This is a genomic window from Streptomyces caniscabiei (genome assembly GCF_014930365.1).
In the GTDB taxonomy this organism is placed as follows: domain Bacteria; phylum Actinomycetota; class Actinomycetes; order Streptomycetales; family Streptomycetaceae; genus Streptomyces; species Streptomyces caniscabiei.
The window spans coordinates 173015-214192 of sequence record NZ_JABXWI010000011.1 but is presented as its reverse complement, the minus strand read 5'-3'; the positions used below and the strand labels follow the sequence as shown (position 1 = coordinate 214192).

At 71.5% G+C, this 41178-nt stretch carries 37 protein-coding genes, 6 tRNA genes and 1 pseudogene (1 of these 44 running past the window's edge); 31 read left to right on the top strand and 13 right to left on the bottom strand.

Annotation, left to right across the window (positions count from 1 at the left end; all coding sequences use genetic code 11):
- Window positions 1-212: 212 nt before the first annotated feature.
- Window positions 213-1052 (bottom strand): annotated as a pseudogene (locus HW837_RS29390) (hypothetical protein); the annotation flags it as partial.
- A 203-nt stretch (window positions 1053-1255) separates the two neighbouring features.
- Between HW837_RS29390 and argH the strand changes: the two are divergent.
- The 4 genes from argH to HW837_RS29370 all read left to right on the top strand — a co-directional run bounded on the left by argH (window position 1256) and on the right by HW837_RS29370 (window position 6167).
- Entirely contained in the window at window positions 1256-2686 is a 1431-nt protein-coding gene (gene argH, locus HW837_RS29385) for an argininosuccinate lyase (RefSeq protein WP_045557174.1), read from the top strand.
- Between the two features lie 267 nt (window positions 2687-2953).
- Window positions 2954-3925, top strand: coding sequence for an aldo/keto reductase (locus HW837_RS29380; protein WP_193380463.1), 972 nt, complete (start codon window positions 2954-2956; stop codon window positions 3923-3925).
- Window positions 3926-4008: 83 nt separating this feature from the next.
- A complete protein-coding gene (locus HW837_RS29375; protein ID WP_193380464.1) occupies window positions 4009-4647 on the top strand; it encodes a TetR/AcrR family transcriptional regulator in 639 nt (212 codons plus the stop codon).
- Window positions 4644-6167: an MFS transporter gene (locus HW837_RS29370; RefSeq protein ID WP_193380465.1), complete on the top strand. Its 1524-nt coding sequence runs from the start codon at window positions 4644-4646 to the stop codon at window positions 6165-6167. The genes HW837_RS29375 and HW837_RS29370 overlap by 4 nt, the downstream gene beginning before the upstream one ends.
- A 423-nt stretch (window positions 6168-6590) precedes the next feature.
- On the opposite strand, the gene HW837_RS29365 is transcribed toward HW837_RS29370, so the two are convergent.
- Window positions 6591-7265: a lysophospholipid acyltransferase family protein gene (locus HW837_RS29365; protein ID WP_045557177.1), complete on the bottom strand. Its 675-nt coding sequence runs from the start codon at window positions 7263-7265 to the stop codon at window positions 6591-6593.
- A gap of 331 nt (window positions 7266-7596) precedes the next feature.
- Here HW837_RS29365 and HW837_RS29360 point away from each other — a divergent pair, with 331 nt between their 5' ends.
- From HW837_RS29360 to HW837_RS29350, 3 genes are all read left to right on the top strand, one after another.
- Window positions 7597-8796 (top strand): glycerophosphodiester phosphodiesterase, encoded by a 1200-nt coding sequence (locus HW837_RS29360; protein ID WP_177261792.1) that lies wholly within the window; start codon window positions 7597-7599, stop codon window positions 8794-8796.
- Between the two features lie 108 nt (window positions 8797-8904).
- Window positions 8905-9411 carry a sigma-70 family RNA polymerase sigma factor gene (locus HW837_RS29355; RefSeq protein ID WP_086785362.1) on the top strand — a complete coding sequence of 169 codons (507 nt, stop codon included), beginning with the start codon at window positions 8905-8907 and terminating at the stop codon, window positions 9409-9411.
- A 45-nt stretch (window positions 9412-9456) separates the two neighbouring features.
- Window positions 9457-9954, top strand: coding sequence for a GNAT family N-acetyltransferase (locus HW837_RS29350; protein WP_060885415.1), 498 nt, complete (start codon window positions 9457-9459; stop codon window positions 9952-9954).
- 17 nt (window positions 9955-9971) lie between these two features.
- Here the strand turns inward: HW837_RS29350 and HW837_RS29345 are convergent, their stop codons facing one another.
- The gene (locus HW837_RS29345; protein ID WP_045557181.1) at window positions 9972-10403 is read right to left on the bottom strand and encodes a hypothetical protein; all 432 of its coding nucleotides are present in this window, start codon (window positions 10401-10403) and stop codon (window positions 9972-9974) included.
- Window position 10404: 1 nt separating this feature from the next.
- Window positions 10405-10764 (bottom strand): hypothetical protein, encoded by a 360-nt coding sequence (locus HW837_RS29340; protein WP_045557182.1) that lies wholly within the window; start codon window positions 10762-10764, stop codon window positions 10405-10407.
- Window positions 10765-11215: 451 nt separating this feature from the next.
- Here HW837_RS29340 and HW837_RS29335 point away from each other — a divergent pair, with 451 nt between their 5' ends.
- From HW837_RS29335 to HW837_RS29300, 8 genes are all read left to right on the top strand, one after another.
- The gene (locus HW837_RS29335) at window positions 11216-12295 is read left to right on the top strand and encodes a methionine ABC transporter ATP-binding protein (RefSeq protein WP_045557183.1); all 1080 of its coding nucleotides are present in this window, start codon (window positions 11216-11218) and stop codon (window positions 12293-12295) included.
- On the top strand, window positions 12292-13014 hold the full coding sequence (locus HW837_RS29330; RefSeq protein ID WP_045557184.1) for a methionine ABC transporter permease: 723 nt from the start codon (window positions 12292-12294) through the stop codon (window positions 13012-13014). The genes HW837_RS29335 and HW837_RS29330 overlap by 4 nt, the downstream gene beginning before the upstream one ends.
- A gap of 78 nt (window positions 13015-13092) precedes the next feature.
- Complete coding sequence (locus HW837_RS29325; RefSeq protein ID WP_193380466.1) at window positions 13093-13926, top strand: MetQ/NlpA family ABC transporter substrate-binding protein; 834 nt, start codon at window positions 13093-13095, stop codon at window positions 13924-13926.
- A gap of 192 nt (window positions 13927-14118) precedes the next feature.
- Complete coding sequence (locus tag HW837_RS29320) at window positions 14119-14757, top strand: GNAT family N-acetyltransferase (protein WP_060885420.1); 639 nt, start codon at window positions 14119-14121, stop codon at window positions 14755-14757.
- A gap of 125 nt (window positions 14758-14882) precedes the next feature.
- Window positions 14883-16094 carry a precorrin-6y C5,15-methyltransferase (decarboxylating) subunit CbiE gene (gene cbiE / locus HW837_RS29315; RefSeq protein ID WP_045557187.1) on the top strand — a complete coding sequence of 404 codons (1212 nt, stop codon included), beginning with the start codon at window positions 14883-14885 and terminating at the stop codon, window positions 16092-16094.
- Between the two features lie 350 nt (window positions 16095-16444).
- Complete coding sequence (gene cobT, locus HW837_RS29310; RefSeq protein ID WP_193380467.1) at window positions 16445-21070, top strand: nicotinate-nucleotide--dimethylbenzimidazole phosphoribosyltransferase; 4626 nt, start codon at window positions 16445-16447, stop codon at window positions 21068-21070.
- A gap of 195 nt (window positions 21071-21265) precedes the next feature.
- On the top strand, window positions 21266-22498 hold the full coding sequence (gene cobA / locus HW837_RS29305; protein ID WP_045557189.1) for a uroporphyrinogen-III C-methyltransferase: 1233 nt from the start codon (window positions 21266-21268) through the stop codon (window positions 22496-22498).
- Between the two features lie 105 nt (window positions 22499-22603).
- Window positions 22604-23422, top strand: a complete 819-nt coding sequence (locus HW837_RS29300) for a TrmH family RNA methyltransferase (RefSeq protein ID WP_045557190.1) — start codon at window positions 22604-22606, stop codon at window positions 23420-23422.
- Between the two features lie 122 nt (window positions 23423-23544).
- On the opposite strand, the gene HW837_RS29295 is transcribed toward HW837_RS29300, so the two are convergent.
- Window positions 23545-24864 carry a serine/threonine-protein kinase gene (locus HW837_RS29295; protein WP_045557191.1) on the bottom strand — a complete coding sequence of 440 codons (1320 nt, stop codon included), beginning with the start codon at window positions 24862-24864 and terminating at the stop codon, window positions 23545-23547.
- Between the two features lie 196 nt (window positions 24865-25060).
- On the opposite strand from HW837_RS29295, the gene HW837_RS29290 reads away from it, so the two are divergent.
- From HW837_RS29290 to HW837_RS29275, 4 genes are all read left to right on the top strand, one after another.
- The gene (locus HW837_RS29290; RefSeq protein WP_045557192.1) at window positions 25061-25300 is read left to right on the top strand and encodes a hypothetical protein; all 240 of its coding nucleotides are present in this window, start codon (window positions 25061-25063) and stop codon (window positions 25298-25300) included.
- A 256-nt stretch (window positions 25301-25556) separates the two neighbouring features.
- Window positions 25557-25757 (top strand): hypothetical protein, encoded by a 201-nt coding sequence (locus tag HW837_RS29285; protein ID WP_045557193.1) that lies wholly within the window; start codon window positions 25557-25559, stop codon window positions 25755-25757.
- A gap of 315 nt (window positions 25758-26072) precedes the next feature.
- The gene (locus HW837_RS29280; RefSeq protein WP_045557194.1) at window positions 26073-27023 is read left to right on the top strand and encodes a phosphotransferase family protein; all 951 of its coding nucleotides are present in this window, start codon (window positions 26073-26075) and stop codon (window positions 27021-27023) included.
- 87 nt (window positions 27024-27110) lie between these two features.
- On the top strand, window positions 27111-27422 hold the full coding sequence (locus HW837_RS29275) for a TFIIB-type zinc ribbon-containing protein (RefSeq protein WP_045557364.1): 312 nt from the start codon (window positions 27111-27113) through the stop codon (window positions 27420-27422).
- A gap of 80 nt (window positions 27423-27502) precedes the next feature.
- On the opposite strand, the gene HW837_RS29270 is transcribed toward HW837_RS29275, so the two are convergent.
- The 5 genes from HW837_RS29270 to HW837_RS29250 all read right to left on the bottom strand — a co-directional run bounded on the left by HW837_RS29270 (window position 27503) and on the right by HW837_RS29250 (window position 27980).
- Window positions 27503-27574: transfer RNA gene (locus HW837_RS29270), tRNA-Val, on the bottom strand.
- A 34-nt stretch (window positions 27575-27608) separates the two neighbouring features.
- A tRNA-Val gene (locus HW837_RS29265) sits at window positions 27609-27680 on the bottom strand.
- Between the two features lie 40 nt (window positions 27681-27720).
- Window positions 27721-27792, bottom strand: a tRNA-Val gene (locus HW837_RS29260).
- 1 nt (window position 27793) lies between these two features.
- Window positions 27794-27867 (bottom strand) — tRNA-Cys (locus HW837_RS29255).
- Window positions 27868-27907: 40 nt separating this feature from the next.
- Window positions 27908-27980: transfer RNA gene (locus HW837_RS29250), tRNA-Gly, on the bottom strand.
- Between the two features lie 157 nt (window positions 27981-28137).
- On the opposite strand from HW837_RS29250, the gene HW837_RS29245 reads away from it, so the two are divergent.
- The 3 genes from HW837_RS29245 (at window position 28138) to HW837_RS29235 (ending at window position 30955) form a co-directional block, all read left to right on the top strand.
- Window positions 28138-29181, top strand: a complete 1044-nt coding sequence (locus HW837_RS29245; protein ID WP_193380468.1) for a chorismate-binding protein — start codon at window positions 28138-28140, stop codon at window positions 29179-29181.
- Window positions 29178-29999: an aminotransferase class IV gene (locus HW837_RS29240; RefSeq protein ID WP_193380469.1), complete on the top strand. Its 822-nt coding sequence runs from the start codon at window positions 29178-29180 to the stop codon at window positions 29997-29999. Before HW837_RS29245 ends, HW837_RS29240 begins: the two co-directional genes overlap by 4 nt.
- Before the next feature lie 131 nt (window positions 30000-30130).
- Complete coding sequence (locus tag HW837_RS29235) at window positions 30131-30955, top strand: GNAT family N-acetyltransferase (protein WP_193380470.1); 825 nt, start codon at window positions 30131-30133, stop codon at window positions 30953-30955.
- Window positions 30956-31300: 345 nt separating this feature from the next.
- Here HW837_RS29235 and HW837_RS29230 read toward each other — a convergent pair whose 3' ends face one another.
- On the bottom strand, window positions 31301-31819 hold the full coding sequence (locus tag HW837_RS29230) for a DsbA family protein (protein ID WP_193380471.1): 519 nt from the start codon (window positions 31817-31819) through the stop codon (window positions 31301-31303).
- Between the two features lie 158 nt (window positions 31820-31977).
- Here HW837_RS29230 and HW837_RS29225 point away from each other — a divergent pair, with 158 nt between their 5' ends.
- Both HW837_RS29225 and HW837_RS29220 read left to right on the top strand, forming a co-directional pair.
- Window positions 31978-32433: a hypothetical protein gene (locus HW837_RS29225; protein ID WP_193380472.1), complete on the top strand. Its 456-nt coding sequence runs from the start codon at window positions 31978-31980 to the stop codon at window positions 32431-32433.
- A 235-nt stretch (window positions 32434-32668) separates the two neighbouring features.
- Window positions 32669-32821, top strand: a complete 153-nt coding sequence (locus tag HW837_RS29220; RefSeq protein WP_013004980.1) for a hypothetical protein — start codon at window positions 32669-32671, stop codon at window positions 32819-32821.
- Window positions 32822-32924: 103 nt separating this feature from the next.
- Here the strand turns inward: HW837_RS29220 and HW837_RS29215 are convergent, their stop codons facing one another.
- Both HW837_RS29215 and HW837_RS29210 read right to left on the bottom strand, forming a co-directional pair.
- Window positions 32925-33485 carry a CGNR zinc finger domain-containing protein gene (locus HW837_RS29215; protein WP_060885429.1) on the bottom strand — a complete coding sequence of 187 codons (561 nt, stop codon included), beginning with the start codon at window positions 33483-33485 and terminating at the stop codon, window positions 32925-32927.
- Window positions 33486-33782: 297 nt separating this feature from the next.
- Window positions 33783-34196, bottom strand: a complete 414-nt coding sequence (locus HW837_RS29210; protein WP_004002642.1) for an SsgA family sporulation/cell division regulator — start codon at window positions 34194-34196, stop codon at window positions 33783-33785.
- Between the two features lie 191 nt (window positions 34197-34387).
- Between HW837_RS29210 and HW837_RS29205 the strand changes: the two genes are divergently transcribed.
- The 7 genes from HW837_RS29205 to HW837_RS29175 all read left to right on the top strand — a co-directional run.
- The gene (locus HW837_RS29205; RefSeq protein WP_193380473.1) at window positions 34388-34867 is read left to right on the top strand and encodes a TIGR02611 family protein; all 480 of its coding nucleotides are present in this window, start codon (window positions 34388-34390) and stop codon (window positions 34865-34867) included.
- A 78-nt stretch (window positions 34868-34945) separates the two neighbouring features.
- Window positions 34946-35017: transfer RNA gene (locus HW837_RS29200), tRNA-Val, on the top strand.
- A 561-nt stretch (window positions 35018-35578) separates the two neighbouring features.
- Window positions 35579-36871 carry an ABC transporter substrate-binding protein gene (locus tag HW837_RS29195; protein WP_093789366.1) on the top strand — a complete coding sequence of 431 codons (1293 nt, stop codon included), beginning with the start codon at window positions 35579-35581 and terminating at the stop codon, window positions 36869-36871.
- Window positions 36871-37875 carry a carbohydrate ABC transporter permease gene (locus HW837_RS29190; RefSeq protein ID WP_045557202.1) on the top strand — a complete coding sequence of 335 codons (1005 nt, stop codon included), beginning with the start codon at window positions 36871-36873 and terminating at the stop codon, window positions 37873-37875. The genes HW837_RS29195 and HW837_RS29190 overlap by 1 nt, the downstream gene beginning before the upstream one ends.
- Window positions 37875-38774: a carbohydrate ABC transporter permease gene (locus tag HW837_RS29185; RefSeq protein ID WP_045557203.1), complete on the top strand. Its 900-nt coding sequence runs from the start codon at window positions 37875-37877 to the stop codon at window positions 38772-38774. The genes HW837_RS29190 and HW837_RS29185 overlap by 1 nt, the downstream gene beginning before the upstream one ends.
- Before the next feature lie 10 nt (window positions 38775-38784).
- On the top strand, window positions 38785-39411 hold the full coding sequence (locus tag HW837_RS29180; protein ID WP_093789364.1) for a hypothetical protein: 627 nt from the start codon (window positions 38785-38787) through the stop codon (window positions 39409-39411).
- A 110-nt stretch (window positions 39412-39521) separates the two neighbouring features.
- Window positions 39522-41178, top strand: the 5' portion of a protein-coding gene (locus HW837_RS29175; protein ID WP_193380474.1) for an exo-rhamnogalacturonan lyase family protein. The gene runs 1091 nt beyond the window's last position; the window shows 1657 of its 2748 coding nt (coding positions 1-1657); its start codon is at window positions 39522-39524; the stop codon falls past the right edge of the window.

Below are 41178 nucleotides of genomic sequence, written 5' to 3'. Positions count from 1 at the left end.
TCCTGGATCTGGGTGTCGAGGAGTGCGAGGTTGCGGTCGACCTCGGCCTTCGCGGAGGCCGGGATGGCGGGGAGTTCGCCCTCGACCTCGGGGCAGGTGATGGTCCCGGCGGCGCCGGCGTTGCCCGCGTCCGCGGCACCCTCGCCCGCACCGGCCTCGGCTCCGGCCTCCTCGCCGGCGCCCGCCTGCTCACCGGCGCCCGCGGCGCCGCCCTGGTTGAGCTGGCAGGGGGCGAGGGCTTCGAGGCCCTCGGGCTTGGCGGCGGCGCGGCCGATGGCGGTCTCGATGCGGTTGAGCGTGGCGACGCGCTTGTCCTCCAGCGGGCCGAGGATGGCGTTGTTGACGAAGTTGGCGCCGCCCTGGCCGACGGTGTCGATCAGGCGCTGGTTGGCTTCCTGGATCTGGGTGTCGAGGAGTGCGAGGTTGCGGTCGACCTCGGCCTTCGCGGAGGCCGGGATGGCGGGGAGTTCGCCCTCGACCTCGGGGCAGGTGATCGTTCCGGCGGCGCCGGCGTTGCCCGCGTCCGCGGCACCCTCGCCCGCACCGGCCTCCGCCCCGGCGCCGGCACCGGCGCCCGCACCTGCCTGCGCCTCACCGCCGGCGGCCGCGCCACCCTGGTTCAGCTGGCAGGGGGCGAGCGCCTCCAGGCCCTCGGGCTTGGCCGCGGCGCGGCCGATGGCGGTCTCGATGCGGTTGAGCGCGGCGACGCGCTTGTCCTCCAGCGGGCCGAGGATGGCGTTGTTGACGAAGTTCGGACCGCCCTGGCCGACGGTGTCGATCAGGCGCTGGTTGGCTTCCTGGATCTGGGTCTGCAGCTGGGCGAGGTTGCTGTCGACCTCGGCCTTCGCGGAGGCCGGGATCGCCGGGAGGCTGCCTTCGACGGCCGGGCAGGTGATGGTGCCGGGGGAGGCGTTCCCCGCGGCGTCCTCGTTGTTGGCACCCTCACCGGCGAGGGCGGAACCCGCGATGACCGCTCCGGAGAGCACGACCGCGGCGGCGCCGCCGATGATCCCTACGCGACGCTTGTTGTACTTCGGAAGAGCCCTGGACATGCGGATGCCTCACTCGGGTCGGGTGTGGTCGGTGGTGATGGACGCGGCGCCTGCGTTCGGTGTGAGTTACGGGAAAGCGGTTTCGTTTGTTCAAACGTTTTTCGGCGTCTCTCAAACTTCTCTCAGATTGACGATTCATGCAGAGTTCTGCATACTCATGCATGGCAGTGAACGCAGTAAGCGGAGATCTAGGAGCAACGCGAGTGAGCAGCAACAGCGGTGACGTACGGCTCTGGGGCGCCCGTTTCGCCGACGGTCCCGCCGAGGCCCTGGCGAAGCTGTCCGCGTCCGTCCATTTCGACTGGCGGCTGGCCCCGTACGACATCGCGGGCTCCCGCGCCCACGCGCGCGTGCTGCACAAGGCGGGCCTGCTCACCGAGGACGAGCTGTCCCGGATGATCGCCGGCCTGGACCAGCTCGAGGCGGACGTGGCGTCGGGGGCGTTCGTCGGCACCGTCGCCGACGAGGACGTGCACACCGCCCTGGAGCGCGGTCTCCTGGAGCGCCTCGGCCCGGACCTGGGCGGCAAGCTGCGTGCCGGCCGGTCCCGGAACGACCAGGTCGCGACCCTCTTCCGGATGTACCTGCGGGACCACGCCCGCACGATCGGCGGTCTGATCGCGGACCTCCAGGACGCGCTGATCGGTCTGGCGGAGGCCCACCCGGACGTGGCGATGCCCGGCCGCACCCACCTCCAGCACGCCCAGCCGGTCCTCTTCGCCCACCACGTCCTCGCCCACGTCCAGTCCCTCTCCCGGGACGCCGAGCGGCTGCGCCAGTGGGACGAGCGCACCGCCGTCTCCCCGTACGGCTCCGGCGCCCTCGCGGGCAGCAGCCTCGGCCTGGACCCGGAGGCGGTGGCCGCGGACCTGGGCTTCGAGCACGGCAGCTCCGCGAACTCCATCGACGGCACCGCGTCCCGCGACTTCGTCGCCGAGTTCGCCTTCGTGACCGCGATGATCGGTGTGAACCTCTCCCGGATCGCCGAGGAGATCATCATCTGGAACACGAAGGAGTTCTCCTTCGTGACTTTGCACGACGCGTTCTCGACGGGCTCGTCGATCATGCCGCAGAAGAAGAACCCGGACATCGCGGAGCTGGCCCGCGGCAAGAGCGGCCGTCTGATCGGCAACCTCACGGGCCTGATGGCGACCCTGAAGGCGCTCCCCCTCGCCTACAACCGCGACCTCCAGGAGGACAAGGAGCCGGTCTTCGACTCCATCGACCAGCTGGAGGTCCTCCTCCCCGCGTTCACCGGCATGATGGCCACGCTCACCGTCCACCGCGAGCGCATGGAGGAGCTGGCCCCGGCCGGCTTCTCCCTGGCCACGGACATCGCCGAGTGGCTGGTCAAGCAGGGCGTCCCCTTCCGGGTGGCCCACGAGGTCGCCGGTGAGTGCGTGAAGGCCGCCGAGGCCGAGAACAAGGAACTGAACGACCTGACGGACGACCAGTTCGCCAAGATCTCGTCCCACCTCACCCCCGAGGTCCGCACGGTCCTGAACGTCCCGGGCGCCCTCGCCTCCCGCAACGGCCGCGGCGGCACGGCCCCGAGCGCGGTGGCGATCCAACTGGCGGACATCAAGAAGGACGTGACGGCCCAGCACACGTGGGCAACGGCGAAGAAGGCCTGACCGCCTGCCCCTGAATGGGCCGCAGGCCCTTCAAGGGGCGCGGGGAACTGCGCGAGAAGTCCCACCGGACGGACGCCTGGGGGTCGAAGGGGCGCAGCCCCTTGGTGGGGGCACCTCCCGCTCGAGCGAAGCCGAGAGTGGGGGAGGGACGGGTAGGGGCGGTGGGGGCGACGAACTCCCCGCCCCACCGCCCCTACCCGTCCCACGAAGGTCATCGAGGGTTACGTTGGTCGGAAGCCCCAAGGATCCGACCGAACGGAGCCCGCGATGCCCTTCGCCCGACTGGCCGCAGCGACCACCCCCACCTGCCACCTCGGCTTCGGTCTGGCCGCAGTCGCCCGCCCCGGCTACATCACCCTCGGCCGCGACGCCGACCTCGGAGAGACCCGCACCGTCGAAGCCCTCCGCACCCGCACCCACGAACTCCTCGACGCCGCCTACGCCCAGGGCGTCCGCTACTTCGACGCGGCCCGTTCCTACGGCCGCTCCGAGGAGTTCCTCGCCGACTGGCTCCGCGCCCGCCCCGGCCTCGACGACGTGGTCATCGGCAGCAAGTGGGGCTACACCTACACCGCCGACTGGACCACCGACGCCGAGAAGCACGAGGTCAAGGACCACAGCCTCCCGACGTACGAGCACCAGCGCGCCGAGACCGCCGAACTGCTCGGCGACCGGCTCGACCTCTATCAGATCCACTCGGTGACCCCGGACAGCCCGGCCCTCACCGACAAGGAACTCCACGCGAGGCTCGCGGAGGCGGCCGCCCAGGGCGTCACCGTCGGCTTCTCCACCAGCGGTCCGGCCCAGGCGGACGCCATCCGCACCGCCCTCGCCGTGACCGTCGACGGCGAACCCCTCTTCCGAACCGTCCAGTCGACGTACAACGCGCTGGAGACCTCCGCCGCCCCCGCCCTCGCCGAGGCGCACGACGCCGGTCTGACCGTGATCGTGAAGGAGGGTATGGCCAACGGCCGGCTGGCCGGTCCGCACGCCCCGGCCGCGCTCAGGGCCGTCGCCGAGGCGACGGGCCTCGGCTGCGACGCGGTCGCCCTGGCGGTGGTCCTGCGGCAGCCGTGGGCGGGAGTCGTCCTCTCCGGCGCCGCCACCACCAACCAGCTCGCCTCCAACCTGCACGCGGCGGTCGTCGACCTCGACGACGACCAGGTGGCCCGCCTCGCGGACCTCGCCGAGGACCCGCGCACGTACTGGGACACGCGCGGCAGCCTGCCCTGGCACTGAGCACTACGCCTCTTCCCCGAGACGCGTGAGACAACCATAGCCCACATGAGACAAGGATGTCTCATGTGGGCTATGGTTGTCTCATGGCCGTCGATCGTGAACACGTGCTGCGCAGCGCAGCCGCCCTGCTGACCCGCAAGTCCACCGCGACCATGGACGAGGTCGCCAAGGCCGCCGGGATCAGCCGGGCCACGCTGCACCGCCACTTCGCCGGACGCGACGCGCTCGTACGCGCGCTGGAGGCACTCGGCATCGCGGAGTGCGAGGCCGCGCTGGACGCGGCGCGCCCGGACGAGGGCCCGGCGCGCGACGCCGTCCGCCGGCTGGTGCGCGAGATCGAACCCGCCGCGGGCCTGCTCGCCTTCCTCTACACCGAGAACCAGCTGTTCGAGGGGGAGGGGCAGCACGAGGGCTGGGCCCGGATCGACGCCGCTATCGCGACCCTGTTCAAACGCGGCCAGGCGGCGGGCGAGTTCCGTATCGACCTCACCCCGGCCTGGCTCACCGAAGCGCTCTACGGCCTGCTGGCCTCCGGCGCCTGGGCGGTCTCGGAAGGCCGCGTGGCTCCCAACGACTTCACCTTCATGATCACCGAGCTACTGCTGGGCGGCGCACTGCGCCACCCCGAACACCCACGGGACCCCGAACACCCACGTAGCCCCGAACACCCACGTAGCCCCGAACACCCGCGTCATCCCGAACAACCGAGAGAGGAATCATGACCAGCACCCTGCGGCCGGCCCGCACCGTCGAGGTGGAGAAGAGGCCGGGCCGCTGGCTCGCGCTCGCCGTCCTGGTGCTCGCCGTGCTGCTGGTGGCCGTCGACGCGACCGTCCTCGGTCTCGCGACCCCCTACATCAGTGAGGACCTGAAGCCCTCCGGCACCCAGCTCCTGTGGATCGGCGACATCTACTCGTTCGTCATCGCGGGCCTGCTCGTCTCGGCTGGCAGCCTCGGCGACCGCATCGGCCGCAAGAAGCTGCTGCTGATCGGCGCAACCGCGTTCGGCGCGATATCCGTCCTCAACGCCTACGCGACGACACCCGAGATGCTGATCGTCGCGCGAGCCCTGCTCGGTGTCGCCGGCGCGACCCTGATGCCCGCCACCCTCGCCCTGATCCGCAACCTCTTCCACGACCCGCGCGAGCGCAGCCTCGCCATCGGCGTCTGGGGCGCCACGGCCTCCGCCGGTACGGCAGTCGGCCCGGTCGTCGGCGGCTTCCTGCTCGAACACTTCTGGTGGGGCTCGGTCTTCCTCATCAACCTGCCCGTGATGGCCGTCCTGGTCCTCGTCGGCGTCAAGCTGCTCCCCGAGTCCCGCCACCCGAGCCCGGGCCCGTGGGACATACCCAGCGTCGGCCTGTCTCTGGTCGGCATGATCGGTGTCGTGTACGCGGTGAAGGAGACCGCCGCCCACGGTGTCGACGGCAACGCGCTCGCCGCCGGTCTCCTCGGCGTCGCCGGGCTGTTCTTCTTCGTACGCCGTCAGCTCACCCTGCCGCACCCGCTGCTGGACATGCGGCTGTTCCGCCACCGGGGCTTCTCCGGCGCCGTCCTCGCCGACCTGCTGACCATTCTCGGCCTGTCCGGTCTGGTCTTCTTCCTCTCCCAGTTCCTGCAACTGGTCCAGGACCGGCGCCCGTTGGAGGCGGGACTCGCCGAGCTTCCGGCGGCGATCGGAGCGGTGGCCGCCGGACTGGTCGCCGGAGCGGCGGCCCGCCGCTTCTCCGTCCGTTCGGTGGTGGCGGGCGGCCTCGCGGCCATCGGCCTGGCCCTCGCCCTGCTCACCCTGGTCGACCGTTCCACCGGCTACCCGCTGATCGGCGTCGCCCTGCTGGTCGTCGGCGTCGGCGCCGGCTTCTCCTTCACCGTCACCGCCGACGTCATCCTCTCCAGCGTCCCGAAGGAACAGGCGGGCTCGGCCTCGGCGGTCTCCGAGACGGCGTACGAGCTGGGCGCGGCCCTCGGCATCGCGGTCCTGGGCTCGATCGTGACAGGCGTCTACCGCGACTTCGCGGCCCCCGCGGGCACCCCGGAAGGGGCGCACGAGTCATTGGGCGGCGCGGTCGAGGCGGCGGCCGGAATGCCGCCGACCACGGCCGAGGCCCTGCTGTCCTCCGCGAGGGCGTCCTTCGTCGACGGCCTCACGATCGCAGCGGGCGCGGGCGCGGCGGTCCTCCTGGCCACGGCGGCAGCAGCCTGGTTCATGCTGCGCGGCCAGCACCTGGAAAGCGCCGCCTAGGGCCAGCATGGCCAGGGGCGCGGGGAACTGCGCGACCAGCCCCCACCGCCCCGTACCTGACCACCAACCCAAGCCCTCGGCATCCCCCGCCGCCGGCGCTCGGAGGACCCCCGCTCAGCGACAGCATGCCCAGGGGTGCGGGGAACCGCTCGAGAACCCCCACGGACCCGCACCCGACGAAACAACTCAGCGACAGCAAGGTCAGGGGCGCGGGGAACTGCGCGAGAACCCCCACGGACCCGCACCCGACGAAACAACTCAGCGACAGCAAGGCCAGGGGCGCGGGGAACTGCGCGAGAAACCCCACGGACCCGCACCCGACCAGACAACTCAGCGACAGCATCCCCAGGGGCGCGGGGAACTGCGCGACCAGCCCCCACCGCCCCGCACCGGACAAACGACCGAACCCGGCCCCCAGCGGAGCTACGCCGCTTCCTTCGCCTTGGATGCGTACATGTCCACATACTCCTGCCCCGACAACCGCATGACCTCGGCCATCACGGAATCGGTCACCGCCCGCAGCACGTACCGGTCGCGATCCATCCCCTCGTACCGGGAGAACTCCATCGCCTCGCCGAACCGCACGGTGACCCGGTGCGGCCGCGGCAGCCCCGCGCCCCCGGGCTGGATCTTGTCCGTGCCGATCATCGCGAACGGCACGACCGGCGCCCCGGTCATCAGCGTCAGCCGGGCGATGCCGGTACGGCCCCGGTACAGCCGGCCGTCGGGCGACCGCGTCCCCTCGGGGTAGATGCCGAACACCTTGCCCTCGTCCAGGATCCGACGGCCGGTCATCAGCGCCGCGACCCCGCCCCGGCCACCGTCCCGGTCGACGGGGATCATGCCGACCCCGGTGAAGAACCAGGCCATCAGACGGCCCTTGATCCCCTTGCCGGTGACGTACTCGTCCTTGCCGATGAAGAAGACCTGCCGGTCGCAGACCAGCGGCAGGATCATCGAGTCGATGAAGGTCAGATGGTTGCCGGCGAGGATCACCGGGCCGTCCCCCGGAATGTGCTCCGCGCCCTCCACCCGGGGGCGGAACATCAGGCGCATGATCGGTCCGAGCACTGCCTTGATGAGCACGAAGCGGGACAACGGGCCCTCCCATGTCAAGCGTTCCGGTACAAGTCTGTGCAGGTGAGGACGATACTCCCGGCCCACGGCGCGGCGCACGTCGGGTTCACCGAGTGGATACCAACTGTTGACGCTGTTTTACCTGCGGTGACGCTGTGATGGCGGGTTGTCACCCGAGCGCCACATGTGACGGACATCGCGTCACCGAACCGACACTCCGTCAAATTCCGCCTCCCGTGCGACACAAGGCGTCTTCCGCGTGTTCGGTCCCAGGTCTCCCACCGGTCACCTCAGGACACCTACGATCGTCCCGCTTTGACAGGTGCAGGGCATCACGGTGGAGGAGCCGTTCATGGGGACGCAGGAGTCGCGGCAGTCGCAGGACGCGCACGAGCAGGGACGCGGAACGGGCCGACGGGCGCTGCTCGGTGCCGCGGTGCTCGGCGCGGGCGGAGCGGTCCTCGGACCGCCGGCCGTGGCGAGAGCCGACGAGGCCACGCCGGACGCCAGGGCGGCCGGCCGCTCGGGCGGCTACCGGAGCCTGCCGGTGCCGACGATCATCGCGCACCGCGGGGCCAGCGGCTACCGCCCGGAGCACACGCTCGGCTCGTACCAGCTCGCCCTCGACATGGGCGCGCACGTCATCGAGCAGGACCTCGTGCCCACCAAGGACGGCCATCTCGTATGCCGTCACGAGAACGACATCACCGCTACGACCGATGTCGCGGCCCACCCCGAGTTCGCCGGCCGGAGGACCACCAAGGTCGTCGACGGCGTCACCTACACCGGCTGGTTCACCGAGGACTTCACCCTCGCCGAGCTGAAGACCCTGCGCGCCAAGGAGCGCATCCCGGGCAACCGTCAGGAGAACACCCTCTACGACGGCCGCTGGGAGATCCCCTCCTTCGAGGAGGTGCTGCGCTGGGCCGACAGGGAGGGCCGGAAGCGGGGCAGGCGCGTCTGGCTGCACGTCGAGACCAAGCACCCCACCTACTTCCGCAAGCTGGGCCTCGGGCTGGAGGAGCCGCTCGCCAAGCTGCTGCGCAAGTACGACCGGCACCGCAAGAACTCGCCCGTCTTCCTGCAGTCCTTCGAGCCGAGCAGCATCCAGCGCCTGAACCGGCTGGTCGACAGCCCGCTCGTCGTCCTGCTCTCCGGCGCCGCCACCCGCCCCTGGGACTTCGTCGAGGCGGGCGACCCGCGCACCGTCGCCGACCTGGTCAAGCCGGCCGGGCTCGCCTGGATCGCCTCGTACGCCAACGGGATCGGCCCCACGCTCGACCTCATCATCCCGCGCGACTCGGGCGGGAACCTGACCACGCCGACCACCCTCGTCGCCGACGCACACGCCGAGGGCCTGATCCTGCACCCCTACACGATGCGCAACGAGAACACCTTCCTGCCCGCGAACTTCCGCAAGGGCACGGACGCCAACGCCTACGGCGACTCCTTCGGCGCGTTCAAGGTGTACTTCGACACCGGCATCGACGGCATCTTCACCGACAACCCGGACACCGGTCTGCTGGCCCACGCGGACTTCGTCGACGACTGACCGAACGAGACGTGCGTTCGAACGTCAACGATTGAGCCCCGAGCCCCGGTTGGGGTGACTCCCGTCCGCCCCGGCAACCCCCGCCGGGGCGGCGGCGTCCCGGGGCATATGACACACGACATGCTCGCCGAGCTCCGCCCCCTGCTGGTCGCGGAGGCCTCGGCGGAGGCGTACGCGGCCGGGGCCGAGGCGGGGGACCTGGAACAGGCTGTCTGGCTGCGCCTGCTGGAACGGCTCGACACCGACGGTCCGCCCGCGGACCCCGAGAGCTGGCTGCGCAGTGCCGTCCGCTTCGAGGCCCGCCTCAGCCGCCGTACGGCCCGGGTCGAACAGCCCTACGCCGCCGAGCCCGCCGACGAGCACGTGCCCGGCCCCGAGCAGATGGCGCTCACGTCGGCCCGCCGCCGCGCCCTCCACGCCGCCGTGCGTCGGCTACCCGGCCGCTGCCCCCGGCTGCTCGGCGCCCTGCTGTCCCCGAAGGACCTCACCTACCGTGAGATCGCGGGCGAGTTGGGTATCTCACAGGGCAGCCTCGGTCCGGAACGTTCCCGATGTCTGGGATGTCTTCGCCGATTGCTGACGACGGAGGTTGCGGCACGCGAACCACGGGGATAGGAGTGAAGGACATCGGGTGAGCAGGTGAGCGGGAGGCGTGCACACATGGGCATGAGCGTGACCATCTCGGTGGCGACCGAGCAGGACGCCGAGCAGATCTTCAAGCTGCAGTACCTGTGCTTCCAGAGCGAGGCGGCGCTGTACGGCAACTACCGCATCGATCCGCTCGTCCAGAGCCTCGACTCCGTCCGCGCCGAGGTCGCCTCGGACTGTGTGTTCGTGGCCAGGCTCGGAGACGAGGTGATCGGCTCCGTGCGCGGCGCCCTCGACGCCGACGGCATCGCCGCCATCGGCAAACTCTGCGTCCACCCGCGCCTCCAGGGGCACGGCATCGGCGCGAGGCTCCTGCGCGCCGCAGAGTCGGCCCTCGCCGAGGAGCGCGGCGCCACGAGGTTCCGCCTCAGCGCGGGCCACCGCAGCGAGGGCAACCTGCGGTTGTACCGCCGGGTCGGCTACGAGACGGTCGGCACCAGCCAGGGCCGGGACGGCGTACCGATGGTGGTGCTGGAGAAGCCGGCGGAGGCGTACGCGACGACAGCGTGAGGAAGCGTGCCGCGCCCCTAACGGGGCGCCCGCGCACCCTTTCGCAGCCAGTACAGCGCCGTGATCGGCAGGATCACCGGAATGAACAGGTACCCGATCCCGTAGTCCGACCACACGGTCTTGTCCGGGAACGCCGACGGCTCCATCAGCGTCCACGTGCCCACGATCAGCACGCCCGCCAGCTCCACCGCGCAGCAGATCCGCGCGGCCCGCCGGGCGAACTCCCCACCCCGCACCAGCGAGTACGTGATGAACCCGTACACGACGCCGGCGAGCGCGGACAGCGAGTACGCGAGGGGCGCGTGCTCGAACTCCGTCGAGATCTGCACGGCGGACCGCGACACGGCCCCGACGACCATCACGCCGTACAGCCACACCAGCAGCATCCCCGGCCCACTGATGAGCCGCGCCCGCTTCTCCCGCTGCGGCACGTCGTCCGTGGCGGTCACCTCAGCCTCCCCAGATGTCGTAGAGCCGCACCTGGAGCACGGCGAGCACCACACCCCCGGCAGCGACGGTCACGCTGCCCCAGCGGGTGCGCTCCGCCAGGGACATGAACCCGGTGACGGGCACACAGGCGAACGCCCCGAGGAGATAGGAGACGAAGATCGTGGTCCCCTGCTCCGGCTTCTCACCGCGCGCCAGCTGCACGATCCCGACGACCAGCTGGACGAGTGCCAGCACCGACACCACGGCCATGCCGATGAAGTGCCAGTCCTTGGTCGGCTGATCGCGATACGCGGCCCAGCCGCACCACGCGGCGAGGAGAAGCGCGGCGACGGCGGTCGTCACCGTCAGGGCAACAAGCATGCCGCGACCCTATTACGGCCCGGAATCCCGCCGCGCCCGGCCCCGGACCGGGAGACCCGTGGGGCGCTCATCGTGGCCTTGGCCACAACGCCGGATGCCCACAGGGTGGACGGCACCACACTTCACCTGCTCATACGCCTCTCGGATCCGTCCGCCATACGGACAGCCCTCTCTCACCTGCTACATACATCTGCTTTACTGATCTCATGACCACGACGAGCTGCCGCACCCTTGCGACCGAGGCGACGATGACGCCCGGTGCTCGTTGTATGTGTCGAATGTGCGCCTTCTAGAAGGCCCCGCACGCCACCGCGCGTGACGGACCGAGCCTCCCGCGCACCAGTTCTCCTCCGGTTCCATCGCCACCGCGAGAACCGTGTCGCGTCCCTGACCGCTTGCACCCGTGCCTGGGCACACCCACGCCCGCGCACTCGACAGTGACGGAAATCCAGTGATCACCACATCGGGCCTGACCAAGGTCTACCGAGGTCGTGGCCGCGAGGTCACCGCCCTCGACGGCGTCGATCTGCATGTACGCGAGGGCGAGGTGTACGGCGTGATCGGCCAGTCCGGCGCCGGGAAGTCCTCGCTCATCCGCTGCGTCAACCTCCTCGAACGCCCCACCTCCGGAACCGTGACCGTGGCGGGCCAGGACCTCACCGCCCTGGCCGGGCGCGGCCCCCGCGCCGGCCGGCAGCTCCGGGAGGCACGCAGCCGGATCGGCATGGTCTTCCAGCACTTCAACCTGCTCTCCTCCCGCACCGTCCAGGACAACGTCGAGCTGCCGCTGGAGATCCTCGGCAGGTCGGGCCAGGAGCGCTCCCGCAAGGCCCTGGAACTGCTCGACCTGGTCGGCCTCGCCGACAAGGCCAAGGCCTACCCGGCCCAGCTCTCCGGCGGCCAGAAGCAGCGCGTCGGCATCGCCCGCGCACTGGCCGGCGACCCCAAGGTCCTCCTCTCCGACGAGGCCACCAGCGCCCTCGACCCGGAGACCACCCGCTCGATCCTCGCGCTGCTGCGCGATCTGAACCGGCAGCTGGGCCTGACCGTCCTGCTCATCACGCACGAGATGGACGTCGTGAAGAGCGTCTGCGACTCCGCCGCCCTGATGGAGAAGGGGCGCCTCGTCGAGTCCGGCACCGTCAGCGAGCTGCTCGCCACCCCGGGGTCCGAACTGGCCGCCGCGCTCTTCCCGGTGAGCGGCGAGGCCACGGGCGAGGACCGCACCGTCCTCGACGTCACCTTCCACGGCGAGGCCGCGACGCAGCCGGTCGTCTCGCAGCTGTCCCGCACCTACAACATCGACATCTCGATCCTCGGCGCCGCCATCGACACCGTCGGCGGCCTCCAGATCGGCCGGATGCGCATCGAACTGCCCGGCCGCTACGAGGACAACGTGGTTCCCGTCGGCTTCCTGCGCGAACAGGGCCTCCAGATCGACGTGGTCGGCCGGGACGCCCAGGCGTCCGCGCCGTCGTCCGCACCGGCGCCCGCGCTGTCGTCCACGCCGGTGAAGGAAGGTGCCAAGTGACCTGGTCCGAGATGTGGCCCCTGCTGGAGCAGGCCTGTTGGGACACCCTCTACATGGTCGGCTGGTCCACCCTCGTCGCCGTCGTCGGCGGACTGCCGCTCGGCATCCTGCTCGTCCTCACGGACCGCGGCGGCCTGCTGCAGAACGTCCTCGCCAACAGGATCGTCGGGCAGATCGTGAACATCGCCCGCTCGATGCCGTTCATCATCCTGATGGTCGCGCTGATGGGCTTCACCCGCTGGGTCACCGGCTCGACCATCGGCCGCGAGGCCGCCATCGTGCCGCTCGCCATCGGCGCCATCCCGTTCTTCGCGCGCCTCGTCGAGACGGCCGTCCGCGAAGTGGACCACGGGCTGGTCGAAGCCGTCCAGGCGATGGGCGGCAGCACCTGGACCGTCGTCCGCAGCGTCCTCGTCCCCGAGGCCCTGCCCTCGCTGATCTCGTCCGCCACGACGACCGTCGTCGCCCTCATCGGCTACTCGGCCATGGCCGGCACGGTGGGCGCGGGCGGTCTCGGCGACATCGCCATCCGCTACGGCTACCAGCGCTTCGAGACCGAACTGATGTGGATCACCGTGGCGGTCCTGGCCGTCGTCATCTCCGCCATCCAGTTCGCCGGCGACTACGCGGCCCGCGCCCTGCACCGACGCGGCGGCCGGTCCGGCCCCGCACCGGCACTCCGGCTGCTGAGGGCCAAGGCCGAGCCCACCAAGGCCTGACCGCGCCGCTCAGCACCCCACAGATCTCCCGTCCCACCCATGACGGGACCGCTGCACCCACGAGGAAAGGCACTTTTCGTGCGTAACACCGCCAAGCTCACCACCGCCGTGCTCGCCGCCGGAGCCCTCACCCTCGGGCTCACCGCCTGCGGCGCGGACAAGGCCGACAGCGCGTCCGGCACGAGCGGCCCGCTGGTCGTCGCCGCCAGCCCCACCCCCCACGCCGAGATCCTGAACTTCGTCAAGGACAACCTGGCGAAGGACGCGGGCCTCGACCTGGAGGTCAAGGAGTTCACCGACTACGTCCTGCCGAACACGGCGACCGAGGACGGCTCCGTGGACGCCAACTACTTCCAGAACCAGCCGTACCTCGACGACTTCAACAAGAAGCAGGGCACCCACATCGTGCCCGTCGTCACCGTGCACCTGGAGCCGCTCGGCCTCTACTCGAACAAGGTCAAGAGCAAGGACGACCTCAAGAGCGGCGCGACCGTCGCCGTCCCCAACGACACGGTCAACGAGGCGCGTGCCCTCAAGCTCCTCGACTCCGCCGGGATCATCACCCTCAAGGACGGCGTCGGCACCGACGCGACCCCCGCCGACATCACCGAGAACCCGAAGAAGCTCAAGTTCAAGGAGCTGGAGGCGGCCCAGACCCCGCGCTCCCTGGACGACGTCGACGCCGCGGTGATCAACGGCAACTACGCCCTGGAGGCCGACCTCGCGCCCGCCGACGACGCCCTCGCCGTCGAGCCCGCCAAGGACAACCCGAACGGCAACTTCCTCGCCGTCAAGGAGGGCGACGAGGACGACCCGCGAGTGAAGAAGCTCGCCGAGCTCCTCACCTCCGACAAGGTCAGGAAGTTCATCGAGGACAAGTGGAGCAACGGCTCCGTCATCCCGTCCTTCTGACCGCCTTCCGATCCGTCTTCTGACCGCCTTCCGATCCGTACATATTCCGACCGTACGTATACGGCGTATCGCCACGCATGGGGTCCGCTCCCTCACCGTGAGTGGACCCCTGTGGTGCGATTCAGTGCTTTCATGCTGCATGCTGGGCAGTTCAGCAGGCTCTCAAAGTTTTCGAAGGTTACGGAGCGGCGCATGACGAGCACCTTTCCCGACATCTCCATCAGCACGGATCGGTTGGTTCTGCGCCCGTTCGACGAGGACGACATCCAGGCGTTCACCGAGATGATGAACGACGAGCAGGTGATGGCCTGGACCGACGTCCCGCAGCCCTTCACCGAACGCGAGGCGCGTACCTGGATCGCCGAGTACGCGCCCACCGAACGCACCTCCGGACGCGGCCTCGACCTCGCGGTCACCGAGTTCCTCACCCAGCGGCTGGTCGGCGTCATCCAACTGACCAGCACCGACTGGCACGTGCGGGCCACGGAACTGTCGTACGTCGTCGCCCCCTGGGCGCGCGGCGAGGGCTACGCCTCCGAAGCCGCCCTCGCGACCGCCCAATGGCTGTTCCGCGAGCAGAAGTTCGAACGCATCGAGCTGCGCACCGCCGCCGACAACACCGCCTCCCAGCAGGTCGCGCAGAAGATCGGCTGTATCAGCGAGGGAGTGCTGCGCAACGCCTGCATAGCGCGGACCCGCACCGCCGAGGACGGCTGGACCGAGATCCGTACGGACTTCATCGTCTGGAGCCTGCTCCCCGAGGACATCGAGGGCGTCAGCGAGGAACTGGCCGGCAGCGGTGGTTTCGGGTCCTACCCGGACTGGAACTGAACAACCCACGGGTACGCGCGAGGCCGCCGCCCGGCCGCCGGGGCCCACCCCGTCACCAGGTACTCTCACGGGACCCCGAGCGGGCTGACCGACGACCTGCGAAGACCCTCTGGAGACTGACGACGATGGCCGACCGGGTCACGGTGATCGGCTGGGACGGCTCCCCCCTGACCGCCGCGGCGCGTTCCGCCCTCGCCGCCGCGACACTGGTGGCCGGCGCGGCCCACCACCTCGCCCTGCCCGAGGTGCCCCCGGCCGCCGAACGCATCCGCCTCGGCAGTGTCGCCCTCGCAGCCCGCCGTATCGCCGGCCACCGCGGCACCGCCGTCGTCCTCGCCGACGGCGACCCCGGCTTCTTCGGTGTCGTCCGCACCCTGAGGGCCCCCGAGTTCGGCCTGGAGGTCGAGGTCGTCCCCGGCGTCTCCTCCGTGGCCGCCGCCTTCGCCCGCGCGGGCATGCCCTGGGACGACGCCCAGGTGGTCGTCGCCCACCGCCGTACGCTGCGCCGCGCGGTCAACGTGTGCCGCGCCCACACCAAGGTCGCCGTCCTCACCTCGCCCGGCGCGGGCCCGGCCGAACTCGGCCTCCTCCTCGACGGAGTTCACCGCACCTTCGTGATCTGCGAGGAACTCGGCACCGCCCGCGAACGCGTCACCGTCGTCACCTCCGACAAGGCCGTCGACCACACCTGGCGCGACCCCAACCTCGTCATCGTCATCGGCGGCCCCGCCACCGCGGCCGAGGGCGGCGGCTGGCTCGCCGGCCGGGACCCCGGCGCGGGCCCACGCGGCTTCGCACTGCCCTCCGGTGTCTACGGCGCCGCCATGGGCGAGGGCGAGGCCGAACTGCTGCGCTCCTCCCAACTCGCCCGCCTCGGCCCCCGCGTGGGCGACCTCGTCTGGGACATCGGCTCCGGCAGCGGCGCCTTCGCCACCGAGGCCGCCCGCTGCGGCGCCGCCGTCATCGCCGTCGACCGCGACCCCGAGGCCTGCGGGCGTACGACCCTCGCCGCCCGCCGCTTCGGCGTACAGCTCCAAGTCGTCCACGGCGCCGCCCCCCACGTCCTGGAGAACCTCCCCGAACCGGATGTCGTCCGCGTCGGCGGCGGGGGAGCGGCGGTGGTCTCCGCCGTCGCCGACCGCCGCCCGCAGCGCATCGTCACGCACGCGCTCACCCGCCCCGCCGCCGAGCGCGTCGGCCGCGACCTCACCGAACACGGGTACGAGGTCCGCTGCGAGTTCGTCCAGTCCGTCGAACTCGATACAAGGGCCTGGACGGAGAGGGAACGGAGCGTCGCGTTCCTGCTCAGCGGGACCCTGCCCGAACGTTCCCAGTGATCCGGTTGTCGTACCGGCGCGGTAGGCTGGCCGACTGTTGTACCGCACTTCGACACCCGGCACTTCGTCGGTCAATGTCCTAAAAACGCGCCCGTTTTGAGGGCGTGTGTGGTACAGCGAAACGGGGAGGACGCGCAACGTGGCGCAGTCCACAGCGGACCGGCGCGGATCAAGCTGTCGCGACGGGGGTACGACCGCGACAATGGCCATTCAATGGCTTTGTCGACATGCAGGCGGGTCGTCACGTGCCGCTGGGCACGCACGCTCGTTCTCCACAGCAGTGGGGCGGTAGGTGCGCCGTTCCCGGGCCAGCTGGCATGGAGGCACTAACCGATGGGCGAGGGGTACGCATGACCGACACCGGCCAGGTCCCGGGCGAGGGACAGCCGGAGAGCGCAGGCATGGTGGAGCAGCCGGGCGTCCCTGCGCCGGGTGCGTACACCTACCTCTCCGAGACCGCCGCCGAGGACGAAGACCTCCTGCTGCCGGGCGCCCAGGGCGCATGGGGCAACGAAATGCCGCCGCCCGCCCCCGAGCCCGTCGTCCAGGTCGTCCACGAGCCCGGCCCGCACGAGATCTCCGGCCGCGACAGCGGTTCGCACGATCTCAGCGCCGTCCGCACCCCCGTCGCGACGCCCGTCCCGCAGCCGCCGGTGGCCCGCCGCCCGCTGCACCTCGGCCCGCCGACCCCCGACGCCTCCGCCAGCCCGGTCCGCTCCCTCGCCGACCGTGGCCCGGCCGGCGCCCCCGTACCGCCCGCCGCCGCACGCCACGCCGGTCCGTCGACCGCCGGGCCCGAGTACCTCGACGTGCCCCAGCAGCCCGTGTCCCAGTGGGTCGGCGCCCCCGCCCAGGGCGCGCCCGCGCCGGGAGTCGCCGCAGCGGGAGGGACCGCAGAAACGGTCGTTCCGCAGGAAGCCCACCTCTCCGTGGCCGTGGCCGTGGCCGAGGCGCCCCTGGCGGCGGAGGCCGCACAGACCGCCGAGGCCCCGGAGGAGATCCAGGACCCCGAGGCCCTCCACCAGGCACAGGACGCCGCCTACGCCCTGGCCCAGGAGGCCGCGGCCGCGCAGTTCCGCACCCCGGAGGCGGTCGGGACACCGGTCGCCGCACACCTCCAGGCCCCCGAGGCCGAGGAAGCGCCCGGTGTCGTCGAGGAGCAGCTCCCGGAGGCGGCCGAAGCGCCGGCCGCCGAGGTTCCGCCGGCGGCCGAGGCGTCGCCCGTCGTCGAGGCCGAGGCCCCGCAGCCGGTCGACGCGGCGGCTGCCGTCGAGGCCGCCCAGGTGCCGGCCGCCGACGCGGCTCCCGCCCCCGAGTCCGCGGCGGAGCCCACGGCACCCGCGGCGGTTGAGGCGGCTGGGACGATCGAGGCTGCCGAGACCGAGACCGAGACCGAGACCGAGACCGAGACCGCGGCCGTAGCCGTCGAGGAGGCGGCGCAGGCTCCGCAGGCTCCGCAGGCTCCGCAGGCTCCGCAGGCCGAGACGCAGCAGCCCGACCCGGCCCTCGCGACTCCCTCGGCCCAGCCTGTCGAGGCCGAGACCTCCGAGGCCCTGACTCCCGAGACACAGGCCCCCGAGGCCCAGGCGCCTGAGGCGGCAGCCGCGTCCGCCGCCGAGGCCGCTCAGGCGCCGGAGGCGACGCCCTTCCCCCCGGCCGCCCAGGACCCCGAGCCGATCGCGGCGCAGACCGCGGCCGAGGCGCAGGACGTCCCCCAGGTCACGCAGGAGGCGGAGGCCGTCGCCCTCGCCACCGCACCGGCCCAGCCCGCCGACGCGGCCCCGCTCGGCGACGCGGCTCCGCCCGCGCAGCCCGACGCCGCGACCGCCGCAGCCGCACCGGCCGACCCGGCGGCGACGCCGGTCGTGGCGGAGCCCGAACAGGCCACCGCCGCCCCCGAGCAGCAGGCGCCGGCCACCGTCGCCGACGCGGCCGGGGTCACAGGGGAGCAGGTCTTCACCGACGCGGCGGGCCCGCAGGCCGCGACCGTCGCGCCGGACGAGGGGAACCCCGAGAACCCCGAGAACCCCGAGAACTCCGTCGCGCCCCCGGCCCGGCAGACCGCCGAGGTCCCCCCGTCCGCCGCCCCGGACACCGACCCCGCGCAGGGCCCCGTGCCGTCGGAACCCCCGGCCGCCGAGGAGCCCCAGCCGACGGAGACGGGTGCGGCCGAGCCCCTGACCCAGGACGCCACCGCGACGGAGGCCGCTCAACCCCACCCCGAGGCTGTCGCCGAGGGTGTGCAGCCGACGGAGACCGACCAGCCGGGCGCCCACCCCACGGTTCAGGCCCCGCAGGCCGACGAGCCGGCCGCAGCCGCCGCCGAGGACGTGGTGACCCAGGAGCAGGAGCAGGAGCAGGACCAGGACCAGGACCAGGACCAGACCGCTGTTCAGCCCTCCGCGCAGACGCCTGCTCAGGACCCCGCGCAGGACCAGGACCAGCTCGTGGCCGCGCAGAACACCGTGACCGCCCCGCAGCCGGAGCCGGCACAGCTCGTCACCGCCGACGCGCTCGTCGAGCCGGGGCCCACGCACGCGGACACGGCAGCCGAGCCGACCGACGGCACGGACGCCCAAGCACCCGCCCCCGCCGAAGAGTTGACCGACGAGGCCCCGCCTCCCGCCGACCCCGTCGAGCCGACGGCCGACCCGGCGTCCGTGGACCCCACGACCGCCGAGCCGCTCGCCGCGGACACCCCGGCGGCCCCCGCCTCCCGGATCGACGCCCCGCAGGGCGCCGTCATCCAGGCCCAGCCCCAGGCCGAGCCCGACGCCCCGCCCCTCGTGGCGACCTCCCAGGAGCCCGCGTCGGAGGCCGACGCCGACCGGCCGGCCCCGCCCCAGGGAATGGTCGTTCCGCCGCTCCCTGAGGACGCCGGGCCGACGCCCGCCCCCGTGGAGTTCCCGGCGGCCGAAGGACAGACGGACGTGGCCGCGGCCGGCAGAGACGCGGCCGAGGACGGCAGAGAACCGGCCGGCGAGCCCGTGGCCATGGTCCCCGCCCCCCGTGGCTCCGAGGCCGAGACGATCGTCGTACCGCAGCCGCTCGCGGCGGCGGCCGACGCCCACCCGGAGGTCGTCCAGAACGCCGAGGACCTCGACACCAGGGCCGCCGACCAGGAGGACGGCGAGACGACGGCGCCGGAGGCAGAAGCAGTGGAATCAGCAGCAGCCGAAGAGAGCACGGCCCCGGTGGACGAAGCATCCGAAGACGTGAGGGACGACGTACGGCAGCCCACGGGCCCGGCCGCGCCCCCCTACGACGACGCCGAGCGCGAGGCCGTCCTGAAGGTCATGCGGGAGCGCCGAGACATCCGCAACGGCTTCCGCGACGACCCGATCCCGCATGACGTGCTGCTCCGTGTCCTGGAGGCCGCCCACACGGCACCCTCCGTCGGCCACTCGCAGCCCTGGGACTTCGTGGTCATCCGCTCGGCCGAGACCCGCCGCACGATGCACGAACTGGCCCAGCGCCAGCGCGAGGCGTATGCGAAGTCGCTGCCGAAGGGCCGGGCGAAGCAGTTCAAGGAACTGAAGATCGAGGCGATCCTCGACACCCCGGTCAACATCGTCGTCACCGCCGACCCGACCCGCGGCGGCCGTCACACCCTGGGCCGTCACACCCAGCCCCAGATGGCGCCGTACTCCTCCGCCCTCGCGGTCGAGAACCTGTGGCTCGCCGCCCGCGCCGAGGGTCTCGGCGTCGGCTGGGTCAGCTTCTTCGACGAGCGCGAGATGGTCCGCGCCCTCGGCCTGCCCGAGCACCTGGAGGTCGTGGCGTACCTGTGCGTGGGCTACGTCGACGAGTTCCCGGAGGAGCCCGAGCTGATGCAGGCGGGCTGGGCCAAGCGCCGCCCGCTGTCCTGGGTCGTCCACGAGGAGACGTACGGCCGCCGCGCCCTGCCCGGCGCCGAGCCGCACGACCTGCTCGCCGAGACCGTCGCCGGCATCCGCCCGCTGGACGCCAAGGCGCTCGGCGAGGCGTGGGAGCGCCAGAAGCGCATGACCAAGCCGGCCGGCGCCCTCGGCATGCTGGAGATCATCTCCGCCCAGCTGTCCGGGCTGTCCCGTCAGTGCCCGCCGCCGATCCCGGAGCCCGCGGCCGTCGCGATCTTCGCCGGTGACCACGGTGTGCACGCCCAGGGCGTCACCCCCTGGCCCCAGGAGGTGACGGCCCAGATGGTCGCCAACTTCCTCGGCGGGGGAGCGGTCTGCAACGCCTTCGCCGCCCAGGTGGGCGCCGAGGTCTGCGTCGTGGACGTGGGCGTGGCGAGCGACCTCCCGGCCACCCCCGGGCTGCTGCCGCGCAAGATCCGCGCCGGTACCTCCGACATGACCACCGGCCCCGCGATGACCCGCGAGGAGGCCAAGCAGGCCATCGAGGTGGGCATCGAGACGGCCCGCGACCTGGTGGCGGCCGGCAACAAGGCCCTGCTCACGGGCGAGATGGGCATCGCCAACACCACGGCCTCCGCCGCCCTGATCGCCGCCTTCACCGGCGCGGACCCCGCCGAGGTCACCGGCCGGGGCACCGGCATCAACGACGAGACCCTCGCCCGCAAGACCGAGGTCGTGCGCCGGGCCATCGAACTCCACCAGCCGGACCCCGCCGACCCGATCGGCGTCCTGGCGGCCATCGGCGGCTTCGAACATGCCGCCATGGTCGGCCTCCTCCTCGGCGGCGCCTCCCTGCGTACGCCGGTGATCCTCGACGGCGTCAGTGCCGGCGCCGCCGCGCTGGTGGCCCGTGCCATCGCCCCCGAGGTCCTCGCCGCGTGCATCGCGGGCCACCGCAGCGCCGAGCCGGGCCATGTCGCGGCCCTGCAGAAGCTGGGCCTGCGCCCCCTGGTCGACCTCGATCTCCGCCTCGGCGAGGGCACCGGCGCCCTGCTCGCCCTGCCGGTCGTCCAGAGCGCGGCCAGAGCGATGCACGAGGTGGCGACGTTCGACTCCGCGGGGGTCACCGAGAAATAGGGGGAGCGGGCGCCGGGCGCGTCACCGACCGGTGGGGTGCCCGCGCCCACCGGCCCGCACCCCGTGCCCGCGGCCCAGCCGGTGAACCTGCTGAGCCGCACCCCCCGTCCGCCCCTTAGAATCCGCACGTCAGGGCCTACTCCAAAGCCGCAGTGGCCCGCCTCGCACGCCGCCAGCCCGAGGAGCCGCACCCTCATGGCCGAACACCCCGCCTACCCCGTAGGCCTCCGCCTCGCCGGCCGCCGAGTGGTCGTCATCGGCGGCGGCCAGGTCGCCCAACGCCGTCTCCCCGCCCTCATCGCGGCAGGCGCCGACATCGTCCTCGTCTCCCCGTCGGCGACCCCGTCCGTGGAGGCGATGGTGGACGCGGGCGAGCTGACCTGGGAGAAGCGCCGCTACGCGGAGGGCGACCTCGCCGAGGCCTGGTACGCCCTGATCGCCACCACCGACCCGGCGGCCAACGCCCGCGCGTCCGCCGAGGCGGAGCGCCACCGCATCTGGTGCGTGCGCTCCGACAGCGCCGAGGAGGCCACCGCCTGGACCCCGGCGACCGGTCACAGCGAGGGTGTCACCGTCGCCGTCCTGACCGCCCGCGCCGAGGGCCGCGACCCCCGCCACACCGCCGCCATCCGCGACGCGGTCGTCGAGGGCCTGCGCGACGGAACCCTCGTCGCCCCCCACCACCGCACCCGCACCCCCGGCGTCTCCCTCGTCGGCGGTGGCCCCGGCGACCCGGACCTGATCACCGTGCGCGGCCGCCGCCTCCTCGCCGAGGCCGATGTCGTCATCGCCGACCGCCTCGGCCCCCGCGACCTCCTCGCCGAACTCCCGCCGCACGTCGAGGTGATCGACGCGGCGAAGATCCCGTACGGCCGCTTCATGGCGCAGGAGGCCATCAACAACGCGCTGATCGAACACGCCAAGCAGGGCAAGTCGGTCGTCCGTCTCAAGGGAGGTGACCCGTACGTCTTCGGCCGCGGCATGGAGGAGCTCCAGGCCCTCGCCGAGGCCGGCATCCCCTGCACGGTCGTCCCCGGCATCTCCAGCTCGATCTCCGTCCCGAGCGCGGCCGGCATCCCGGTCACCCACCGGGGCGTCGCCCATGAGTTCACCGTGGTCAGCGGCCATGTGGCCCCCGACGACGAGCGCTCCCTGGTGGACTGGCCCGCCCTCGCCCGCCTCACCGGCACCCTGGTGATCCTCATGGGCGTCGACAAGATCGGCCGGATCGCCGAGACCCTGGTGGCCAACGGCAAGTCCCCGGACACCCCGGTCGCCCTGATCCAGGAGGGCACCACGGCCGCCCAGCGCCGGGTCGACGCGACCCTCGCCACGGTCGCCGAGACCGTGCGGACCAGGGAGGTCAAGCCGCCGGCGGTCATCGTCATCGGCGAGGTGGTGAAGGTGGGGCCCGGGATCGAGGAGTGACCCCGGGAAACGACCCGGACCCTGGCGGAGCGGAACCGTAACCACCGGTAACCCAACCCGTCCCAAGCCGTTGGCACCACACCCAGGACAAGGCAGTATCACCCTGTGGCCGATCTCATCACCGTTGAGGACCCCGACGACCCGCGCCTGCGCGACTACACCGGCCTGACCGACGTGGAGCTGCGCCGCAGGCGCGAACCCGCCGAGGGCCTGTTCATCGCCGAGGGCGAGAAGGTGATCAGACGGGCCAAGGAAGCCGGCTACGAGATGCGCTCGATGCTGCTCTCCGCCAAGTGGGTCGACGTCATGCGCGACGTGATCGACGAACTCCCGGCCCCCGTCTACGCGGTCAGCCCCGAGCTGGCCGAACAGGTCACCGGCTACCACGTCCACCGGGGCGCCCTCGCCTCCATGCAGCGCAAGCCCCTGCCGACGGCCGACCAGCTCCTGGGCGCCGCCCGCCGGGTCGTGATCATGGAGTCGGTCAACGACCACACCAACATCGGCGCGATCTTCCGCTCGGCCGCCGCCCTCGGCATGGACGCGGTCCTGCTCTCCCCGGACTGCGCCGACCCGCTCTACCGCCGCAGCGTCAAGGTCTCCATGGGGGCGGTCTTCTCCGTCCCGTACGCCCGTCTCGACACCTGGCCCAAGGGCCTCGACGCAGTACGCGACGCCGGCTTCACGCTCCTGGCCCTCACCCCGGACGAGAAGGCGAAGTCACTCGACGAGGCCGCCCCGCACCGTATGGACCGCGTGGCCCTCATGCTCGGCGCCGAGGGCGACGGCCTCTCGACCAAGGCCCTGGTGGCCGCCGACGAATGGGTCCGCATCCCGATGGCCCACGGAGTCGACTCCCTCAACGTGGGCGCGGCGGCGGCCGTGGCCTTCTACGCGGTGGCGACGGGCCGCCCGGCCCCGTAAGGGGCGGGAGCCCCGCAAGGGGCGCGGGGAACTGCGGGATCAACCACGACCCGCAGTGAACAACCAAGAAGCGGTCCCGGGCTCCATCTTGTCGCTCTTGTGGCCCTCGTCGCCGACGTCCGTCAGTCGCCGCGCAACTCCACCACCGCCCGCTCCGGCCGGAGGCCGTCCCCGCCGAGCCCCCGCGGCGGCCCCTGACACCCCTGCGCCGTGGCGATCCCGAGCGCGGCCAGCAAGGTCACCACGACGAACACGAACAGCCGCTGCCGCAGCAAACGGGGATTGGCGGGCCGCCGCCCCGTCCCGTTGGTCCTGGGCCCCGACCGCCCCGCGCCACTGCGCGGAGCGGGCCGCTTCCCCGACCCCGAGGTGTTGCGGGCGGGCGCGGGCCGCGCCCCCGGCCGTGAACCGCCCCCGGTCCGCGCACCGCCGGCCCCACCGGTCCGGGAGCCACCCCCGGTGCGGGGCGACGGCGTACCCGCCGCACCCGGCTGCGCCCGACGCGTCTCCGGCGGCTGCCGCAGCGTCCGCTGCTCGACGTACTGCTCCGCGAGCCGCCCCGAGGGCCGGTCCGGATCGCCGCGCGGCGCGGGCGGCCGGACATCGGCCAGCCCCTGCGCCTCGCGCGCTGCGATCTCCTTGAGCCGCAGGGACAGTTGGAGGGTGCTGGGCCGCTCGTCGGGGTCCTTCGCGAGGCAGGCGCGGACGAGCGGGGCGAGCGCGTCGGGCACCCCGCGCAGCTGCGGCTCCTCGTGCACCACCCGGTAGAGCATGACCTCCGAACTGCCGTGTCCGAAGGGCGAGTCGGAGGTCGCCGCGTAGGCGAGGGTGGCCCCGAGGGAGAAGACGTCCGTGGCCGGTGTGACCGCGGCCCCGCGCACCTGCTCGGGCGCGAGGAACCCGGGCGACCCCACGGCCGTCCCGACATGGGTCAGGGTGGAGGCCCCGGTCGCCCACGCGATGCCGAAGTCGATGATCCGCGGCCCCTTCGGGGACAGCAGGATGTTGGACGGCTTCAGATCCCGGTGCACGACCCCGGCCTCGTGCACGGCCACGAGCCCCTCGGAAAGGGCGGCGCCGACGGCGGCCACGTCGGCGGCCGACATGGGCCCCTCCTCGGCGACCTTGTCGTGCAGCGAGGGCCCCGGCACGTACTGCGTGGCGAACCACGGACGGTCCGCCTCCAGATCGGCCGCGACCAGCCGGGCGGTGCACCCGCCCCTGATCCGCCGAGCCGCCGACACCTCGCGCGCGAACCGCGACCGGAACTCCTGGTCCTCCGCCAGATCCGGCCGGATCACCTTGAGCGCGACGCGCTGTCCGCGCCGGTCGGAGCCCAGGTAGACGACGCCCATTCCGCCCGCGCCGAGCCGTCTGTGGATCCTGAACGAGCCGACGACGCGCGGGTCCTCGCGCCTCAGGCGCATCATCGCCATGTTCATCCCCGCTGCCCGTTCCGTCTGACGAGCCACAGCTTACGTTTCCACGGCCGGGCGTGCGCAGAGGCCGCGCCCTCACGACCCGATCGATTGTCAGTGCCGGGTGGGAAACTTGAGGGGTGGTCAGGGAACAGGAGTTCGGGCCGGTGTTGGGCTGCCTGTGATCCCAACCACCCACCACAGAAGGGGGATTGAACCCGTGAAGGGTGACCGCGTGGAGATAGTCGTCGACGCCGGGGACACGACGCGCACCTACGAGGTGATCGCGAGCAGGGCGGGCCGCCGGGTGGAGACGGCGGTGCGCCGAGGCGTAGTGGAAGTGAGCGAAGTCACGCGTAACGGCTCGGTCGTACGGACGGCCAGGTTCATGGCGAACAGGGTCCTGGCTCTCGTCGAACTGCCGGTGCCCCGTGAGGACGGCTCGGAGCGAACGGCCTGACAACAGGGGGCAGACCGGACGTCCCCTCGGGGAAGACCCCGAGACCTAGGACCCCGTCTCCACCCTGGGGAGTACGCCGCAGGTCACCGCTCATCCTCGGGGAGGCCCGCCAATCGGTACGAGGGCATGACGACCCACACTCGCCGCGCGCCTAGATTTGAGGTCAAGCGGCGGGTGCAGCACTCGTCCCCCGAGGTCAGGCACCCGCCGCTGCCAACGACAACGCAAGACCGACAAGAAGGTCAGAGGAGGGACCATGGCCCACACGGCACCGCGGCCCGCGATCCGCACACGGGAGCGCAGGACGTTCACCGCCGACCGCCGTTCGGGTCGTCGCCACCCCTTGGTCGCGACCGCGATGGTCCTCCCTCTGGCGGCCCTGCTCGTGTACGCCTTCGGCGGCTGGGAAGCAGTGGTCACACAGGCGTCGTCCGTGGGTGTGATGCTGGGGCGCTGAGCGGCGACCCCAGGCCCGGAAGAGCGGTCCGGGCGGGGACATCCATCCATGAAACCCCGTGGGGACGGGGGTGCGGCGGACGGCAAATAGACGCCCGCGCAGCTGGGGAGCTGCGCGGGCGTTGTCGTGCCCGATCGGCCCTCCCCCACTGCGGGCAGTCGTGCCGCCGGGGCGGCACGGGTGGGCGCGGGCGGCACCTCGTGACCGCCGAGCAGCGGAACATCCCCAGGTCCACCCCGCAGGGAGGCGCACCCGAAACGTAGGCTCGACGCCAGCGCCGTACGACACCGGCCGTACGCCCACGCAGGGGGACCCATGACCACCGACACAGCCGACCCCGCCGTCCTCCCCGCCCTCAAGGCGAAACTACGCGGCACGGCTCACCCCGGACCCACTCCCTGCGCCCACCCCGACACGGTCCTGGCCGAACGCGCCGACGGCACGGTCGTCCGCCACGCGGACACGGTCGCCAAGGCGCACGCTCCCGGCACGGACCCCACCCGGCTGGCGCTCCGCCTGACCGTCGCCGTGTCCCACCCCGAGATCCTCCTGGCACCCCTCGACACCACGCCCACCCCGCTCCACGGCCGCCTCGTCACGTTCTGGCCGTACGGCACCCCGGTCGACCCCGACACCCCGGAGGCCGCCCCCTGGGAGGAGGCCGCCACCCTCCTGGCCCGCCTCCACCGGCAGACCCCGCCCCCGGGTCTGCCGCCCATGCGCGGCCCGGCCAAGGCCGCCCGCGCTGTCGCCCGCCTCGAAGCCGCGGCACCCGACCACCCCGCCACGGCCTCGATACTCCGCGCCTGGCGCACCCTCCCCGCCTGGGCCAGGTCCGAGGCCCCCATGCCGGACACGACCACCGTCTGCCACGGCGATCTGCACCTCGGCCAACTGGTCCGCCACCCCGCGACCACCGGCCCCTGGCGCCTCATCGACGTCGACGACCTCGGGGTGGGCGTCCCCGCCTGGGATCTCGCCCGCCCGGCCGCCTGGTACGCCTGCGGCCTGCTGCACCCCGACGAATGGATCCGCTTCCTCACCGCGTACCGGAGGGCGGGCGGCCCAGCGGTACCCGTACACGGCGACCCCTGGCCGCAACTGGACGTAGTGGCCCGCGCACTCACCGTGCAGACCGCGGCCCTGGCGATCGCGAAGTCCACCACCGCCGGACACCCTCTCGACGAAGCGCAGCAGTCCGTTGTGGACGCATGTGACCGAATGGGAAGCATCCCGCCGGAGTTGGTGGGGCCTTTCCCGAAGTAGGGTGCAACCGACCGTCGCCGGACAGTGTCTGTCCAGGCGTAACGCGAAGCAGGACCGAACGGCGAGGAGTTGAGCCGAACCATGCACATGCAGTGTCCGAAGTGCCATGCGCCGATGCACACCTACAACCGCAGTGGCGTACAGATCGAGCAGTGCAGCGGCTGCCGCGGGATCTTCCTCGACTACGGCGAGCTGGAGGCCCTGACCCGCCTGGAGGGCCAGTGGGCCGGCGGCCCCGGCGTGCCCCCGCCGCCGGCCGCCCCGCAGTACCCGGCGGGCGGCGGCCACAACGCCCCGGCCTGGGGTGCCCCGCACGGCGGTCACCAAGGCGGGCACCACGGCGGCCACCACGGGGGTCACCACAACCGAGGCTTCGGCCACATGCTCTTCTCCAGCTGAGGCGCGCGGGGCGCACCCGCGCCCTCCGCTCACACGACGAAGCCCCCGGCCGTACGAGACGGCCGGGGGCTCGGTGCGTGTGGACGATACTGGGATTGAACCAGTGACCTCTTCCGTGTCAGGGAAGCGCTCTCCCGCTGAGCTAATCGTCCTAGGGATCACAGCCCGGGAGCTGTGGATCTTGCGTGCGCGATACTGGGATTGAACCAGTGACCTCTTCCGTGTCAGGGAAGCGCTCTCCCGCTGAGCTAATCGCGCGGGGTGAAGCCGTACGGCTCCAGAAGCCGTCAGGCCTCAGTGGACGATACTGGGATTGAACCAGTGACCTCTTCCGTGTCAGGGAAGCGCTCTCCCGCTGAGCTAATCGTCCTTGGAGGTGGAGACGGGATTTGAACCCGTGTAGACGGCTTTGCAGGCCGTTGCCTCGCCTCTCGGCCACTCCACCAGGAGTGCGGGGGGTCGGGAAGATCCCCCACGTTCCTGCGAGCGGACGACCAGGTTCGAACTGGCGACCTCAACCTTGGCAAGGTTGCGCTCTACCAACTGAGCTACGTCCGCTTGTCGTTTCCGTTGCGCTTACGCGTCCCGGCGACGAGTTGAACTCTAGCGGATTCCGGTGCCAGTACAAAAACGCGTTTGTGCAGCGTGCTGCGGTGCGTCCAGTCCGGGACCCGGCCGGGCCCGCCCGCGGGGCACCCGTCCTAGACTCGACTGCGTGCCCGACCTCCCTCCGCTCGCTCGCTTCGGCAACCTCGTGGCCACCGGTCTCACCGATGTGACCAGCGACGCCGCCGCCCTGGACTCCTCCGGCTTCTGGGCCGTGTGCGCGGACTACGAGGGTGGTCTGGTGTGCGCGCGCTTCAGTGACGTACGTCGCGAGCCCGCGCCCGCCCCCGTGCCGGGGAAGTGGCGCGGGCCGCGCCCCGACGACTGGACGTCCTCGCTCGACCGCACCGCGTACACGGCGGGCGTACGCCGGATCCGCGAGCACATCGCCGCCGGCGAGGTGTACCAGGCGAACCTCTGCCGGGTGCTGTCCGCGCCCGTCGCGCCGGACGCCGACGTGGACGCCCTGACCGCGCTGCTGGCCCGCGGGAACCCGGCCCCCTTTGCAGGAACGATTCGCCTCCCGGATCACGGCGTCGAGATCGCCACCGCCTCCCCGGAGCTGTTCCTGCGCCGCGACGGCCGGATCGTCGCCTCGGGACCGATCAAGGGCACCGGACGCACCGAGGCGGACCTGCTGGAGAAGGACTACGCCGAGAACGTGATGATCGTCGACCTGGTCCGCAACGACATCGGACAGGTCTGCGCCACCGGGTCGGTGACCGTGCCCGACCTGTGCGTCGTCGAGAAGCATCCGGGGCTGGTCCACCTGGTGTCGACGGTGCGCGGTGAGCTGCGGGACGGCACCGGCTGGCCCGGACTGCTCGCCGCCGCCTTCCCGCCCGGCTCCGTCACCGGGGCGCCCAAGTCGAGCGCCCTGCGGATCATCGACGCCCTGGAGACCGCCCCGCGGGGCCCGTACTGCGGCGGCGTCGGCTGGGTCGACGCCGACCGGGACACCGCGGAGCTGGCCGTCGGCATCCGCACCTTCTGGATCGACCGCGCGGCGGGCGAGCTGCGCTTCGGCACCGGCGCGGGCATCACCTGGGGGTCGGACCCCGAGGCGGAATGGCGCGAGACCGAGCTGAAGGCCGCCCGGCTGCTCGCGGTAGCGTCGGGGACGTACGAGGCGAGTGGGAGGACCCTTACGTGAAGATCTGGCTCGACGGCGGACTGCAGGACATCGACTCCGCCCGTGTCTCCGTACTCGACCACGGACTGACCGTGGGCGACGGCGTCTTCGAGACCGTGAAGACGGTCGAGGGCCGGCCGTTCGCGCTGACCCGCCACCTCGACCGGCTGACCCTCTCGGCACGCGGACTCGGCCTGCCCGAGCCCGACCTCGACGAGGTGCGCCGTGCCTGTCACGCCGTCCTGGAGGTCGAGCCGGTAGCGCTCGGCCGGCTGCGCATCACCTACACCGGTGGCCTCTCCCCGCTCGGCTCCGACCGCGGCGACCACGGCCCGACCCTCGTCGTCGCCCTCGGTGAGACCACCCGGCGGGCCGACTCCACCGCCACGATCACCGTGCCCTGGACCCGCAACGAGCGCGGCGCCCTCACCGGCCTGAAGACCACCTCGTACGCGGAGAACGTCGTCGCCCTCGCCCGCGCCCACGAACAGGGCGCCACCGAGGCGCTGTTCGCCAACACGGTGGGGCAGCTCTGCGAGGGCACGGGCTCCAACGTCTTCGTCGTCCTCGACGGGGAGATCCACACCCCGCCGGTCGCCTCCGGCTGCCTCGCCGGCATCACCCGTGCCCTCGTCGTCGAGTGGACCGGCGCCCGCGAGACCGACCTGCCGCTCGACGTCCTGGACCGCGCCGACGAGGTCTTCCTGACGTCGAGCCTGCGCGACGTGCAGTCGGTGCACCGCGTCGACGCCCGCGACCTGTCGGCCACCCCGGGCCCGGTGACGGCCAAGGCGATGCGCGTCTTCGACGAGCGGTCCGGCGACGACCTGGATCCGTGACCGTGATGTGGGATGCGGGTCCGTGATGTGGGATCCCCGATCCGCAGCCGGAGTCCGTGATCCATGATCCGGCGGCGATCGCTGGAGATATTGGGCAGACTCCGCGCCCCGTGGCGGGTAGAACACCCCTGATGACCACCACCCTGCGGCCCATCGAGCCGCTTCAGCACGCCGCCGACGGGACCCGCTCGCGCCGCTACCAGGTGTGTGTCAACAGCCGCCCGGTCGGCGAGATACACCTCGGCACGCGCCCCGACCCCGGGTCGACGGCCGCGCGGATCCGGGATCTGCGGATCGACGAACCGGACCGGCGACGCGGCCGGGCCACCGTGGCGGCGCTCGCCGCCGAGGAGGTGGCCCGCGGCTGGGGCTGCCGGCGGATCGAGGTGTCCGTCCCGGCCGGCGCCGAGCCCGCCCTGCGGCTGGCCCAGACGCTCGGCTACGTCCTGCGCAACCGTGGCATGAGCAAAGCCCTCGACGGCACCCCGCCCGAACTGCCCGAGGGCAGCAGGGGCCGGCCCATGACCGAGGCCGAGTACGGGCCGTGGAAGGAGGCCGGGCTGGAGGGCTACGCCCAGGACTGGATCACCCGTGGCATGCCGGAGGCGGAGGCGTACGCGAAGGCCGCGTTGGACTACGAGCGCTGCCTCCCCCAGGGGGTGGCCTCCGCGAACAACCTGTGCAGCGTGCTGGAGCACGAGGGTACGAGGGTCGGCACCCTGTGGCTGTGGCTGACGGACGACAGAGCCTTCGTCTACGACGTCGAGGCGGACGCCGCCCACCGAAGCAAGGGACACGGCCGCACCCTCATGCTGCTGGCCGAGACCCAGGCGATCTCGGCGGGGAAGCCGACCATCGCGCTCAACGTCTTCGCGGGCAACTTCCGGGCCGAATGCCTCTACGAGTCCCTCGGCTACGAGACGACCGCCCACCACCTCTCCAAACCGCTGCTCTGAGGCTGCGGGGCGAGGGGAGTGTCGGCGGCTGGGGGGGCTTGCAAGATCCGGAGCCTGTTGGGCGCGCGGTTCCCGGGGCGGTTGCTGGGCGCGTGGTTCCCGGCGGCTGTGGCGCGCGTGCGCCCCGGGCGGCTTGGGGTGCTTGGGGGCCTGCGGCGGCTGCGGGCTGCGCGGTGTCGGGGTCGGTCGGCGGAGCCGATGGTGGCCCGGTACCCCGGCCGCCGGGAGTCCACGGAAGCCGAGCGGGACCGGCTGCTGGGAGCCCACGAAACCGGGCCGACCCGCCGGGAGCCTACGAAAACCGGGCCGGACCGGTCGCCGGCCGCAGCCGCTGGCCCGCGCTGGTCAGGCGTGCTCGGCCAGCAGCCGGTCGGCGATCTCCTCGATCCGCTCGCGCAGGCCCTCCTGGCTCTTGCCGCCGTCGAGACGCTCGCCGCCGATGACGTACGTCGGCGTGCCCGTCACGCCGATCGCCTTGCCCTCGGCCTGGTCGGCGTCGACGATCAGGATGTGCCGGCCGTCGATCAGTGCCGTGTCGAACTCCTCGGCGTCCAGACCCAGTTCACGGGCCGCCTCCACCAGGAACGGCTCCCCGGTCCGGCCCAGCTCCTCGACCCGGCCGAGCACGGCCTCGACGTACGGCCACGCCTGCCCCTGCTCCGCGGCCTCCTCGGCGGCCTGCGCGGCGGCGAAGGCGTGCTTGTGCTTCTCCAGCGGGAAGTGCCGCAGCCGTACGTCGAGCCGGTCGCCGTAACGGGCCCGCAGCGCGCGGATGTCGTCGAGGGCGCCGCGGCAGTCGGGACACTGGAGTTCGCACCAGACGTCCAAAACGACGGCGGACGGCACGGGGGAGGAGTCGCTCATGGGATCAGTCTTCCAGCTTCCCGGGCGGGGCCCGGACCCCGAGACGACCCGGAGATGTCCCTGAGGTCTCCCAGGACCATGGCATATCGGACGCGTGGCGGTGCAGGATGGAAGGGACGCAACGCGAACGCCCGACCGAGCACCGCCTGGAGGACCGGATGATTGCCGAGACAGTCTGTGCCGCCGTCTCAGCGGCAGGCCTGGGCATCGCCGCGATCACGGCGTACCGGAAGCGGTTCCTCAGGGCGGCCCGTATCGCGGCCTACTCGCTCGTGCCGCTCGGTCTGGTGATGACCGGGGTGGTCGAGTGGCTGGCCGACACCGCGTTCAGCCCGACGGCGTGGGCCGGTTTCGGTGTGCTCGGCGCCGCCTGGTTCCTGTTCATGACCACCCGCGCCGTGGAGCGGCGCCGAGGGGTCACCGGCAAGGAGCGCAAGGAGGCCAAGGCGTCCCGTACCGAGGCGATAGCCCCGGCGGCCTCGGCCCCCTCGCTGGGTCAGGGCGCACGGCCGACGGGCCGCCCGGCGGCGGCACCTCGGTCGGCGGGCTCCGGTGCGTCCGGCGCGGACGATTTCAGCGACATCGAGGCGATCCTGAAGAAGCACGGCATCTGACCCGCGGCCACTGACCCACGGCATCCGACCACGGCACCCTGCCCAGGGGTGTCCGATCACAGCCGCGCGGCCTCCGGGCCCTCCCAAGGGCCCGGACTGAAACGACACAGAAGGTCGGCCGGCCGCGCCGAAGTGATCACGTTCGCTCCGTACGGTGTGGATATTGGCGAACTCTCCGTCAATCCGGGTGGGTTGATCGCGCGGAGGGCATCCGCTGCGTCATCATCGCGGCGAGATGCTGGACACAACACAGAGCGACACCGTCGCCCCACCGGAGGAGCGGCGAGGTTGTCTCTTCGCGCTCTCCCAGCCACCGCTGATGATCTTCCTAGCGGTGATCGGCTGCCTGCTGCTCATGGCGTCACTGCACGACCTGCTGATGCTGTGAGCTGAAAACGGAGCCCCTGACGTCACCCGTCGAGGGCTCCGTCAGCCCCCGTACGCGCCCCCTGGCCGTTGCGGTCGGGCGAGATGCCGGACCGGCGTCCCGCTCAGCCCGCCGCCTCCTTACGGCGTGCCCGGTAGGCGGCCACGTGCAGGCGGTTGCCGCAGGTGCGGCTGTCGCAGTAGCGGCGCGAGCGGTTGCGGGAGAGGTCCACGAAGGCCCGTCGGCAGTCGGGCGCCTCACAGCGGCGCAGCCGCTCCTGTTCCCCGGCGACCACGAAGAAGGCGAGCGCCATGCCGCAGTCGGCGGAGAGGTGGTCGGTCAGCGACGCGCCGGGCGCGAAGTAGTGCACGTGCCAGTCGTAGCCGTCGTGATCGGTGAGGCGGGGGGTGGTGCCCGCGGCGGCGACCAGCTCGTTGATGACCGAGGCGGCCGCGGCCGCGTCGGGGGCGGCGAAGACCTCGGCGAACCGGCCACGGATCTTGCGCACCGCCGCGAGGTCGAACTCCGACAGCACACCGACCTCGCTGATGTCGTGCCTTCGTACGAAGTCGGCGAGCGCCGCGACAGTCGCGAGCCCGTCCGTCGCCGTGTCGTTCTCCGGCGCGGTGTTCACCAGATCGACCACGGCGTCGAGAGAACACCGGGTGTCGTGGGTGATCAGCACGTTTCGCTCCCTGGCCTGCGAGGGTCGGGCGGGCGCCCGCCGATGCTGGCCGATGGTAATGGCTCGGCGCGGCGGCTGACCGGTGTGGACCGTCCTGGAGCACCCCTGTAGAGGCGGAACGGCCCAGGGGACCGATTGGTGCCCGGGCCCGCTTCGGGTGGCCACGCATGGCGACGCCGCCGCGCGGAGGTCCGCGACGACGGCGTCGTCTGGTCGGCCTGAAGCCGTATTCGGTTGTCCGGGCCCGAGCCGTCTCCCCGAGTGGACGGCGCCGGGCGGCTCTGTGAACCTCGCTCCCTAGCTTTCCGCCAGGATGTGCGACAGCTCCTGGTCGAGGTCGAAGTGCCGGTGTTCCGTGCCGGGCGGCACGGCGGCGTCTGTGCGCTTCAGGAAGGACTCCAGGGCTCGCGCCGGAGCTTCGAGGAGGGCCTCGCCCTCCGGGGAGCTCAGGGCGATGCACACGACGCCCTGACCGTGACTGCGCGACGGCCAGACACGGACGTCGCCGGTGCCGGTGGGCCGGTGCAGGCCCTCGGCGAGGAGGTCGCGGGCGAACACCCATTCGACCGTTTCCTCTGCTCCGGTGTGGAAGGTGGCGTGCACGGCGTAGGGATCGGCCGTGTCATACCGCAGTCCCGCGGGAACGGGCAGTGAGGACTCGCTCGACACAACGAGGCGCAGGTGCAGCTCGCAGCTGACCGTGGTGTTCATAAGCGCCAAGGCCTTTCGCTCAGTGTGCGCTCGGGGATTCGCACGTCGGCGAAATCGACATGCCACCTACGGTGCCGTTGTAAACCCCTCTGGGAGTTTTGCGTCGCTTTTGGTAGCTCATCCGGCCGAGACCGTCTTCTGTCGGTACGACCATTCCGGTGACGGGTTTCTCTCCGGTAGGGTTTGGCCGTATGGATACGGGGAGTTACGGAATGGGGGAGGCCGCCGTGGCGGCCGACGGTACGAAGAGTGACCTCGATGTAGCGAACAGTGAGGCCGATGTGGCCAAGGACGAAGCGCCGCTGGGATCTCGTGCGCCGGAGTTCGTCAGAGCGCGGCGGATGCTGCACCTGAGCTGGCAGGTGGCCATCTTCGTCGTCGGTCTGGCGGTCGTGGTCGCGGGCGTGATCATGCTTCCCCTGCCCGGTCCCGGATGGGTCGTGATCTTCGGCGGCATGGCGATCTGGGCGACCGAGTTCGTCTGGGCCCAACTGGTGCTCCGCTGGACCAAGCGGAAGGTCACCGAGGCCACCCAGCGCGCCCTCGACCCCAAGGTGCGGCGACGCAACATCATTCTGACGTCGATCGGCCTGGTGATCGTGGCCGGCCTCGTCGGTTTCTACGTCTGGAAGTTCGGCTTCGAGATGCCCTGGAACATCAAGAACCAGTGAGCCCCGCCGGGATGCCGCCGGGATTCCAGGTGTGGTCGGGGGCACCCCCTGACATGGGGTAATGTTCTTCCTGCGTCCGGGCGATTAGCTCAGTGGGAGAGCGCTTCGTTCACACCGAAGAGGTCACTGGTTCGAACCCAGTATCGCCCACCGGATGATGGCGGCCCGGTCCACGGAAACGTGGACCGGGCCGTTTTTCGCGGTGCCGGAGCGAGGGTGTTCGACGCGGCGGCCCGGATCGCTCGCCGCTTCCGCGGCGAGGGTGCTGCGGCCTGTGGCCTGCGAGGGCGTGCAGCCGAGGCGACGCCTCGGGTTCGTTCTTCATCTGGCCGGATTCGGCCCCTCTCGTTTTCCCGCGCGGCGCTCGCGCGCGGTCGGGCGGCCGCGCTCCGGAGGTGCTTCGGCGGCGGTCCGGGGGCAGTCCGAGGGTGGCGGACGGCCGTGCCCCACTGACTCCTTTCAGTCTCGTGTGCCAGCTCCTCGGCGGCCCTCGTGACGTTCGGCCCGTCGACCGCAACTCGCCTACCTGCGCTTTCAGTTGACCGGCCGTCACCTGCGGTGCCGTCTCGCCGGGCGCGGCGGTGACTCCGCTTTCCATCAATTCCTGTCCGAATCATTGACGTCTCCTGAGGCGCTCCGTACCTTGTGCCAGCAAGCGCTTACTTGAAACGATTCATGGCGCGGGACGCAGCGTCGCGGGGAGGCTCAACCATGCAGCAAAACAGGAACGTTGAGAGGCGGACGGTCCTCAAGGCGGCCGGAGCCTCACTGGCCGTCGTGGGCCTCGGGGCCACGGCCACGGCCTGTGGGGGCGACAGTGGGTCGTCGGGGGACGGGACGGTGACGATCCGTTACGCGTGGTGGGGCGCCGAGGACCGCGCCGAGCGCATCAAGAAGAGCATCGCGCTTTTCGAGAAGAAGTACCCGAAGATCAAGGTGAAGACGGACTTCCAGCCGTACCTCGACTTCTGGAAGAAGTTCAACACCCAGGCCTCCGGTGGAAATCCGCCGGACGTCTTCCAGAATGCCATCGGCTTCCTGCGGAAATATGACGCCAAGAATGTGCTGCTCGATCTCAAGCCACAGGTCGAGGCGGGCAACCTCTCCCTCGACGGCTTCAGAGCCGGCCTGGAGAAGTTCGGCGAGGTCGACGGAAAGCTGCTCGGGGTCCCGGTCGGTTCCAACTCGATGGCCCTGGTGATCGACAAGCCCGTCTACACCAAGTCCGGTGTGAAGCCGGAGCAGGGGTGGACCTGGGACGACTTCGACGCGGCGATGAAGAAGATCCGCGACAAGGCGGGGCGCGCCGGCGACAGCGGCATGTACGGCGTGATGTACCTCTACGACCTCTACCTGCGCCAGAACGGCAAGGCGTTCTTCACCGAGGACGGGCTGGGCTTCACCGAGGCGGACCTGAAGTCCTGGTGGTCGAAGGCGGAGAAGGGCATCAAGGAGGGCTTCTACGCCGACCCCAAGAAGGTCGCGCAGATCAAGCCCAAGTCCGCGGTCGCCGCGGAGCTCGCCGCCGGTGAGTTCACCTGGGACAACTTCACCGTCCGCTACACCGCCGAGGGCAAGAGCGAATACGGTCTGGCGCCCATCCCGACCACCGACGGCAAGAAGACCGGCCAGTACCTCGGCTCCCTCATGCTCAGCGCCTCCAAGCGCACGCAGCACCCCAAGGAGGTCGCGCAGTTCATCGACTTCATGGTGCACGAGCCCGAGGTCGCCAAGATCATGGGCTACGACCGCGGAGTGCCCGCGACGCAGGCCCAGTACGACGCGTTCAAGCCGACCGACCCGGTCAACAAGGCGATCGCCGAGTACGAGGAGTCCCTCGTCGCGGCGGGTGTCCTGGAGCCCATCACTCCGCACCCGAACGGCGCCGACATCTGCGAGGCCGCCTTCCTGCGCATCGCCGAGGAACTGGGTCTCGGCACCCGCACGGTCGACGACGCCGTCAAGCAGTTCTTCACCGAGTCGAAGACGGCTCTCGGCACCTGATGGGAACCACCGTGACACACGCCCCTGCGACGGAGGGCCTGTCCAAGGACCAGCGCTCCGAGCCGCGGCACGGTCCGGCCGACGCTCCGAACCCCGCCGCACGTCTGCGGCGGGGCCGCCGGGAGAACCTGGCCGGCTATCTCTTCATGTCCCCGTGGATCGCCGGGTTCCTGCTGCTCACAGCGGGCCCGATGGTCGCCTCGCTCTACTTCGCCTTCACCGACTACAACCTGTTCGACGCGCCCAAGTGGATCGGCCTGGACAACTTCTCCGAGATGTTCGCCGACCCGCGCTGGCGTCACTCGGTGCGGGTGACGCTGTGGTACGTCGTCGTCGGCACGCCGCTCAAGCTGCTGCTGGCCCTCGGTGTGGCGCTGCTTCTGGCCCAGAAGCGGCGCGGGCAGGCCTTCTACCGGGCGGCCTTCTACGCGCCCTCGCTGATCGGGGCCAGCGTCTCCATCGCCATCGTCTGGAAGGCGATCTTCTCCGACGACGCGATCGTCGACCGGACGCAGCAGATCTTCGGCATCGACGTCGGCGGGTGGACCGGCGACCCGGAAATGATCATCTACAGCCTGGTCGCCCTCACGGTCTGGCAGTTCGGCGCTCCGATGGTCATCTTCCTCGCCGGCCTCAAGCAGGTGCCGCGCGAGCTGTACGAGGCCGCCGAGGTCGACGGGGCGGGCAAGTGGCGGCGGTTCTGGAACATCACCCTGCCGATGATTTCGCCGGTCCTCTTCTTCAACGTCCTGCTGGAGACGATCCACTCGTTCCAGATCTTCAGCTCGGCGTACATCGTCGGCGGCGGCGCCGGAAGCAACGCCTGTGGTCCCGCGGACGGTTCGATGGTCTATACCTGTTATCTCTATGTCCAGGGCTTCGAGAACAGCCGGATGGGTCTGGCCTCCGCCATGGCGTGGCTGCTGCTGGTCGCGGTCGCCCTGGTGACGGCGGTGCTGTTCTGGTCCCAGAAGCGCTGGGTGCACTACGAGGAGGGTGCCTGATGAGCGCACAGGCCACCGAGATCACCCCGGCCCCGGCCCCGTCCGGGCGCGCGGGCGCCCTGCGGCGCAAGCTGCCCGGCTCCCTCGCCTGGCACATCGGGTCGCTCGCGATCCTCGCCGTGATCCTCTATCCCGTGATCTGGGTCGTGGGAGGCTCGTTCAAGAAGAGCGAGGACATCATCGGCAGTCTGGACCTGCTGCCGACCGACCCGATCACCGGCAACTACGCGCGGCTCGCCGACGGCATCGCCGACATCCCGATCTCCACCTTCTTCGTCAACTCGCTCACGCTCGCGCTCGGTTCGGTGGTCGGGATCCTGGTGTCCTGCTCGCTGACCGCGTACGCCTTCGCGAAGATCAAGTTCGCCGGCCGCAATCTGCTCTTCACACTGATGATCGGCACGCTCCTGTTGCCCTACCACGTCCTGCTGATCCCGCAGTACGTGCTGTTCCGCAACATGGAGATGATCAACACCTACACCCCGCTGCTGCTGCCGAAGTACCTGGCCACGGAGGCGTTCTTCGTCTTCCTGATGGTGCAGTTCATGCGGAACCTGCCCAAGGAGCTCGACGAGGCCGCCCGGCTCGACGGCTGCGGGCACTTCCGGATCTACTGGTCGATCGTGCTGCCGCTGTGCCGGCCCGCGCTCATCACCAGCGCGATCTTCACGTTCATCAACTCCTGGAACGACTTCATGGGCCCGCTGATCTATCTGAACGAGCCCGACAAGTACACGGTCTCGCTGGGTCTGAAGATGTTCGTGGATCAGGACGGCGTCGCCAACTACGGCGGCATGATCGCGATGTCGCTGGTGGCCCTGCTGCCGGTGCTCGCCTTCTTCCTCGCCTTCCAGCGCTATCTGATCGACGGCATGGCCACGTCCGGTCTGAAGGGCTGAGGTGAACCCCATGGCGCTCGCCCGCCCCCGTACCCGGACGCGCGACCGTACGAAGTCGGCCGCGCCCCGTGAGGAGTCCCTGCTCGCCGCGCGGTTCGCGCTGTTCGCCGAGTGTCTGCTCACGGGGGTGTGGATCGCGCTGGCCTCGCTGCCGCTGGTGACGTACCCGGCCGCGTTCGCCGCGGGCTCGCGGCATCTGCGACGCCGTACGGCCCACGAGGGCGGCGGCTGGCGGGAGTTCGTGGTCGACTTCCGGTCGGCGGTGCGCGGCGGCTGGCTCGTCGGGCTCGCCGGGTGGGCGGCGCTCGCGGCGGTGTGGGTGGATGTCCAGGCCGTGCGCGCCGGGATTCCGGGCGGGCCGCTGGTCGGCGCGATCGGGGTCCTCGCGCTGATCGGTGCCGCCGTCGCCGGACTCCGCGCGGCGGCGGTCTGGCGGCCCGGCGCCACCTGGCGGGCCCTGTTGGGCGCGGCCGGACAGCGGACCGTGCTCGACCCCGCCGGATCCTTTCTGCTCGTCGGTGGACTGGCCGTGGTGGCCTGCTCCGCCTGGTTCGTCGCGCCGTTGGCGGTCCCGGTGCTCGGGGCCGTGGCGGCGGCGGCCGTCGCCGTGGAGGAGCGGTACCGGCGCCTCCGCTGACCGAAGCGGCGATGCATCGCACCAGGTCGGCGCCTCCGGGGCGCCGCACCTCCCTCTGCCATGCCCCTGACTACCCGCACGCATGACTTCCCGTTCGGAAAGGAAAGGCCATGTCCCCCATCGACCGCAGGTCCCTTCTCAAGGCGGCCGCCGTCGCAGGAGCCGCAGCGCAGGTCAGCTGGGCACTAGGGAGTTCGAACGCGCAGGCCGCGCCCAGAGCCGAGGCCGCGGAGGCGGACCCGGTGGCCCTGGACTGGCTGGAGGACGGCGGCCTCGGCGCCGCTCCCGGCTCCACCGTGGGTGTGCCGTGGCCGAAGGGCGCCTACGAAAAAGAACAGTCGTTTTCTTTGACGGACGCGGACGGCAAGAACATCCCCGTCCAGTCCTGGCCCATCGGCTACTGGCCCGACGGCTCCGTGAAGTGGACCGCGCACGCGGTCGGCGCGGGCGCCGGCTCCGGCAAGCTCACCCTCGCCGCCGGCACCCCCGCCGCGCCGGAGAAGAAGGTCACCGTCGACAAGAGCGGCGGCACCATCGACGTCTCGACCGGCGTCATCACCGCCAAGATCGGCAAGTCCGGCTCCACCCTCGTGAAATCGGTACGGCGCGGCTCCACCGAGATCGCCCACACCGGCCGGCTGGTGCTGCTGCGCCAGCCCGAGATCGAGGACGGCGACCAGGGCGCCGAGAAGTACGAGCGCTTCGAGAGCGTCATCGACAAGGCCGAGGTCGAGCAGGAGGGTCCGGTCCGCGCGGTCGTCCGCATCGACGGCAAGCACCGCAAGGGAAGCCGCAGCTGGCTGCCGTTCTCGATCCGCCTCTACTTCTACGCGGGCGCCGAATCCTTCCGCATGGTGCACACCATCACCTTCGACGGCACCCAGGACCCCGGCAAGGCCAGCGGCGACTTCATCCGCGGCATCGGGGTCCGCTTCAAGGTGCCGATGCGCGACGCCGCGTACGACCGTCACATCCGTATCGGCGGTGAGGGCACCGGTCTGCTGCGCGAGGCGGTCAAGGGTGTCACCGGACTGCGCCGCGACCCGGGCGCGGCCGTGCGCACCGCCCAGTTCGACGGCAAGAAGCTGCCCGACCCCTCGACGTGGGACCAGCGGGTCACCACCCGCCTTCAGTACATCCCCGAGTGGGGCGACTACACGCTCTCGCAGCTGTCCGCCGACGGCTTCGCCGTCCGCAAGCGCACCAAGAAGGGCCACGGCTGGATCCCGGCCGGCGGCGGCCGCAGGGCGAGCGGCTTCGGGTACGTCGGCGGCGCGTCCGGCGGGTTCGCCTTCGGCCTCCGGGACTTCTGGGAGAAGTTCCCCGCCCAGCTCGACATCCGCGACGCCCAGACCGACACCGCCGAGGTCACCCTCTGGCTCTGGTCGCCCGAGGCCCAGCCCATGGACCTGCGCTTCTACCACGACGGCATGGGCCAGGACACCTTCCCCGAGCAGCTCGAAGGCCTCAACATCACCTACGAGGACTACGAGCCCGGCTTCGGCACCCCCTACGGCATCGCCCGCACCAGCGAACTCCTCTTCTGGGCCCACGAGTCCACCCCGAGCGCCGAGGACATGGCCAAGCAGGTCGAGGCCGTCCGCACCCCGCCGCAGCTCGCCGCCCCGCCCAAGCAGCTCATCAAGGCCGGCGTCTTCGGCAAGCTGTTCTCCGAGCCCGACCGGTCCACCGCTTCCAAGGCCAAGATCGAGGACCACCTCGACTTCCTCTTCACCTACTACAAGGACCAGGTGGAGATGCGCCGGT

Excerpts from the sequence above, each read along its gene's own strand:
- HW837_RS29235 (WP_193380470.1), top strand. The coding sequence starts at position 30,131 with ATGACCACCACCCTGCGGCCCATCGAGCCGCTTCAGCACGCCGCCGAC.
- HW837_RS29375 (WP_193380464.1), top strand. The coding sequence starts at position 4,009 with ATGGCCGTCGATCGTGAACACGTGCTGCGCAGCGCAGCCGCCCTGCTG.
- HW837_RS29370 (WP_193380465.1), top strand. The coding sequence starts at position 4,644 with ATGACCAGCACCCTGCGGCCGGCCCGCACCGTCGAGGTGGAGAAGAGG.
- HW837_RS29380 (WP_193380463.1), top strand. The coding sequence starts at position 2,954 with ATGCCCTTCGCCCGACTGGCCGCAGCGACCACCCCCACCTGCCACCTC.
- HW837_RS29280 (WP_045557194.1), top strand. The coding sequence starts at position 26,073 with ATGACCACCGACACAGCCGACCCCGCCGTCCTCCCCGCCCTCAAGGCG.
- HW837_RS29195 (WP_093789366.1), top strand. The coding sequence starts at position 35,579 with ATGCAGCAAAACAGGAACGTTGAGAGGCGGACGGTCCTCAAGGCGGCC.
- cobA (WP_045557189.1), top strand. The coding sequence starts at position 21,266 with ATGGCCGAACACCCCGCCTACCCCGTAGGCCTCCGCCTCGCCGGCCGC.
- HW837_RS29285 (WP_045557193.1), top strand. The coding sequence starts at position 25,557 with ATGGCCCACACGGCACCGCGGCCCGCGATCCGCACACGGGAGCGCAGG.
- HW837_RS29225 (WP_193380472.1), top strand. The coding sequence starts at position 31,978 with ATGATTGCCGAGACAGTCTGTGCCGCCGTCTCAGCGGCAGGCCTGGGC.
- HW837_RS29340 (WP_045557182.1), bottom strand. The coding sequence starts at position 10,764 with ATGCTTGTTGCCCTGACGGTGACGACCGCCGTCGCCGCGCTTCTCCTC.
- HW837_RS29185 (WP_045557203.1), top strand. The coding sequence starts at position 37,875 with ATGAGCGCACAGGCCACCGAGATCACCCCGGCCCCGGCCCCGTCCGGG.
- HW837_RS29320 (WP_060885420.1), top strand. The coding sequence starts at position 14,119 with ATGACGAGCACCTTTCCCGACATCTCCATCAGCACGGATCGGTTGGTT.
- HW837_RS29210 (WP_004002642.1), bottom strand. The coding sequence starts at position 34,196 with ATGAACACCACGGTCAGCTGCGAGCTGCACCTGCGCCTCGTTGTGTCG.
- cbiE (WP_045557187.1), top strand. The coding sequence starts at position 14,883 with ATGGCCGACCGGGTCACGGTGATCGGCTGGGACGGCTCCCCCCTGACC.
- HW837_RS29190 (WP_045557202.1), top strand. The coding sequence starts at position 36,871 with ATGGGAACCACCGTGACACACGCCCCTGCGACGGAGGGCCTGTCCAAG.
- HW837_RS29230 (WP_193380471.1), bottom strand. The coding sequence starts at position 31,819 with ATGAGCGACTCCTCCCCCGTGCCGTCCGCCGTCGTTTTGGACGTCTGG.
- HW837_RS29350 (WP_060885415.1), top strand. The coding sequence starts at position 9,457 with ATGGGCATGAGCGTGACCATCTCGGTGGCGACCGAGCAGGACGCCGAG.
- HW837_RS29360 (WP_177261792.1), top strand. The coding sequence starts at position 7,597 with ATGGGGACGCAGGAGTCGCGGCAGTCGCAGGACGCGCACGAGCAGGGA.
- cobT (WP_193380467.1), top strand. The coding sequence starts at position 16,445 with ATGACCGACACCGGCCAGGTCCCGGGCGAGGGACAGCCGGAGAGCGCA.
- HW837_RS29275 (WP_045557364.1), top strand. The coding sequence starts at position 27,111 with ATGCAGTGTCCGAAGTGCCATGCGCCGATGCACACCTACAACCGCAGT.
- HW837_RS29220 (WP_013004980.1), top strand. The coding sequence starts at position 32,669 with ATGCTGGACACAACACAGAGCGACACCGTCGCCCCACCGGAGGAGCGG.
- HW837_RS29355 (WP_086785362.1), top strand. The coding sequence starts at position 8,905 with ATGACACACGACATGCTCGCCGAGCTCCGCCCCCTGCTGGTCGCGGAG.
- HW837_RS29295 (WP_045557191.1), bottom strand. The coding sequence starts at position 24,864 with ATGAACATGGCGATGATGCGCCTGAGGCGCGAGGACCCGCGCGTCGTC.
- HW837_RS29180 (WP_093789364.1), top strand. The coding sequence starts at position 38,785 with ATGGCGCTCGCCCGCCCCCGTACCCGGACGCGCGACCGTACGAAGTCG.
- HW837_RS29205 (WP_193380473.1), top strand. The coding sequence starts at position 34,388 with ATGGATACGGGGAGTTACGGAATGGGGGAGGCCGCCGTGGCGGCCGAC.